The organism is Arthrobacter sp. NicSoilC5 (genome assembly GCF_019977395.1).
GTDB lineage: Bacteria > Actinomycetota > Actinomycetes > Actinomycetales > Micrococcaceae > Arthrobacter.
Map to the genome: position 1 here is coordinate 1,997,178 of NZ_AP024660.1, position 54,683 is coordinate 2,051,860.

60 protein-coding genes, 1 pseudogene and 1 riboswitch (1 of these 62 only partly in view) are annotated in these 54,683 nt (G+C 69.0%); of the genes and pseudogenes, 31 read left to right on the forward strand and 30 right to left on the reverse strand.

Annotation, left to right across the window (positions count from 1 at the left end; genetic code table 11):
* The 4 genes in view from LDO22_RS09345 to LDO22_RS09360 are tightly spaced (at most 42 nt apart) and all read left to right on the forward strand, a layout consistent with a single transcriptional unit that may run on beyond the window.
* Positions 1-634, forward strand: the 3' portion of a protein-coding gene (locus LDO22_RS09345) for a hypothetical protein (protein ID WP_224026882.1). Its footprint begins 932 nt before the window's first position; the window shows 634 of its 1,566 coding nt (coding positions 933-1,566); its start codon lies off the left edge, out of view; its stop codon occupies positions 632-634.
* Positions 635-670: 36 nt separating this feature from the next.
* A complete protein-coding gene (locus tag LDO22_RS09350; protein WP_224026883.1) occupies positions 671-1,744 on the forward strand; it encodes a hypothetical protein in 1,074 nt (357 codons plus the stop codon).
* Positions 1,744-2,526, forward strand: a complete 783-nt coding sequence (locus LDO22_RS09355; protein ID WP_224026884.1) for an amidohydrolase family protein — start codon at positions 1,744-1,746, stop codon at positions 2,524-2,526. The genes LDO22_RS09350 and LDO22_RS09355 overlap by 1 nt, the downstream gene beginning before the upstream one ends.
* Positions 2,527-2,568: 42 nt before the next feature.
* A complete protein-coding gene (locus tag LDO22_RS09360; RefSeq protein ID WP_224026885.1) occupies positions 2,569-3,147 on the forward strand; it encodes a hypothetical protein in 579 nt (192 codons plus the stop codon).
* 6 nt (positions 3,148-3,153) lie between these two features.
* On the opposite strand, the gene LDO22_RS09365 is transcribed toward LDO22_RS09360, so the two are convergent.
* From LDO22_RS09365 to LDO22_RS09375, 3 genes are all read right to left on the reverse strand, one after another.
* Positions 3,154-4,542 (reverse strand): sigma 54-interacting transcriptional regulator, encoded by a 1,389-nt coding sequence (locus tag LDO22_RS09365; protein ID WP_224026886.1) that lies wholly within the window; start codon positions 4,540-4,542, stop codon positions 3,154-3,156.
* 185 nt (positions 4,543-4,727) lie between these two features.
* A complete protein-coding gene (locus tag LDO22_RS09370; protein WP_224026887.1) occupies positions 4,728-5,651 on the reverse strand; it encodes a BTAD domain-containing putative transcriptional regulator in 924 nt (307 codons plus the stop codon).
* Positions 5,652-5,946: 295 nt separating this feature from the next.
* Positions 5,947-6,951, reverse strand: coding sequence for an MIP/aquaporin family protein (locus tag LDO22_RS09375; RefSeq protein WP_224026888.1), 1,005 nt, complete (start codon positions 6,949-6,951; stop codon positions 5,947-5,949).
* A 178-nt stretch (positions 6,952-7,129) separates the two neighbouring features.
* On the opposite strand from LDO22_RS09375, the gene LDO22_RS09380 reads away from it, so the two are divergent.
* From LDO22_RS09380 to LDO22_RS09390, 3 genes are all read left to right on the forward strand, one after another.
* Positions 7,130-7,510, forward strand: a complete 381-nt coding sequence (locus tag LDO22_RS09380) for a hypothetical protein (protein ID WP_224026889.1) — start codon at positions 7,130-7,132, stop codon at positions 7,508-7,510.
* 152 nt (positions 7,511-7,662) lie between these two features.
* Positions 7,663-10,287: an AMP-binding protein gene (locus LDO22_RS09385; protein WP_224026890.1), complete on the forward strand. Its 2,625-nt coding sequence runs from the start codon at positions 7,663-7,665 to the stop codon at positions 10,285-10,287.
* 5 nt (positions 10,288-10,292) lie between these two features.
* Positions 10,293-10,655 carry an STAS/SEC14 domain-containing protein gene (locus LDO22_RS09390; protein ID WP_224026891.1) on the forward strand — a complete coding sequence of 121 codons (363 nt, stop codon included), beginning with the start codon at positions 10,293-10,295 and terminating at the stop codon, positions 10,653-10,655.
* A 15-nt stretch (positions 10,656-10,670) separates the two neighbouring features.
* On the opposite strand, the gene LDO22_RS09395 is transcribed toward LDO22_RS09390, so the two are convergent.
* On the reverse strand, positions 10,671-11,591 hold the full coding sequence (locus LDO22_RS09395; protein WP_224026892.1) for a helix-turn-helix transcriptional regulator: 921 nt from the start codon (positions 11,589-11,591) through the stop codon (positions 10,671-10,673).
* A gap of 86 nt (positions 11,592-11,677) precedes the next feature.
* On the opposite strand from LDO22_RS09395, the gene LDO22_RS09400 reads away from it, so the two are divergent.
* The 7 genes from LDO22_RS09400 to LDO22_RS09430 all read left to right on the forward strand — a co-directional run bounded on the left by LDO22_RS09400 (position 11,678) and on the right by LDO22_RS09430 (position 17,233).
* Positions 11,678-12,559, forward strand: coding sequence for an aldo/keto reductase (locus tag LDO22_RS09400; protein ID WP_224026893.1), 882 nt, complete (start codon positions 11,678-11,680; stop codon positions 12,557-12,559).
* A 13-nt stretch (positions 12,560-12,572) separates the two neighbouring features.
* Positions 12,573-13,601: an aldo/keto reductase gene (locus LDO22_RS09405; protein ID WP_224026894.1), complete on the forward strand. Its 1,029-nt coding sequence runs from the start codon at positions 12,573-12,575 to the stop codon at positions 13,599-13,601.
* A complete protein-coding gene (locus LDO22_RS09410) occupies positions 13,598-13,975 on the forward strand; it encodes a nuclear transport factor 2 family protein (protein ID WP_224026895.1) in 378 nt (125 codons plus the stop codon). The genes LDO22_RS09405 and LDO22_RS09410 overlap by 4 nt, the downstream gene beginning before the upstream one ends.
* Positions 13,976-14,012: 37 nt before the next feature.
* The gene (locus LDO22_RS09415) at positions 14,013-14,840 is read left to right on the forward strand and encodes an oxidoreductase (protein WP_224026896.1); all 828 of its coding nucleotides are present in this window, start codon (positions 14,013-14,015) and stop codon (positions 14,838-14,840) included.
* A gap of 89 nt (positions 14,841-14,929) precedes the next feature.
* Positions 14,930-15,211, forward strand: coding sequence for an SHOCT domain-containing protein (locus LDO22_RS09420; protein WP_224026897.1), 282 nt, complete (start codon positions 14,930-14,932; stop codon positions 15,209-15,211).
* A complete protein-coding gene (locus tag LDO22_RS09425; protein ID WP_224026898.1) occupies positions 15,211-16,674 on the forward strand; it encodes a multicopper oxidase family protein in 1,464 nt (487 codons plus the stop codon). The genes LDO22_RS09420 and LDO22_RS09425 overlap by 1 nt, the downstream gene beginning before the upstream one ends.
* Before the next feature lie 124 nt (positions 16,675-16,798).
* Entirely contained in the window at positions 16,799-17,233 is a 435-nt protein-coding gene (locus LDO22_RS09430; protein ID WP_224026899.1) for a hypothetical protein, read from the forward strand.
* Here LDO22_RS09430 and LDO22_RS09435 read toward each other — a convergent pair.
* Genes LDO22_RS09435 through LDO22_RS09455 form a run of 5 tightly spaced genes read right to left on the reverse strand, consistent with a single transcriptional unit; the run spans position 17,230 to position 20,630 of the window.
* The gene (locus LDO22_RS09435; RefSeq protein ID WP_224026900.1) at positions 17,230-17,793 is read right to left on the reverse strand and encodes a DinB family protein; all 564 of its coding nucleotides are present in this window, start codon (positions 17,791-17,793) and stop codon (positions 17,230-17,232) included. The two genes, LDO22_RS09430 and LDO22_RS09435, sit on opposite strands and share 4 nt — an antisense overlap.
* 13 nt (positions 17,794-17,806) lie before the next feature.
* On the reverse strand, positions 17,807-19,162 hold the full coding sequence (locus tag LDO22_RS09440; RefSeq protein WP_224026901.1) for an FAD-dependent oxidoreductase: 1,356 nt from the start codon (positions 19,160-19,162) through the stop codon (positions 17,807-17,809).
* Positions 19,163-19,174: 12 nt separating this feature from the next.
* On the reverse strand, positions 19,175-19,585 hold the full coding sequence (locus LDO22_RS09445) for an arsenate reductase ArsC (RefSeq protein WP_159633187.1): 411 nt from the start codon (positions 19,583-19,585) through the stop codon (positions 19,175-19,177).
* Positions 19,582-20,283 (reverse strand): aquaporin, encoded by a 702-nt coding sequence (locus tag LDO22_RS09450; protein WP_224026902.1) that lies wholly within the window; start codon positions 20,281-20,283, stop codon positions 19,582-19,584. The genes LDO22_RS09445 and LDO22_RS09450 overlap by 4 nt, the downstream gene beginning before the upstream one ends.
* Positions 20,280-20,630 (reverse strand): metalloregulator ArsR/SmtB family transcription factor, encoded by a 351-nt coding sequence (locus tag LDO22_RS09455; protein ID WP_159635807.1) that lies wholly within the window; start codon positions 20,628-20,630, stop codon positions 20,280-20,282. Before LDO22_RS09455 ends, LDO22_RS09450 begins: the two co-directional genes overlap by 4 nt.
* A gap of 144 nt (positions 20,631-20,774) precedes the next feature.
* Here LDO22_RS09455 and map point away from each other — a divergent pair, with 144 nt between their 5' ends.
* On the forward strand, positions 20,775-21,548 hold the full coding sequence (map, locus tag LDO22_RS09460) for a type I methionyl aminopeptidase (RefSeq protein WP_224026903.1): 774 nt from the start codon (positions 20,775-20,777) through the stop codon (positions 21,546-21,548).
* Positions 21,549-21,614: 66 nt separating this feature from the next.
* Entirely contained in the window at positions 21,615-22,535 is a 921-nt protein-coding gene (locus tag LDO22_RS09465) for a phosphotransferase (protein ID WP_224026904.1), read from the forward strand.
* A gap of 130 nt (positions 22,536-22,665) precedes the next feature.
* On the opposite strand, the gene LDO22_RS09470 is transcribed toward LDO22_RS09465, so the two are convergent.
* Positions 22,666-23,181: a GNAT family N-acetyltransferase gene (locus tag LDO22_RS09470; RefSeq protein ID WP_224026905.1), complete on the reverse strand. Its 516-nt coding sequence runs from the start codon at positions 23,179-23,181 to the stop codon at positions 22,666-22,668.
* Between the two features lie 139 nt (positions 23,182-23,320).
* On the opposite strand from LDO22_RS09470, the gene LDO22_RS09475 reads away from it, so the two are divergent.
* Positions 23,321-23,716 carry a hypothetical protein gene (locus tag LDO22_RS09475; protein ID WP_224026906.1) on the forward strand — a complete coding sequence of 132 codons (396 nt, stop codon included), beginning with the start codon at positions 23,321-23,323 and terminating at the stop codon, positions 23,714-23,716.
* Here the strand turns inward: LDO22_RS09475 and LDO22_RS09480 are convergent.
* On the reverse strand, positions 23,685-25,661 hold the full coding sequence (locus LDO22_RS09480; RefSeq protein ID WP_224026907.1) for an amino acid transporter: 1,977 nt from the start codon (positions 25,659-25,661) through the stop codon (positions 23,685-23,687). The genes LDO22_RS09475 and LDO22_RS09480 overlap by 32 nt on opposite strands.
* A 141-nt stretch (positions 25,662-25,802) precedes the next feature.
* Between LDO22_RS09480 and LDO22_RS09485 the strand changes: the two genes are divergently transcribed.
* A complete protein-coding gene (locus LDO22_RS09485; protein ID WP_224026908.1) occupies positions 25,803-26,549 on the forward strand; it encodes an ABC transporter permease in 747 nt (248 codons plus the stop codon).
* 26 nt (positions 26,550-26,575) lie between these two features.
* On the opposite strand, the gene LDO22_RS09490 is transcribed toward LDO22_RS09485, so the two are convergent.
* Positions 26,576-27,121, reverse strand: coding sequence for a YceI family protein (locus LDO22_RS09490; RefSeq protein ID WP_159633211.1), 546 nt, complete (start codon positions 27,119-27,121; stop codon positions 26,576-26,578).
* Positions 27,122-27,266: 145 nt separating this feature from the next.
* Between LDO22_RS09490 and LDO22_RS09495 the strand changes: the two genes are divergently transcribed.
* Positions 27,267-27,695 carry a hypothetical protein gene (locus LDO22_RS09495; RefSeq protein ID WP_224026909.1) on the forward strand — a complete coding sequence of 143 codons (429 nt, stop codon included), beginning with the start codon at positions 27,267-27,269 and terminating at the stop codon, positions 27,693-27,695.
* Positions 27,696-27,737: 42 nt separating this feature from the next.
* The gene (locus tag LDO22_RS09500; protein WP_224026910.1) at positions 27,738-28,472 is read left to right on the forward strand and encodes a CDP-alcohol phosphatidyltransferase family protein; all 735 of its coding nucleotides are present in this window, start codon (positions 27,738-27,740) and stop codon (positions 28,470-28,472) included.
* A gap of 48 nt (positions 28,473-28,520) precedes the next feature.
* Here LDO22_RS09500 and crcB read toward each other — a convergent pair whose 3' ends face one another.
* The 6 genes from crcB to LDO22_RS09530 all read right to left on the reverse strand — a co-directional run bounded on the left by crcB (position 28,521) and on the right by LDO22_RS09530 (position 31,694).
* Complete coding sequence (gene crcB / locus LDO22_RS09505) at positions 28,521-28,898, reverse strand: fluoride efflux transporter CrcB (RefSeq protein WP_224026911.1); 378 nt, start codon at positions 28,896-28,898, stop codon at positions 28,521-28,523.
* On the reverse strand, positions 28,895-29,422 hold the full coding sequence (locus LDO22_RS09510) for a CrcB family protein (protein WP_224026912.1): 528 nt from the start codon (positions 29,420-29,422) through the stop codon (positions 28,895-28,897). The genes crcB and LDO22_RS09510 overlap by 4 nt, the downstream gene beginning before the upstream one ends.
* A complete protein-coding gene (locus LDO22_RS09515) occupies positions 29,422-29,970 on the reverse strand; it encodes a universal stress protein (RefSeq protein ID WP_224026913.1) in 549 nt (182 codons plus the stop codon). Before LDO22_RS09515 ends, LDO22_RS09510 begins: the two co-directional genes overlap by 1 nt.
* 66 nt (positions 29,971-30,036) lie before the next feature.
* Positions 30,037-30,123, reverse strand: a riboswitch (Fluoride riboswitch).
* Between the two features lie 55 nt (positions 30,124-30,178).
* Complete coding sequence (locus tag LDO22_RS09520; RefSeq protein ID WP_224026914.1) at positions 30,179-30,850, reverse strand: haloacid dehalogenase type II; 672 nt, start codon at positions 30,848-30,850, stop codon at positions 30,179-30,181.
* Between the two features lie 96 nt (positions 30,851-30,946).
* On the reverse strand, positions 30,947-31,363 hold the full coding sequence (locus tag LDO22_RS09525; protein WP_224026915.1) for a DUF302 domain-containing protein: 417 nt from the start codon (positions 31,361-31,363) through the stop codon (positions 30,947-30,949).
* A 73-nt stretch (positions 31,364-31,436) separates the two neighbouring features.
* Positions 31,437-31,694, reverse strand: a complete 258-nt coding sequence (locus tag LDO22_RS09530; protein WP_043452296.1) for a metal-sensitive transcriptional regulator — start codon at positions 31,692-31,694, stop codon at positions 31,437-31,439.
* 125 nt (positions 31,695-31,819) lie between these two features.
* Between LDO22_RS09530 and LDO22_RS09535 the strand changes: the two genes are divergently transcribed.
* The 8 genes from LDO22_RS09535 to LDO22_RS09570 all read left to right on the forward strand — a co-directional run bounded on the left by LDO22_RS09535 (position 31,820) and on the right by LDO22_RS09570 (position 37,667).
* Positions 31,820-32,437 (forward strand): rhodanese-like domain-containing protein, encoded by a 618-nt coding sequence (locus tag LDO22_RS09535; RefSeq protein WP_224026916.1) that lies wholly within the window; start codon positions 31,820-31,822, stop codon positions 32,435-32,437.
* On the forward strand, positions 32,434-33,192 hold the full coding sequence (locus LDO22_RS09540) for a sulfite exporter TauE/SafE family protein (protein ID WP_224026917.1): 759 nt from the start codon (positions 32,434-32,436) through the stop codon (positions 33,190-33,192). Before LDO22_RS09535 ends, LDO22_RS09540 begins: the two co-directional genes overlap by 4 nt.
* 22 nt (positions 33,193-33,214) lie before the next feature.
* Positions 33,215-33,556 carry a rhodanese-like domain-containing protein gene (locus tag LDO22_RS09545; RefSeq protein ID WP_224026918.1) on the forward strand — a complete coding sequence of 114 codons (342 nt, stop codon included), beginning with the start codon at positions 33,215-33,217 and terminating at the stop codon, positions 33,554-33,556.
* A 49-nt stretch (positions 33,557-33,605) separates the two neighbouring features.
* Positions 33,606-33,902, forward strand: coding sequence for a rhodanese-like domain-containing protein (locus LDO22_RS09550; protein ID WP_109864070.1), 297 nt, complete (start codon positions 33,606-33,608; stop codon positions 33,900-33,902).
* Between the two features lie 93 nt (positions 33,903-33,995).
* A complete protein-coding gene (locus LDO22_RS09555; RefSeq protein ID WP_224026919.1) occupies positions 33,996-34,361 on the forward strand; it encodes a thioredoxin family protein in 366 nt (121 codons plus the stop codon).
* A 2-nt stretch (positions 34,362-34,363) separates the two neighbouring features.
* Positions 34,364-34,774: a rhodanese-like domain-containing protein gene (locus LDO22_RS09560; protein WP_224026920.1), complete on the forward strand. Its 411-nt coding sequence runs from the start codon at positions 34,364-34,366 to the stop codon at positions 34,772-34,774.
* Positions 34,775-34,865: 91 nt separating this feature from the next.
* Positions 34,866-36,266 (forward strand): MBL fold metallo-hydrolase, encoded by a 1,401-nt coding sequence (locus LDO22_RS09565; protein WP_224026921.1) that lies wholly within the window; start codon positions 34,866-34,868, stop codon positions 36,264-36,266.
* 126 nt (positions 36,267-36,392) lie between these two features.
* Positions 36,393-37,667 (forward strand): MFS transporter, encoded by a 1,275-nt coding sequence (locus LDO22_RS09570; protein WP_224026922.1) that lies wholly within the window; start codon positions 36,393-36,395, stop codon positions 37,665-37,667.
* 6 nt (positions 37,668-37,673) lie between these two features.
* Here LDO22_RS09570 and LDO22_RS09575 read toward each other — a convergent pair whose 3' ends face one another.
* The 9 genes and pseudogenes from LDO22_RS09575 to LDO22_RS09615 all read right to left on the reverse strand — a co-directional run bounded on the left by LDO22_RS09575 (position 37,674) and on the right by LDO22_RS09615 (position 46,609).
* Positions 37,674-38,639 (reverse strand): alpha/beta hydrolase, encoded by a 966-nt coding sequence (locus LDO22_RS09575; RefSeq protein WP_224026923.1) that lies wholly within the window; start codon positions 38,637-38,639, stop codon positions 37,674-37,676.
* A complete protein-coding gene (locus LDO22_RS09580; RefSeq protein ID WP_159633252.1) occupies positions 38,636-38,878 on the reverse strand; it encodes an acyl carrier protein in 243 nt (80 codons plus the stop codon). The genes LDO22_RS09575 and LDO22_RS09580 overlap by 4 nt, the downstream gene beginning before the upstream one ends.
* Positions 38,879-38,920: 42 nt before the next feature.
* Positions 38,921-40,405, reverse strand: a complete 1,485-nt coding sequence (locus LDO22_RS09585; protein ID WP_224026924.1) for a 2-oxo acid dehydrogenase subunit E2 — start codon at positions 40,403-40,405, stop codon at positions 38,921-38,923.
* A pseudogene (locus LDO22_RS09590) lies at positions 40,398-41,377 on the reverse strand (alpha-ketoacid dehydrogenase subunit beta). Before LDO22_RS09590 ends, LDO22_RS09585 begins: the two are co-directional and overlap by 8 nt.
* The gene (gene pdhA / locus LDO22_RS09595; RefSeq protein ID WP_224026925.1) at positions 41,374-42,435 is read right to left on the reverse strand and encodes a pyruvate dehydrogenase (acetyl-transferring) E1 component subunit alpha; all 1,062 of its coding nucleotides are present in this window, start codon (positions 42,433-42,435) and stop codon (positions 41,374-41,376) included. The pseudogene LDO22_RS09590 and the gene pdhA overlap by 4 nt, the downstream one beginning before the upstream one ends.
* Positions 42,432-44,285, reverse strand: coding sequence for an acetate--CoA ligase (acsA, locus tag LDO22_RS09600; protein WP_224027207.1), 1,854 nt, complete (start codon positions 44,283-44,285; stop codon positions 42,432-42,434). Before acsA ends, pdhA begins: the two co-directional genes overlap by 4 nt.
* 258 nt (positions 44,286-44,543) lie before the next feature.
* Positions 44,544-45,884: a phosphoribosyltransferase family protein gene (locus LDO22_RS09605; protein WP_224026926.1), complete on the reverse strand. Its 1,341-nt coding sequence runs from the start codon at positions 45,882-45,884 to the stop codon at positions 44,544-44,546.
* Positions 45,885-45,889: 5 nt separating this feature from the next.
* Complete coding sequence (locus tag LDO22_RS09610) at positions 45,890-46,237, reverse strand: CU044_2847 family protein (protein ID WP_224026927.1); 348 nt, start codon at positions 46,235-46,237, stop codon at positions 45,890-45,892.
* A gap of 15 nt (positions 46,238-46,252) precedes the next feature.
* A complete protein-coding gene (locus LDO22_RS09615) occupies positions 46,253-46,609 on the reverse strand; it encodes an SPW repeat protein (RefSeq protein WP_175317785.1) in 357 nt (118 codons plus the stop codon).
* 265 nt (positions 46,610-46,874) lie between these two features.
* Between LDO22_RS09615 and LDO22_RS09620 the strand changes: the two genes are divergently transcribed.
* Complete coding sequence (locus tag LDO22_RS09620; RefSeq protein WP_224026928.1) at positions 46,875-48,101, forward strand: alkaline phosphatase family protein; 1,227 nt, start codon at positions 46,875-46,877, stop codon at positions 48,099-48,101.
* A gap of 1 nt (position 48,102) precedes the next feature.
* A complete protein-coding gene (locus LDO22_RS09625; protein ID WP_224026929.1) occupies positions 48,103-49,827 on the forward strand; it encodes an alkaline phosphatase family protein in 1,725 nt (574 codons plus the stop codon).
* A gap of 30 nt (positions 49,828-49,857) precedes the next feature.
* Here the strand turns inward: LDO22_RS09625 and LDO22_RS09630 are convergent, their stop codons facing one another.
* Together LDO22_RS09630 and LDO22_RS09635 are read right to left on the reverse strand one after the other, a co-directional pair.
* On the reverse strand, positions 49,858-51,366 hold the full coding sequence (locus tag LDO22_RS09630) for an FAD-dependent oxidoreductase (protein ID WP_224026930.1): 1,509 nt from the start codon (positions 51,364-51,366) through the stop codon (positions 49,858-49,860).
* 148 nt (positions 51,367-51,514) lie between these two features.
* Positions 51,515-52,693, reverse strand: a complete 1,179-nt coding sequence (locus LDO22_RS09635) for a glutamate--cysteine ligase (protein WP_224026931.1) — start codon at positions 52,691-52,693, stop codon at positions 51,515-51,517.
* A gap of 273 nt (positions 52,694-52,966) precedes the next feature.
* Here LDO22_RS09635 and LDO22_RS09640 point away from each other — a divergent pair, with 273 nt between their 5' ends.
* Positions 52,967-53,224: a hypothetical protein gene (locus LDO22_RS09640; protein ID WP_224026932.1), complete on the forward strand. Its 258-nt coding sequence runs from the start codon at positions 52,967-52,969 to the stop codon at positions 53,222-53,224.
* 23 nt (positions 53,225-53,247) lie between these two features.
* On the opposite strand, the gene LDO22_RS09645 is transcribed toward LDO22_RS09640, so the two are convergent.
* The gene (locus tag LDO22_RS09645) at positions 53,248-54,651 is read right to left on the reverse strand and encodes a phenylacetate--CoA ligase family protein (RefSeq protein WP_224026933.1); all 1,404 of its coding nucleotides are present in this window, start codon (positions 54,649-54,651) and stop codon (positions 53,248-53,250) included.
* Between the last annotated feature and the right edge of the window lie 32 nt (positions 54,652-54,683).

Here is a 54,683-nt window from a genome sequence, read left to right on the forward strand (position 1 = left end):
CGGCCTGCAGCTGATCGGCCGCGCGGTTCCCCCGGCGGAGCTGCTGGTGGAGCGGCGGACCCAGTTCCTGGACGCGTTCCACAGCCTGCTCAATGCCTGCCACCGCTACTACAAAGAGTTCAGCGACAAGACCGTGGACGCGGATGCGTTCCCGCTCCTTAGCAACCTGCAGGAACTGCACCTGGTCCTGGCCGCCGGCGCGAACAACCAGTTCGCCGACGTCTCGCTGTCCGCCCGGATTGAGACCCTGGACGTGCAGTGGATGCTGGCCCAGCCCGAGATGCGCGAGTTCCTGGGCGGCCGCACCATGGTCCCCTACCAGGAAGAGTGGATGGGCCTGGTGGACACCATGAAGCTGATGCAGGATTGGTCCGACGCCAGCGTGACCCACTTCTACGACCTGGCCGTCCACGGGGAGCAGCTGCTGCTGTCCGTGCGGCATGGCCGGTGGAACGAGTCCGGCATGACCAGCGACGACGCCAAGAACTGGGCCCTCAAATGGAAGCCGTCCGTCCAGCGCTACATCCACGCCTACCGGGCCGTCACCGGGGTGGACCTCAGCGAACGCGTGGACACCACCATGCCGTCCGCGCTGCTGCAGCGTCGGCTGGCCCGGAAGCTGGTCCGGTACTAGGGGACGGCCGGGTCAGGAAAGGGCCAGGTACAGGAGATGGCCGGGTCACCGGACGGAACGGATTTCACGTCCGCACTGTTCCTGGGCCAGCACCACCCCAGCACCGGGCTCACCCCGTGGGCGGAGTTCACTACCGGGGTGCCCGCCGCGTTACGGGAGCTGCCGGCGTCCACGGAGCTGGCCTCCCTGGTTGCCGCGCAGCAGCATGCCGACGGCGGCCTGGTGGCCAGGTCGGCGCTGCACGGAATGATGGATGTACTGCAGTCACTCCCCCGGCCCGGGGATGTGCTCCTGGTGGACGAGGGAGCCTACCCGTTGTCCCAGTGGGCGTGCCGGGCCTCGCTCCCCCGGGGCGTGCGGGTGATGACGTACCCGCACTTCCGGCCAGCCGCCGTCGTGCCTTCCAACGGACCGGCACCTTCCGCCAAAACCTGGGTGGTGACTGATGGCTGGTGCCAGGGGTGCGGGCGCCCCGCACCCCTGGCCCAGCTGCATTCCATCGCGGCGAGGACCGGCGGCCAGGTGATCGTTGACGACTCCCTGGCGTTTGGCGTCCTGGGCCGGACGTCCGGTCCCGCCGGGTTTGGGGACGGTACCGGCACGGCACGGTGGCTGGGCTTGTCCCATGACCGGCTGCTGTGGCTTGGTTCGCTGGCCAAGGCCTACGGCACGCCCGTCACGGTGATCACGGGTGACAGCACCACGGTGGGGGTGGTGGCCCGCAACGGCGGGAACCGGATGCACAGCAGCCCGCCGTCGGCGGCCGACCTTGCCGCCGGGATCGGGGCCCTCCGCAGCGGCGGCCTCCCCCGGCTGCGGCGGCGGCTGTGGCGGCTGACCCTCTGGCTGCGGACAGCATTCGCCGACCTTGGCCTTCCGCCGATGGGGCTTCCCTTCCCCATTGTCGGAACCCGGCTGGGCTCCCTGCCGCTGGCACGCCGGTGGCGGACCGCACTCGCAGCCCGCGGCGTGCAGGCGCTGGTGCAGCTGCCCCGCTGCCGGCCCGGCGCCGTGCTGTCCGCCGTGGTGCGCGCCGACCACAGCCAGGCCGACCTGGACCGGCTGGTGCGGGGACTGGCCGCGGTGACGCGGGACAGGCGGGCGGCCTGATGATCGTGGATTCGCACGTCCATGTGGGGACCGCCGGCGTACCGCTGGGCCCGGCCGGCCCCGCCGCTTCCTTTGCACTGTGGCGGAAGCGGGCTGCCGCCGTCGGAATTTTCCGTGGTGTGCTGATGGCCGCGCCGGGTGGCACCTACGCGGCCGCCAACCGGGCCGTAGCGCAGCTTGCCCTGAGGGAGCCTGGCGGGTGGCTTTGGTATGTGTTCGTCAATCCCGTGGCCGACCGCGGGCGGGTGGGCGCCATGGTGGCGGCCGCCCACGCGCGCGGCGCCTGCGGGATCAAGGTGCACTGGTCCGACGGACCCGCAACGGATGAGGTAGCGCTGGCCGCGGAACGCCATCAGATGCCGGTGCTTTTTGACCCGGGCGGGGACGTGCAGCTGGTCTGCCACCTGGCCGGGCGGCATCCCGGGGTCGCCTGGATAGTTCCGCATTTGTCGTCCTTCAACGACGACTGGCGCGCCCAGAAACGGCTGACCGATGCGCTGGTCCAGCTGCCCAACATCTTCACGGACAGCTCCGGGGTGCGGTACTTCGACCTGCTGGAGGAGGCCGTGGCCCGGGCAGGATCGCGGAAGGTGCTGTTCGGCAGCGACGGGCCGTACCTGCACCCCGCGCCAGAGCTCGCCAAAATATTCGCGCTGGACCTGCCGCCGGCTGACCGCGACCTCATCCTGGGCGGCAACGTCCTGAGGCTGACGGGACCGGCCCGGAGCGGGCGCTGTTGCACCGATGCGGGACAGGACAGGAGGAAGAAGGCATGGCTGTAAAATGTGCCGGCCGCGGGTCCGGAGCCGATCAGGGCGCCGGGAATGGCCGAGATAAAACCGGACAACGGGCCAGCGATCAGGGGCGGCCTCAACCAACTGCGCGCCTACCTCCGGCAGAGCGACGCCGCCCGCCGGGCGAGGCCCGGCAGCAGGACGGCCCGGCCCGCATGGATGGCGGGCAACGAGCCCCGGCGGGAATCCGTGTGGCTGATTACCTACCGGCCCTGGCCGCCCGGGCCCGCGCCCAGCCAGGTGCGCATCTTCGCCCACGAAATCGCCGCGGACCGGCTGGTGGCCAGGACCACCAGGGATGACCGGCTACCGGCCACGAAGGACCTGGTGAAGTCCCGCCGCGAACTGCCGCCCGTCCAGCTGGCAAAATTCATTCCCTTTCCGTCACCGGACAAGCAGCCGGACATGTTCGGGCTCGCCGTGGAGGACCTGGTCCGCCAGCAGTTCGGCAGGATCTATAAACGTGCCAACTACCGGGGCCGGCTCCCCGGACGGAAGGGGCCGGACGTGCTCTGGCGGGAGCTTGGGGACTTGTTCCGGGAACTCGCCGAGGAGACCGGTGACGGGTACTGGCACGAGGTGGCGGAGGAGCTGGACCGCGGGGCCTAGCCGGACTTACTCACCGCCGGTGTCCGTCCTGCGGGCCTGCCGCTGCTGGACGGCACGGTCCGTGAGCCCCAGCATGGTGGCGGCCGAATGGACGTTCCCGCCGCTCCGCTCAACCGCCACAGCCACGGCCGCCTCCGCCGCGCGTTCCTTGATGTCCCGCAGCCCAAGGCCGGCGTCAACTGCCCAGGCCACCGCCCTGGCGAGCGGATCGACGGCGAGCGGATCGATGGCGCCGGCCGGGCCGCCGTCGTACGCGTTCTGGCCCTGATCCGCTCCCAGGTGCCCTGCCTGCGGCCTGTCCTCGCGGGGAAGGTCGCCCGGGGTGATGGCCCCCGGGCCGACGTGCCGCGCCGCGATGCGGAAGGCCAGCTGTCGGAGGTCGCGCAGGTTGCCCGGGTAGCTGCGGCGGAGCAGGACATCCTGGACCGCCGGATCCACGTCCGGGTCGGTCCGGGCGCCGGTGGCCTCGCGGCAAAAGCGGGCGAAGAGGCACAGGATGTCCTCCAGCCGGTCCCGCAGCGGCGGCATGGTGACCACCGAGGCGGCAATGCGGTGGTAGAGGTCGGTGCGGAAACTGCCGGCGGTGACTTCACAGGCGAGGTCGCGGTTGGTGGCGCAGATCAGCCGGAATTTGCTGTGCAGCCACCTGTCGCCGCCCACGCGTTTGTAGGTGCCTTCCTGGACCACGCGGAGCAGCTCGGGCTGGAGTTCCAGGGGGAGTTCGCCTACCTCGTCGAGGAACAGGGAGCCCTGGTCGGCGCCGGAGCAGGCGCCGGTCCGCACGCTCACCGCGCCCGTGAAGGCGCCACGTTCGTGGCCGAACAACTCGCTGCCCATCAGCGTGGGGACGATGGTGGTGCAGTCCACCACCACCAGGTTGCCGCGCTGGCTGCTGACCGCGTGGGCCACCCGGGCCGCCAGTTCCTTGCCGGTCCCCGTCTCCCCCTGGATCAGGATGGGTGCGTTCCCGAACTTCGCGGCCACCACCAGGTCCCGGAGCGCGGACCGCAGCGCCGGGCTCTGCCCCGCCAGCTTGTCGCGGACCAGAACGGAGTCGATGACCGTTTCCACGTCCTCGATCCGCTGCAGCCACGCCGCCACCGGCTCCACCTGGCCGTGCCAGGCCATGCATTCCGCCGCGCCGGCCTCAAGCACCGGCCAGGGTTTCAGCCTTCCGTCCGGCGGCCCGAACACCAGCACCCTGCACCTGCCGTATTCCGCCATCCCCAGGGCCGAGACCAGGTCCTGGGACTGCGCCGCGGCAAAGATGATGCCTGCGGTGGCGGCAGTCTCTGGAGCATCCGCCAGCGTGAGGGGGACGTGTGCGGCACGGAGGGTTTCGATGGCCTCACTGGCCCAGGCCTGCCGGCCACTGAGGTCCATTACCCACGGCATAGAGCCCCTCGCAGTTCCGCTGCCGGCACTTCGCCTGCGCAACGAAGCTGACCATGCCCGGCGTTACAGCCCCGTTACTGCCGCTGCCACTGCCCCTGCGTCAGAGGATCTTGCGCCAATCTTTCAGGAAAAACCGCGGGTTGCTGATGGTTTTTCACGCATGATCAGGGTCAACGGATGAGGAGTCAGATAACACCATGACCGACCACAGCGTCCCTGACGGGCCCGGGGTCCCCGCCAGCGGCGGCACCTTGGTGATCCACACGTGGACCGAGCCCGACGGCGAACACGGCTTCCGCGCGCGGGTCACCTACAGCGAGGGGTCCGGGCAGCACGGCAGCCTCTCCACCGTGGACCGGGAGGAAGTCCTCCACGCCGTGCGTCAGTGGCTGGCCGCCCAGGACGGGTGAAAACCGCGCGGGTGGATACCCCGCCTGCACGGCGTCGACGAGTTTGGTGAGCGCTTCCGACGGCAGGACGCCCAGGTCCCTGCGCAGGGCTTTTGTGTAGTTCCCGTAGGCGTGCAGAGCGGAAACAGGGTTCCCCATTTCCAGTTCCGCGGTGACCAGGGCCCGCACGGCGCTCTCGTAAAGGGGTTCGATTTCCAAAGCAGCGCCCGCCGCTTCCGCAGCGCCGCCGCAGTCCCCCGCCTGCAGCAGTGAACGTGCCAGGAGCGTCAAAGCGCGCAGCCGGTCCTGCTGCAGCCGACTTTGCTCGAACAGTACCCAGTCCTCGTACCAGCCGGGCAGCAGCTCAGCGTCCCGCAGGTCCAGCAGGGCCTTGGTGGCTGCCCCGCTTCCTGCCGGACTGTCCTGGAGCAGGGCCCGCACCCGGTAGAGATCCACCTGTACCGACGGGTCCAGGGCCAGCACCGGTCCGTCCTTCGCCAGTATTCCGGGGATCTGGCGCGTGGCCAGGTGCACGCTGACCCTGAGGCTCTCCAAGGCCCGGGGTTCGGGGCAGTCCGGCCAGAGGAGCCCGGCGACGTAATTCCGCACCCTGGGACCGCGGATGGCAAGCGCGGCGATCAGGCGCTGCTGGCGGACGGCAACACGGATAATTTCTCCGTCGCGGCGCAGTTGCCAACACCGGAGCAGGTCCAATTCCACATGTCCACAGCCACCACCGCCCACGGGACACCTCAGCCGGGTTGAAGTACCTGAACTACGTAAAAATGAGGATCCTCAGCTTGAAAATGAATGTCAATGTAGCGAGGCCCCTAATCGGGTTGGGAGGGCGCGCTCTCGAAAGCTGCCAGCGACGCGCCATCACCTCCTGCCCCTTTCCCTGAGACGCTCCATCACTTCTGGCCCCCACCCCGGCAATCCCCCATCACCCGGCGTGCGAAAGGCGCGGGCCGCCGTCGCACTTTCCTGCCGGGGTGCCCGCGCCTGACGCCTGTACCTAAGCCGCCCGCCTCTTCGGCACGATACGCGGCTTCGGCACGGCCACAGCCTCAGAGGCCGGAGGCGTTTCACCGCCGGCGCGGCCCGGAGGCGTGGATTCCTGCAGCCGGGCCCGGGCGTCGAGGACGTCGCCGATGAACCAGTCGTAGATCAGCACGCCGATCACACCGCCCACCACCGGGCCCACGATGGGAACCCAGAAGTACCAGCTGAAGGCCCCGTCCACTGTGCCAGGCAGCGCCGTTTGGCCCCATCCGGCCAGCCATGCGAAGAGCCGCGGCCCGAAGTCGCGGGCAGGGTTGATGGCGTAGCCGGCGTTGGCGCCGAGGGAGATGCCGATGGCGGCGACCGCGAGCCCGATCATGAACGGGCCCAGGTTCGCCTGGACGGCGGTGTTGCGCATGTCGATGATGGCCACGACGAAGATGACCAGGAACGCCGTGCCCACAATTTGGTCAATCAGCGGGCCCGTGGGGTTGCCGTTGAAGTACGGTGCCGGGAACGTGGCGAAGATGGAGTAGCTGGCCAGCCCCTTCGCGTCGGCGCGGCCGGTGCCGACGGCCTTGTTGTAGGCGTCGATGGCGTTGTAGTAGAGCAGGTAGACCAACGCAGCCCCGGCGAAGGCGCCCACCACCTGGGCCGCGATGTACGGCCCCACCTTCCGCCAGGGGAACTTCCGGCGGACGGCGAACGCAATGGTCACGGCCGGGTTGATGTGGGCGCCGCTGACGCCGCCGGCCACGTAGACGGCCAGCGCCACGGCCAGGGCCCATCCCCAGGCAATGAGCAGCCAGTCCCCCGCGGCCATGAAGATGGTGGTTGACGTGGCGGCGCGGCCGGATCCGGGCAGCGCGGCGACCGCCATGGCCACCACGCCGTCGCCGAACGCAATCAGCACAAAGGTGCCCAGGAACTCGGCAAGGAGCTCGCCCCAGGTTCCACCCAGTTGTTTGAGTCCGCTGCCATTGCGGACGGCATTTCGTAGCGGACTGATATCACTCATCGCGCGTACCTTCTTTGCGATTTTGGCTTTGTCCTTGGCTTCATCCGGACGGATTGACAATCCGGGTACTTTTATGCTACGCCGAAAGTGTCCCTAGGCAACAGTCTGAAGAAACGGCAGCCCCCATAGGCTCAGGACCGCACCCTGGAGACGTGGAGTTCGTTCGAAAGGCAAGATCATGAACGACAACGGCAGCATCGACAAAACCCCGGTCCCGGATGAGGCACCTGAGGAACGTGACCTGCGCGGACGGTACGTCGAAGGCAACTTTGGCAAAGCCGGTGCCCAGCGCGGCCGCCATGCTGAAGACGACGAGGGCCAGTACATCGAAGGGGACTACGGTCCCGCGGGCAGCGAAGGCGGACTGCCCGAACCCCTGGGCGACAGGACCGTGGGAGCCGGACGCTACGTCAAGGCCGACTACGGCCAGGCCGGCCCGGTGCCCGGCCGGACCGCGGCTTCCGAAACCGGCCGGTACCCGGAAGGCGATTACGGCAAGGGCGGCGCCGTGGATCCCACGCGCAAGCCGGTCGCCCCGGACGCCCACACGGAGCCTTAGCACCTGACGTTGGACCGCGGCCTGCTTGCCTGCACAAGGCGGGCAGGCCGCGTTGGTGCGCGCCGGCGTCGTACCTTTCGCCTCCTACCTCGTCAGCCGCCTTCCATTACGTCCATTTGAGTTAGGTTAGCCTCACCTTCTACAGTGCTCCGGTGACGTTAGAGACAAAGCTCGCCGGAGTCCCCTTCGCGGCCAATCTGGCCAGGTTCAGGGACCGCATTGCCGTCAGCACCGGCAGCGAGTCGCTGAGCTACCGGGAACTGGGCCGCCGTGTGGAGGAAATGGCCGCATCCTTCGGCCACGGCCGCCGGCTCATCGCGTTGCAGGCCGACAACACGCTCCCGGCCCTGGTTGCCTACCTGGCCGCGCTGTCCTCCGGAAATCCCCTGCTGGTCCTGCCCACCAACCCCGCAGCCGCGGAAGCGCTCACGGATGCCTATGATCCGGACGTCGTGGTCCACACGGGGAACGGGCAGGCACTACTGGACGTGCGCCGGGACGAAACGCTCCACGATCTGCACCCTGAACTCGCGCTGCTGCTCAGCACCTCCGGGTCCACCGGTTCACCGAAGCTGGTCCGCCTGTCCGCCGACGGCATCCAGGCCAATGCCGCCGCGATCGCGGAATACCTGCAGTTGCGCCCCACTGACAGGGCCGCCACCACGCTCCCCCTCTCCTACTGCTACGGGATGAGCGTGGTGAACAGCCACCTCCTGGCGGGAGCATCACTGGCCCTGACCGATCTCTCCGTGGTGGACCCCTGTTTCTGGGACCTGGTCCGGGCGGAGAGCGTCACATCCTTCGCCGCGGTGCCTTACACTTTCGACCTCCTGGACCGCGTGGGCTTCGCGGACATGGACGTGCCCAGCCTGCGCTACATCACCCAGGCCGGCGGACGGCTGGACCCGGAGCGGGTGCGTTCCTACGCGGAGCTGGGCCGGCAGCAGGGGTGGGACCTGTACGTGATGTACGGGCAGACGGAGGCTACCGCGCGCATGGCCTACCTGCCGCCGGACCAGGCCTTGGAGCATCCGAACGCCATCGGGGTGCCGGTGCCGGGCGGCTCCTTCAGGCTGGAGCCTGTTCCCGGGTTGAATGCCTGCGAACTCGTCTACAGCGGCCCGAACGTGATGCTGGGGTACGCCGGACGGCCGGCGGACCTCAGCCTGGGCCGCGTTGTTGACAAGCTCCACACGGGCGACCTTGCCCGGCGCGGCGCGGACGGCCTCTACGAGATCGTGGGCCGGCGGAGCCGCTTCGTGAAGATCGTGGGACTCCGGGTGGACCTGGGGCAGGTGGAGCGGATGCTGGCGGACCTCGGCGTGACTGCAGCTGCGGCAGGGTCCGACGATGCGGTGGTGGCCGCCGTCGAAGGCGACCACGACCTCGGCCTCCTTGCCAAAACCCTGGCGCAGGACCTCGGCCTGCCGCGCGCCGCCGTCGAACTTCACCGCGTGGAGGCCATTCCCCGCCTGGGCAACGGCAAACCGGACTACCCTGCGATCGCCGCACTCGCCGGTGCAGGGGCAGCGGCGAGTGAAGGCGGAGGGGACGACGGCGGCCCGACGGCCCCGGACGCGGGCTCCATGGACGTGGGGCGGATCTTCTCCGAGGTGCTTGACGTGGGCAGCGTGTCCGCCACGGACACGTTTGTGTCCCTGGGCGGCGATTCCCTGTCCTACGTGGCGGCGTCCATCCGGCTGGAGGATGCCCTCGGGTACCTCCCCGAAGGCTGGCACCTGATGCCGGTCTGCGAACTGTCGTCCACGCGGCACCGGGTCCGTCAGGCCGTTGCGCCTCCCGAGGGCCGCGCCGGAACCAAGAGAACGCGGCGGCTGTTCGCGCCCATGGAAACCGGGATCGTGCTGCGGGCGGTGGCGATCGTTGCCATCGTCTCAACGCACATCGGGTTCTTCCACTGGCAAGGCACCGCGCACGTGCTCATGGCCGTAGCCGGCTACAACTTTGCGCGCTTCCAGCTGTCCGGCAGCCGCACGGAACGGTTCCGGCGGCACCTGCGGAGCATCGCGCGGATTGTGGTGCCCAGCGTGGCGGTGATCGGGCTCGCGTTCGCCGTGACGGACAAGTACGCGTGGCACAACGTATTCCTGCTCAATACGCTTCTGGGGCCTCCGGGGTGGAGCGACTACTCCCGCTTCTGGTTTGTGGAAATCCTGGTCCACATCCTGACCGGGCTGGCTTTCCTGCTCGCGGTCCCGGCGGTTGACCGCGTGGTGCGGCGATGGCCGTGGGCGTGTGGCGTGGCCCTGGTGGTTGTGGACATGCCGCTGCTCTTCGGCCTGGTGGACAGCCGGTACCCGGGCCAGGGGCCGGTCCTGTGGCTGTTTGGCCTTGGCTGGGCAGCCGCCGCCTCCCGCACGGTGTGGCAGAGGTCGGCCGTGACGGCGCTCGCCTTCCTGACCGTTCCGGCCTCGTTCGACAATCCGTACCGGAGCGCCACCATCCTGGCGGGCTGCCTGCTTCTGCTCTGGCTGCCGGCCCTCCGGGTGCCCCGCGGGCTGCACCGGACCACGGCTCTGTTGGCCAGCGCGTCGCTGTACATTTACGTCACCCACTGGCTGGTGTACCCGCTGTTCGAGTCCCTGGACGTTGCGGAGCCGCTTGCCAAGGGGATTGCCGTGCTGGCGTCGGTGGTGTGCGGGATCCTCTACTGGGCGGTGGCCACGCGGGCAATGGCTGCGGTGGAGCGGCACCTGAAGGGCCGGCGTGCGTTGCCGCCCCGTATTGCCGTGGGCCGTGAAGCACCAGCAAAGTAGAAGGCATGGATGACGTCACCGGCACCATCGAGCTCTCCGGGAAACTGCTGCACCTCAAGTGGGGGCACGGGGACGTGGTCACCGAGCGCGACGCGGAGGCGCTGATGAAGCGCGCCAAAGTCCTCAGCGCAGGCCGCACCCTGCCGCTGCTGGTCGAGATGACGGGCGTGGAGTGGATTGACCAGGGCGCCCTGAAAGCTTTCGCCGGCACCTGGCCCCTGACACGCGCCGCCGTGGTGGGCACCTCCCCCGTGGACCAGACCATTGCCGATTTCTACACCGGGCGGCACAAACCGGTGCACCCCACCCGGTTCTTCACGTCCATGGACGAGGCAATGGCGTGGCTGGAGGAAGAACACCAGCCGTAGGCCCTGCAGCAGCGTTCAGCTGTCGCCGCGCGTTGCCTGCGTCCCGGGCACCCCGGCCGCCGCCTGCGCCCCTCCGCCCTGCGCGGCTGCCTGCTGCGTCGCGGCCCAGCTAGCCAGGACCTTCAGTGAGTCCTCGGAGGGCGTGCCGGGCTCGGCCGTGTAGATGTTGATCCGCAGGCCCGGGTCCGCGGGAAGCTCCATCGCCTCATAGGTCAGGTCCAGGTCCCCCACCACCGGGTGGTGCAGCCGTTTCCGGCCCGTGCGGTGGTACTTCACATCGTGCCGCGCCCAACGGACACGGAACTCCTCGCTGCGGGTGGACAGCTCGCCGATCAAGTCCGAAAGGTCTTTGTCGTACGGGTTCTTCCCGGCCGTGGAGCGCAGGACGGCTACGATGTCGTCCGCGCTGCGCTCCCAGTCGCGGAAGAACTCGCGCGCCTTCGGGTTCAGGAAGGTGAACCGTGCACTGTTGGGCGGGGTGACCGGGTCCGCCATCATGTCCAGGTACAGGGCCCGGCCCAGCTCATTGGAGGCCAGCACATCGCCGCGGTCATTGCGGACCCAGGCGGGGGCCGCGGTGATCGCGTCGATGACCCGCTGGACGCTGGGGCGCACGGTCAGGGGGCTCCGCTTCCGCCGCACCCGCGGGGCTGCGGTGGCCGCGCGGGCCAGGTCGAAAAGGTGGGCCGTCTCGGCGTCGTCCAACTGCAGCGCCCGCCCCAAGGCCTCCAGGACGCTGTCCGACGCGCCCGAAAGGTTCCCCCGCTCCAGCCGGATGTAGTAGTCGATGCTGAGGCCCGCAAGCATGGCCACTTCCTCCCGCCGGAGCCCCGCCACGCGCCGGTTGCCGCCGTACGCCGGCAGGCCCGCCTCCTCCGGGGTGAGCCGGGCGCGGCGGGAGGTCAGGAATTTCCGCACGTCCTCGCTGTTGGTCATGCCCCCCACGCTACGCCCCGGGCAGGCAGCGAAGGAGGGACTGGCAAGCCCTCCCACAAACCCGCGCGCCGAAATAGCGTGGAGGCATGGAACTGAAACTCAACAACGGCGTCACCATGCCAGCCCTTGGCCTGGGCGTTTTCCAAAGTCCCCCGGAAGAGACGACGGCGGCCGTCCAGACAGCGCTCGAGGTGGGCTACCGGCACATCGACACCGCCGCCGCGTACGGCAACGAGCGCGAGGTGGGCGAAGGGATCCGCCGGTCCGGGCTGCCGCGCGAAGAGGTCTTCATCGAGACGAAGGTCTGGGTCAGCGACTACGGCTACGACCAGGCCCTGCACGCCTGGGACAAGGCGGTGGGCAAGCTGGGCGTGGAACAGCTGGACCTGCTCATCCTGCACCAGCCCGCGCCGGACCGGATGGAAAAGACCATCGCCGCGTACAAGGCCCTGGAAACCCTGTTCAAGGACGGGCGGGTGCGGGCCATCGGCGTCAGCAACTTCATGCCGCACCACCTTCAGCAGCTGCTCGCCGAGACGGACACCGTTCCCGCCGTCAACCAGATCGAGCTGCACCCCTACTTCCAGCAGCGGGAGGTCCAGTCAGCGGACGCGGAGCACGGCATCCTGACCCAGGCGTGGTCGCCCATCGGCGGCATCACCTTTTATCCGGGGTGGGGCGAGAACCGGAAAAACGTCATGCGGGACCCGGCGATTGCCGCCGTCGCGCAGGCCCACGGCAAGACCCCCGCGCAGGTGATGCTCCGCTGGCACCTGCAGCAGGGCCGCTCCGCCATTCCCAAGTCCACCAACCCGGTGCGCATCGCGGAGAATTTCGACGTGTTCGGCTTTGAGCTGTCCCCGGCGGAGCTCCAGACCATCGACGCCCTGGACACCGGCGTCCGCAGCGGACCGGACCCTGACGTGGCCCGCCCGGAGCGGTTCGCCATGGTCATCCCGGAAGCCTAAAGGAGAAGCAACAATGGAATACCGCCCGCTCGGCCGCACCGGTGTGCAGGTCAGCCCCCTGTGCCTCGGCGCCATGATGTTCGGCCCCTGGGGCAACGACGACCGCGCCGACGCCACCCGCATCATCCACCGCGCCCTGGACGCCGGCATCAACTTCATCGACACCGCAGACGTCTACTCCGGTGGCGGTTCGGAGGAAATCGTCGGCGAAGCAATTGCAGGGCGCCGCGACGACGTTTTCCTGGCCACCAAGTTCTTCATGCCCATGGACGAAAAAGACCCCAACCAGCGCGGCGGCTCGCGGCGCTGGATCATGCGGGAGGTGGAGAACTCGCTGCGCCGGCTGAACACCGACCACATCGACCTCTACCAGGTGCACCGCCCCAGCCCGGACACTGACGTGGAGGAGACCCTGGGCGCCCTCACCGACCTGGTCCGGCAGGGCAAGGTCCGCTACATCGGCTCCTCGTCCTACTCCGGCTCCCAGATCGTGGAGGCGCAGTGGGCGTCCCGCGAGCGCAACCTGGAGCGGTTCGTCACGGAACAGCCGCCCTACTCCATCCTGGCCCGCGGCATCGAAGAGGACGTCCTCCCCACAGTCCAGCGCCACGGGATGGGAACCCTCACCTACAGCCCGCTGGCCGGCGGCTGGCTCTCCGGCCGGTGGCGGAAGGACTCCCCGTCCCGGCCCACCTCGTCCCGCCGGCCCAGTGCCCGGTTCGACATGAGCCAGCCCGCCAACCAGCGCAAGCTGGACATCGTGGAGGAACTCGCGCAGGTGGCCGAATGGGCAGGCGTGACGATGATCGAGCTGGCCATCGCGTTCGTGATCAACCACCCGGGCGTCACGTCCGCGATCGTGGGTCCGCGCACCATGGAGCAGCTGGAGTCCTACCTCCCGGCCGCGGACACCGTCCTGGCACCTGCGGTGCTGGACCGCATCGACCAGCTGGTGGCCCCCGGCGTCACGGTCAACCCGGACGACAACAGTTACGGCACCCACGAACTGACAGCACACGCACGACGGCGGCACCGGGCGTGAGCGGGGACGCCGCCACCGCAGGGGAGGTGCGAGAGCTCCACGACGTCCTCTGCGCAGCGATGGTCTCAGGGGACGTGGCCGGGCTGGACGGCATCCTCGCCGAGGACTACACGCTGACCCACATGACCGGCTACGTGCAGCCCAAGGCCGAGTGGCTGGCCGCCATCCAATCGGGCGAGATGCAATACCACCGGATTGAAACCGTGGAGGCCCGCTTCGGTGCCGAAGGCAAGGCTCCCCAGCTCAATGCCCGCACCCTCACCAACGCTACGATCTGGGGGTCCAGGGGCGACTGGCGCCTGAGGCTGCGCTCCTGGTTCGAGCTGCGCGGCAACGGCTGGGTCATCTCCCATACCGTCGCCTCCACCTGGTAACCCCCACCTGTTTTCAAACCCTATGAAAGGAAAACCCATGGCAACGTGGCTCATCACAGGCTGCTCCACCGGACTTGGCCGGGCACTCGCGGAAACCGTGCTCGCGTCCGGGCACAACGCCGTCGTCACCGCCCGGAAGGTGGAAACGCTGCAGGACATCACGGCCGGCTTCCCGGACACCGCGTTGGCCCTCCCCCTGGACGTCACCGACAAGGCGCAGATTACGGCGGCTGTGCAGGCAGCCGAGGAGAAGTTCGGCAGCATCGACGTGCTGGTGAACAACGCCGGCTACGGCTACCGCGCCGCCGTGGAGGAAGCGGACGACGCCGACATCCGCCGCCTGTTCGACACCAACTTCTTCGGCGCCGTGGACATGATCAAAGCCGTGGTCCCGGGCATGCGGGCCAACAAGTCCGGGACCATCCTGAACATCTCCTCCATCGGGGCGCGCATCACCCCGGCCGGCTCGGGCTACTACGCGGCCACCAAGGCAGCGCTGGAGGGCATGTCCGGATCACTGCGCAACGAGCTGAAGCCGCTGGGCATCAACGTCACCGCCATCGAGCCGGGCGGCTTCCGCACCGACTTCGCCGGCCGCTCGCTCACACAGTCGGCGACGGCGATCGGTGACTACGCGGACACGGCCGGCAAGCGCCGCAAGGAAGTCGACACCGCCCACGGCAACCAGCCCGGGGACCCGGACAAGGCAGCCAAGGCGATCCTCGCCGTCGTCGATTCCCCCAACCCGCCGGGCCTGCTGGTCCTGGGCACGGACGCGTTCGGTGCATTCGGCAAGGTGGCCGAGGTCCAGCGCGCCGAGCTGGACCAATGGCAGGAGCTGAGCACCAGCACCGACATCGATTAGGCGCAAGGTCGGGTGGGGACCTCGGACTCTACCCCTGTCCCCGCAGGCTAACGAGAATCGGAGCACACCTGAGGGAAAGGGCTCCCGTGATGATGTGGGGTTATGGGCAGGGTCCGGGATGGTGGATCTGGGCGGTTCTCCTGCTCCTGGGCATCGGACTGCTCGTCTGGCTGGCTGTGCGGGCGTTTGGCGGCGGAATCGGTGGCAGCGGCACCGGCGGCAGCGGCACTGGCGCACGCCGGAGCCAGGCCGGGCCACCCGGCACACTGCCCGCCACTGCGCGCCAAATCCTGGATGAACGCTTTGCGCGGGGCGAACTCACCGCCGACCAGTACCGCGAACAGCTCAAGGTGCTTGGCGAGGGCAGGTAGTGCGACCCATCAGCCGGCGGCAGGCGCTGCTCCTGGGTGGTCTGGGAACTGCGGCGGCCGCGGCCGGCGGCACGGGCCTGGTTTGGTCACTGTCCTCCCGGCCCGGCCCAACCACTGGAAGCAGCCTGGGCCAGCCGCAGGAACTGCGCAGCGACGCCGGTAAGCTCCAGGTCCGGCTCGAAGCCGCAGCCGCCCAGGTCCAGCTGGGCGGCCGGCAGGCCACGGCGCTCGGCTACAACGGCAGCGTCCCCGGGCCAACGTTGCGGGTCCGCGCCGGGGACGTCCTGAAGATCACGCTCGCCAACAGCCTCTCCCAGCCCACCAACCTGCACGTGCACGGCCTCCACGTCTCCCCGGAAAACAACGGGGACAACGTGTTCATCGCCGTCGGTCCGGGCAGTTCCTTTGACTACGAATACCAGCTGCCGGGAAACCACCCGCCCGGCGTGTACTGGTACCACCCGCACCACCACGGCATGGTGGCGGACCAAATTTTCGCCGGGCTGTTCGGCGCGATCATCGTGGAGGACCCGGACCCCATCCAGGCCAGCGCGGAGCGTTTACTCGTGGTCTCAGACACCACGCTGGACCCGGCGGGGAAGATTAGCGCCGTCTCCTTGATGGACCGGATGACGGGCAGGGAAGGGGACCTGCTCCTGGTCAACGGCCAGGGCAACCCCCTGATCAGCGCGGTCCCGGCGCAGCGGGAAAGGTGGAGGATCGTCAACGCCTGCGTGGCCCGCTACCTGCGGCTGCGGCTGGACGGGCAGAAACTGGAACTGCTGGGCCGGGATTCGGGCCGCTTCGAGAAACCGCAGGAGGTGGAGGAGCTGCTGCTCACCCCCGGGAACCGGGCGGACCTCCTGGTCACCACGGCCGCGGGCGAATCAGTGCTGCGCACGTTCCGGTACAACCGAGGAAGCATGGCCGGAATGATGGGGGCCGGCCCTGCCCCGGGCGGTGCCACCGATGGAACCGAGGGCGCCGTGCTGGCCACCTTCCGGGTCACAGGGGAATCCGCCGCTCCCCCGCCCGCCGTCCCCGCGCAGCCTGCCCACGCCGACCTCCGGCAGTCCACCGTGGCGGCCCACCGGCAGATCATCCTGTTCACCGGCATGGGCATGGGCGGAGGTGGCATGATGCGTTTCACCATCAACGGCAGGGAATTCGACGCGGGCAGGACGGACACGACGGCGGCGGCGGGCACCGTCGAGGAATGGACCCTGGTCAACACCAGCCCCATGGACCACCCGTTCCACCTGCATGTCTGGCCGATGCAGGTGCTGGGGGACAACGCCCCGGCAGGCTCCTCCCCGGACTGGCGCGACGTGGTGAACATCCCGGCGAACGGACAGGTCAAGGTCCGGATCGCTTTTGCCGACTTCCGCGGGCGCTCGGCGTACCACTGCCACATCCTGGACCACGAGGACCTGGGCATGATGGGCGCCATCGAAGTGCGCTGAGGACGCCCCGCCGGCCAGGGTACGGCGAAGGCGCCAAAATCGAGTAGCCACTACTCATGACAGGGCTCCCGCCCGGTGCGAGAGTGGATTCCTAACGTTCCACCACTGCGCAAGAGGAACCAGCATGGCAGCCAAACGACGCCGCCCAGCCGGCAAGGGCGCCGGCGCTATCGGGTGCGCCCCCTTCTTCGTCCTCATCGTTGTAGCGCTGATCATCCAGTACTGGTGGGTCCTGCTGATTGCTGCAGGTGTGGTTGGGCTGACTGTGGCGCTGGTCCGCTCGACAAGTGGACCGGCCCGGCCGGCCAAGATGCCCCCACCCAGGCCGCAACCCGTGGTTGCCCCGCCCCGAGTGGTCCCCAGCGGCGAGGATCTCACCGCCCAACTGCGGGCCCACAGACGGATAAGCCGCGTGCGGGACATGCAGGAGTGGGACTACGAGTGGATCCGGTTGGCCCACCCGGGGAAGAGCCTCCGCGACGTCAACGACATCGCGAACGCCCATTTCGCCCGCGGCCGATCCATCGGCGTCAATTGGGGTGACCCGTCCTCTTCCTAAGGTCCAGGTCGCTGGTCCGCGCCGCCGTCGAGCGTTCCTGGAAGCGTGGTCAGGCTCAACTGGGCACGGTGGTGGCGGTAGTGCTTGGGCGCCCACTCCAGGATGTCCCGGCGGCTCATCCACGGAAGGAAGTAGGGATCCCAGCGCACGGGCATGGTCATGCCGCGGTCCAGGGCCTTGCTGCCCGCGCGGCTGTACCAGTGGACGATGATCCCGGTGGTCCGGTGCATCATCCGGGCCATGGCCTGCGGCGCCAGGACCTGCCCTGCTGCTGCGCTTCCGGCCCAGTTCACCCAGTTGTATGGACCTGAACAGGAGTCCAGTAGCCGGCTCCAGCGGCGGGAGGCCCCGGGAGGCAGGTGCGAGAACAGCCCCAGGAGGGGGATCCCTGCAAGGGCGATATTCTGTCCCAGAGCCATGTGGAACAGCAGTTGCCGGTTGGTCCATCGCGTTCCGTGGGAGGACAGGTCCAGCTCATCCGCCGAGGCGCCCAGGACGATGCTCCGGAAGTCGGCCGCGATCCACAGCAGTTCCTGCCGCACCGGATCCTCGTCAGGCATGATGGCGCTCCCGCTAGACAGCCGCTCCGGACCTGCCGTGCTGCAGCCCGGTAGCGAACCCGATCGTCACCGGCACCGGGGCGGAGCAGCAGGTGTCCGCGGCAGCATCCCCGGCATCGTCCGGGATGCTGGTGGAGCACACGCCGGTTTCCGGCAGTTCAAGTTCGACGGCGTCCGCGGCTGCGGTGTCCCCGGCCAGGGCGGCGGCGATGGAGCGGACCTGCTCGTACCCGGTGGCCATGAGGAACGTGGGCGCGCGGCCGTAGGACTTCATGCCCGCCAGGTAGAAGTCCTTTTCCGGCTGCTCAAGGATCCGGGCGCCGTGGGCAGGAACGGTGCCGCAGCTGTGGAAATCCGGGTCGATCAGCGGGCCCAGGGCCTTGGGTGCCTCGACGGCGGGGTCCAGGTCCAGCCGCAGCTCGGACAGCATGGCCAAATCCGGGCGGAACCCCGTGGCGGGAATGACCCGGTCCACCGACACGGACCGGCCGTCCGCCGCGTGCACGGTCAGGGCGTCGCCTTGAACGTCGATGGACGCCGTGTGGAAGCTGGTCAGGAGCCGGACAGCGCCGCTCTCGACGGCGGTGCGGAGCCGGGCCCCGAGCTGGCCGCGGGCGGGCAGCTGGTCGGCGTCGCCGCCGCCGTAGGCCCGGGCCGGGGTGGCGGCGCGGATGGCCCACAGGACTTCGGTGCCGGGGTTGGCGCGGGCCACGCGGGCCAGGTCCAGCACCATGTTGGCAGCGGAATGCCCGGAGCCGATGACCAGCGTGCGGCGGCCGGCAAAACCACCAGCGGAAACGTCCGGCAGGGGGCCTGTGACCAGCCCGGCTGCACGCGCCTCGGCCTCACCCGGAACGGCCAGGCCGGACGATCCCAGCGGCGCCGGGCTGCTCCAGGTACCGGACGTATCAATCACGGCGCGGGCCAGCACCTCGGTGACCTGGCCGCCGTCGTGCCCTATGCGCAGGAGGAACGGGGCACTGTCCCGGCCCTGGCTGCGGCCCTTGTCCATGCCCTGCCGGGTGACGGCAACAACCCGGGACCCGGTCCGGATCCGGTCCTTGAGCTCCGGCGTCGCGGCCAGCGGCTCCAGGTACTCGGAGACAATCTGGGCGCCGTACGGCAGCGCGGTGGGCCGTGGAGCTTCCCAGCCATGGCGCTCCAGCAGCCGCACCGAGGCGGGGTCCAGGTTGTACTTCCAGGTGGAGAACACGCGGACGTGCCCCCATTGACGGATGGTGGCCCCGACGGCGGGACCGGCCTCGAAGACGAGCGGTTCCAGCCCGCGTTCCAGCAGGTTCGCGGCGGCGGCCAGGCCTACGGGTCCGGCGCCGATTACGGCTACGGGCAGTGACTCCTGTGATGTCATGGCGTCAACCTTTCAGGCCGAAGCGGGGATAAGGGAGGCGATCAGGGCTTCGACGCGGCCCTTGATCTCGTCGCGGATGGGCCGCACGGAGTCGACGCCCTTGCCGGCGGGGTCCTCCAGGACCCAGTCCTCGTAGCGCTTGCCCGGGAAGTAGGGGCACTCGTCGCCGCAGCCCATGGTGATCACCACGTCGGAATCCTTCACGGCCTCAGTGGTGAGGACCTTGGGGATCTCGGCAGACATGTCGATGCCCACCTCGGCCATCGCCTCGACGGCGGCCGGGTTGACCTTCTCGGCCGGCTGCGATCCGGCGGAGCGGACCTCGATGGCGCCCTTGGACAGCGTGGTGAGGAAGGCGGCCGCCATTTGGGACCGGCCCGCGTTGTGGACGCAGACGAACAGGACGGAGGGCTTCTGGCTCATGAGAGCACCTTTCGGTCAGCCGTGGCGACGGCGGGAGTTGCGAGGGGTGGGTAAAGGAACCGGACCAGGACGTACCCGGCGGCGCCGCCCAACAGTTGGGCGAGGATGAAGGCAGGGGCCGACGACGGCGCGATGCCGGCGAAGGTGTCCGTGACCGTCCGGGCGATGGTCACGGCGGGGTTGGCGAAGCTGGTGGAGCTGGTGAACCAGTACGCTGCGGTGATGTAGCCGCCGACGGCGAAGGCGACCCGGTCTGCCCGGCCGGAGCGCACGGTGCCGAAGATGACCACCAGCAGCCCTACGGTGGCGATGACCTCGCCCAGCCAGAGCGCGGGACCGGTGCGGACGTGCGTTGAAACCGTGACCGCGTCCAGCCCGAACATCAGGTTCGCCGCCACGGTGCCGGCCAGGCCGCCCAGAACCTGGGCGGCCACTAACGCCGCGGTGGTCCCTGTATCGATCAGGCCCAGGGCCCGTTCCACCAGGGTCACCACGGGGTTGAACGACGCCGAGACCGGCTGGAGTGCCACGATCAGGGCCACCAGCGCGGCACCCGTGGCGAGGCTGTTCTGCAGAAGCTGCAGCCCGGCGTCGTCCGGTGAAAGCCGCGAGGCCATGACGCCCGAGCCCACCACCGCCATGACCAGGAACGCGGTGCCCACGAACTCCGCAGCAGCTTTGCGGCCCAGCACACTCACGCTGCCTGCCCGCCGATCAGGGCCGCCAGGTTCTGCAGCGCCTCGGTCCGGGCGCGGTAGTAGACCCACACGCCGCGCTTCTCCCGGTCCAGCAGCCCCGCCTCGTGCAGGATCTTCAGGTGGTGGCTGATGGTGGGCTGGGACAGTTCGAAGGCATCGTTGAGGTCGCAGACGCAGGCCTCGCCGCCCTCATGCGAGGCAACCAGGGACATCAGCCGCAGCCGGACAGGATCGGCCAGCGCCTTCAGCAGCGGGACAACTCCTTCCGCTTCCGGCTCGGTCAACGGTTCCCGGGCCAGCGGCGGGCAGCACGCCGCGGCTTCCACAGGGGTCAGCTTCAGGGACATAGACACACATAAATATTTACATTCATCTATGTCCTTGGCAATCCCCATATTTTCCCGCTAATTACGCTCTTCCCTTGCGGCGCGCGGAGAAAGGACAAATAGGATGGCCCGTAGATTTACCGGCCGGAGATGAAGGGCGCCACCATGATCGAGATCCTGAACCCCGCTGAAGTAGCCCGCGCCCGGGAGACCGGCGCCCTGGTGGCGGACATCCTGCAGGCCATGAAGAGCCGCGCCACGGTGGGCACCAATCTCCTGGACATCGACCAGTGGACCAAGGAGATGATCACCGAGGCCGGGGCCGAATCCTGCTACGTGGACTATGCCCCGTCGTTTGGCCGGGGCCCGTTCGGGCACTACATCTGCACGGGCGTCAACGATGCCGTGCTGCACGGACTCCCCCACAACTACGATCTGGCCGACGGCGACCTGCTGACCCTGGACCTCGCCGTCGTCAAGAACGGGATGGCCGCCGACGCCGCCATCAGCTTCATCGTGGGCGAATCACGCCGGGCGGAGAGCGTGGCCATGATCGAGGCCACCGAGCGGGCGCTGGCCGCCGGAATCGCCGCCGCCGGGCCGGCCGCGAAGATCGGCGACATCTCCTACGCCATCGGCCGGGTCCTTAGCGATGCGGGATATCCGGTCAATACCCAGTTCGGCGGCCACGGGATCGGCTCCACCATGCACCAGGACCCGCACGTCCCCAACACGGGGCGGCCCGGCCGCGGCTTCAAGCTGCGGCCCGGGCTGCTGCTGGCCCTGGAGCCGTGGATCATGGCGGACACGGCGGAGCTGGTAACGGACGACGACGGCTGGACCCTCAGGAGCGCCACCGGCTGCCGGACGGCGCACACCGAGCACACCATCGCCATCACCGAGGACGGGGCCGAGATCCTGACCCTGCCCTCGCGGTAGGAGCTATTCCGTCCCCACCACGTTCACCTCGGGCGTCGACCAACCGCCGCCTCCTAAAATGGGGAGGTGAACCTTTCGCATCTCGGTGTGCCCGTCGGGCCGATGATTCGCGTCCATGGCGGGTTCGCCAACCGGATGTACCGGCTCGACACTGACGATGGGTCGTTCGCGGTGAAGGAGTTGAACCTGGTCGATCGCCGCTGGCCCTATCGCATCAAGGACGTGCTCCGGTTTGAGCGGGCCGCCTTCGCTGCCGGCATTCCGATGCCAGAGCCGATTTCGGCCGACCACAACACACTCGTTCACCGATGGGTCGATGGCGGGAAGGCCGAAGCGCCGGTGTCGGCGAGCTACGCGTTTGAGATCGGTGAGATTCTCGCGCGTATCCATTCGCTCGACGTCGCGTGGAGCGACGCGTTGATCGAGGAGCAGGCGTCAAGGGACTGGGCTGAGCTCGCCGTCCAGGCGGCGGCGACCGGACAACCGTGGGCTGCAGAGCTCGCCTCCCAGGTCGAAACGTTCCTCGCGATTGCCCGCTTCGTTGACACCTGCAATCGGCCAGGCCCAGTCGTTCTGACGCACAGAGACATCCAACCGTGGAACCTGCTCGCTCGAGAGGGCCGGCCGGTGGTGCTCGACTGGGAACTCTCGGGGATGCTCGACCTGTCCGGCGAGCTCGGATCGACCGCGCTGAGCCTTGCGAAGGGGCCCGGCGTCGATGACATCAGGCCCGCCATTTTCCGCTCGGTTCTCGACGGCTATGTGGCAGGGGGCGGAACGCTGCCGCCGCCGGGTCCAAGCTGGTTTGCGTTCATAATCGGCGGCTGGCTGGGGCACACGAGGTGGAACATCCTCCGGTGCCTCGCCGGTGTTGAGGCAAGCACCGGGCCAGACCTCGCGCTGTCGCATGAGTCCGTGCGCGACGGGGTGCGCGGCCTCCCCGACTTGTTCTGCCGGCTTCCGGATCTCGAGGCGTTGCTGGGGTGACAGTGAACTGCGTTGCCGGCAATTCCGCATGCTTCGATCACCCCTGCGCCGCAGCAGGTGAGTCGGCTATCGCGTACTGAACCTGGGCGGACGCGGCGCAGAGATCCTGACCCTGCCCTCGCGGTAGGAGCTATTCCGTCCCCACCACGCCGCTGCGGCGTTCCAGCAGCAGCGTGTCCTGCCAGTGCCCGGCCTTGGGGCCATGGCTGATCTGCGCAATCCGCTCCCGGGTCCCCACCACCCGGAAGCCCAGCTTTTGGTGCAGCGCCAGGCTGGCGGCGTTCTCGGGAAAGATGCTGGACTGGATGGTCCAGATGCCCGCCGCCTCCGTGGATTCGATCAGGGCGGCCAGCAGGAGCCGGCCCACGCCCCGGCCCTGGGCCTGCGGGTCAACATAAATGGAGTGCTCCACCAGGCCCCGGTACACCTCGCGGGAGGAAACCCGGGACACGGCGGCCCAGCCCAGGACCCGCCCCGCATCCCCGGCGACGATCCGGTGCTCAGGCAACCGCACGGCGTCGAACGCTTCCCAGGTGGGCGGCTCGCTCTCGAACGTCGCCTCCCCCGTGGCGATGCCGGCGGCGTAAATTGCGTGGACGGCGTCCCAGTCATCGGGGCACATGGGGCGGATCACGGGGCTGTCCATGGATCCCATTATGGTGTGGCGCCCGCGGGCCACCGCCCAGGCAGGCGGCGGCGTAAAAAATTCGTCAATAAAACAGCCCGCCCGCCCCGATTCCACCCGTGCGGCCCTTTGATGGAGGCATAGGAGCCAGGGAGGGCAGATGCGGTGGGATGAGGAGCCAGCGGACCGCGGCAGGGTCAAGTTCGCCGCATCCGCCGACGCCGTGGAGGGCTACGGCGGACGCGGGCTGAACGGCCGCGCCCTTCATCCTGTGGCCGGCTACACCTTCCCGGACCAGGACGGGGACCCGTGGTGGGTCATCTTCCAGCCCTGGCCCTCAGCCGGCCCGCATCCGCACCGGGTTCCCGGCGACATCCTTGCCTGCAACGATTCCTACGGCGACATGGTGCACGTTGTGGTGCTCGCGGCAGGCGTATGGGAGGACGACGCCGAGGCAGCCTTCAGCGCGAACGCCCCTTCCAGCCTGGCGGACGCCGCCCGGGTTGCGGCCGCGGTGGAGCCCATCAGCCGACGTGGACCCAGGGCCGCTGGGTAACGTCCGGTACGGCCTCGCGCAGCACCTCGCGGGTCACCGGCGCGATCTCGCCCTCGCCCAGGAACAGGAACCGGACCAGGTTGGTGATGGGGTTCCCCTCGGTCCAGCGGAAGTAGATGTGCGGCATCAGGCCCGTGACGTCCCGGATGTGCAGCAGCACAGAGGCGATGGTGTTGGGCACCACCGGGCCGTGGACTTCCAGGATGTGGTACCCGTGCCGGTTCACGCCGCGGACGTGCAGTTCGGTTTCGAAATCCGAGGAGTCGTCCACGACGACCTCCAGGAACAGGGCGTCACCTGCCAGCGGGAGGTGGCTGACCTCGATGGCTGACTCGAGCTTGTCCCGGTAGGCCTCCGCGGACATCCGCAGCGGCTCGTGGGCGATGATGGCGATGGGCCCGTCCAGGGCGCTGGACATGAACTCCAGGGCCTGCTGGTCCAGATGAACCCGGGTCGCATGCAGCTCGAAGGAACGGCGGACCCGGGACAGCAGCGAGATGACGATGATGCCGAGGATGAAGATGGCGGCGATCCGGATGCCCTCGGGCCGTTCGAAGATGTTGGCCACCGTGGTGTACGCGAACACGACCGAAATGACACCGAAGCCCACCGTGAGGTTCCGCTGCCTCCGCCGGCGCGCCGAGAGCGTGACGGCCACCGCGGCGGAAGTCATCAGCACCAGGACGCCGGTGGCGTACGCGCCGCCCTGGGCGTCGACGTCGGCGTTGAAGATGAAGGTGATCAGGAAGCCGATCAGGGTGAAGACGAGGACCAGGGGCCGCACAGCCTTGGCCCAGGCCGGAGCCATGCCGTAGCGCGGGAGGTACCGCGGCACCAGGTTCAGCAGCCCTGCCATGGCCGAAGCGCCGGCGAACCAGAGGATGCCGATGGTGCTGATGTCATAGACGCTGCCGAAGCCCACACCCAGGTATTCGTGCGCCAGGAAGGCCAGGGCACGGCCGTTGGCCTGGCCGCCGGGCTGGAATTCCTGTTCCGGGATCAGGACCACGGTGATGAAGCTGGTGGTCAGCAGGAAAACGCTCATGATCACAGCGGCGGTGGTGAGCATGCGCCGGGCGCCCCGGATGCGGCCTGCGGGGTTCTCCTCCGTGTCGTCCTCAGCGCCCCGCACCTGCGGCATCACGGCCACGCCGGTTTCGAAGCCGGAGAGGCCCAGGGCCAGCTTGGGGAACACCAGCAGCGCGATGGCCACGGCCATGACCGGGTTTCCGTGCGACACCCACAGGTTGGTCCACCAGTCCCCCATGGCCGCGGGATGCGTGAGCACCTGCGCCAGGGTGGCGACCACCACCACGGCGTTCAAGCCCAGGTAGAGAACCACCAGGACCACCGCGACGCCGATGGCTTCCTTGAATCCCCGCAGGAACACTGCCGCGAGCAGGGCCAGGAGGAAGAGCGTCACGGGGACGTTCTGGGTCTGGAGCCAGCCCGGCGCCACGGGATTGCCCAGCAGGTGCGCGGTGGCGTCGGCGGCCGAGAGGGTCATGGTGATCATGAAGTCAGTGGCGGCGAACCCCAGGAGGACGAGGACCAGGAGCTTGCCGCCCCACCGGGGCAGCAGCCGCTCGAGCATGGCGATGGAGCCTTCACCGCGGGGGCTTTCCCCGGCGACCCTGCGGTACACCGGCAGGGCGCCGAGCAGGGTCACCGCCACCAGCACCAGGGTGGCCAGCGGGGAGATGACCCCTGCGGCCAGCGCGGCGATGGCCGGCTGGTAGCCCAGGGTGGAGAAGTAGTCCACGCCCGTCAGGCACATGACCTGCCACCACGAATGCTTCTTCTCGTGCTGCGTCGGCACGCCGCCGGGACCCGGGTGGGCGCCCTTGCTGTCCTGCAGCCCAAACAGCAGCCAGTCCTGGAGCGCCTTCCTGCCGTGGGCGTGGGGCGCGGACGGATCCGCCGGGGGCCTGCTCAACGTGGTCATGTCTGCCTTTCCGCGCTGCCCTTTGCATCGCGACCCTTGCGAAGCTAGCACCGGCCAAAAGGGCGGGAGCGCCGAAAAGGCATTTCTTAATGATTCCTTGACGCGTGATTTGCGACGCAGTGCGGTCAGTAAGCTGGCGGGGTGTCCGTGATTGCCGCCCTGCTGCCCACCCTCGTGGCCATTGCCATCCTGGCGGCACTCACGGTGGGCATCCTGTGGGGCGCGCGGACGCCGTCGTACCTCTCCCCCGCCCTGGCCATCCTCCGCGGCGCCGCCCAACTGGCGGTCATCAGCCTGGTGCTGGGCGGCATCATCACCAATCCCCTGTGGGTGGGCGCCGCCCTGCTGGTCATGTTCACAGTGGCGTCCGTGACGGCGGCGCGGCGGCTCACTTGGTCCTGGCGGCGCTTTGCCGTGGTGGCGGCAACCATGGCCGCCGGGATCCTGGTGACGCTGGGGGTCGTGTTCGGAACGGGCGCCATCGAGTTCTCCCCCCGGTACGCGCTGGCGGTGGGCGGAATCGTGATCGGCAACTCCATGACCATTGCCACCCTGGCCGGCCGCCGCTTCTTCGAGGCGGTGGTGGAGCAGTGGGACCAGGTGGAGGGCTGGCTGGCGCTGGGCGCCACGCCCCGGCAGGCCACCCTCTTCCAAGCCCGGCAGGCGGTGCATTCAGCGTTGATCCCGTCCACGGACCAGACCAAGACCACCGGCCTGGTCACGCTGCCGGGAGCGTTCGTGGGCGCCATCTTCGGCGGCGCCTCACCCCTGGAGGCGGGCCGGTTCCAGGTGGTGGTGCTCGCCTCAATCATGGCCGCCGGGTCCATCACCGCGGTGGCACTGATCCGTTCGCTGGGCAACGTGAAGGTACGGCCCGCGGCGCCCTAACAGACGGGCGCCGCGGAACTGCTGCGTCAGCCCTGCTTGACCAGGGCCGCTTCCAAGCTGATTTTTACTTTGTCGCTGACCAGCAGGCCGCCGGCCTCCAGCGCAGCGTTCCAGGTGAGCCCGAATTCCTTGCGGCTGATTTCGGTCTCGGCGGAGAAGCCGGCCCGCGTGGCGCCGAACGGGTCAACGGCAACGCCGGTGAACTCGACTTCCAGCTCGATGGGCCGGGTGACGCCCTTGATGGTGAGGTCCCCGGTCAGGGTGTATTCCTCGCCGTCCCCTTCGATGGAGGTGCCGCGGAAGGTCATCTCGGGGTACTTCTCGACGTCGAAGAAGTCTTCGCCGCGTACGTGGGCGTCGCGGTTGGCGTCGCCGGAGTTGAAGCTGGCGGTGGATACCGTGGCGTGCACCGACGAGTCCGCCAGGGACTGGCCCACGCGTGCCTCGGCCTGGGCTTCGGTGAAACGGCCCCGGACCTTGCTGATCCCCGCATGGCGGACGCTGAAGCCGATCTCGCTGTGGGACATGTCCAGGGTCCAGGTTCCAGGCGTGAGTTCCTTGGGAAGGGTCATGGCAGTTCTCCTTACTCGTAGGGCCGCAGGCTCAGCCGCCCGCTACAGGCGCAAGACTGCGGATGCCCCTAAATATTCCCCCCGAAACCCACATGGAAAACAGGGCCGTATGAACCGGAAGGGAACTTCCGGCGTATACATAAGCGTGGCTCTACGATTACTGACCGCCCTGGCGCTGTTCATTGATGCCGGCGTCCACCTCTTCCTGGCCCCGGGCTACCAGAACGCGCAGCCGGGCACTGTCAGCCAGGGCACCCTGTTCCTGCTCGAAGCCGCCGCGGCGCTGGTGGCCGGCGTCTATGTCCTGGTCCGCGGCAGCAGGGCTTCCTATGCCGTGGCCCTGGTGGTTGCCCTCAGCGCGTTCGCCGCCGTCGTGCTGTACAGGTACGTGGACATCCCGGCCATCGGACCGATCCCGGCCATGTACGACCCCGTCTGGTTCTTCTCGAAGACCCTCAGCGCTGTTGCCGAGGGAGCCGGCGCGGTGCTGGCCTTCGCCGGCCTGGTCCGTGGCGGCCGCAGGAGAACGTCCGACGACGGCGCCAGGCTTCGGGCCCGGCGCCGCCGCCCGTGACCATCACCCCCGCCGTTGTTAGCATGCAAGGGGAGGTGGCACATGGGCGCGGCTGAACGGGCAGTGCCGGATGCGTTCGGCGCCGTTTCCATCTATGTGTTGTCGGCCCTCTGGCTGACGTCCCTGTCCCCCTCCGTGCCGGTCCTCCAGCTGGCCGGGCTGTGCGCGGGCGCCCTGGTGGCCGTGGCCGCCGCCGGCTCTGTCCTGCGACGGATCCCCCGGTTCTCAACGCCGGCCGACCGGGTCACCCTGCTGCGCGCCGTCCTCGTGGCCCTGTGCGCGGTGCTGGCCGTTCCGCAATTGTTCACGGGCCGCCGCGCAGACCTGCTCCTCCCCGTCCTGGGCGGCGCCGCGTTCCTGCTGGACGGGCTGGACGGTGTGGTGGCCCGGCGCACCGGAACCTCGTCGCCTGCCGGGGCGCGGTTCGATTCCGCCACCGACGCCGCCCTGGTGCTGGTACTGTCCGTTGCCGCCGCTCCCGTGGCGGGCCCCTGGACGCTGGGCATCGGGGCCATGTACTACGCGTTCGTCGCCGCGGGGCTCGTCCGGCCGCACCTTCGGGTGGCGCTGCCGCCCAGCGCATCCCGCAAAGCCATTGGCGCGTTCCAGCCCTTCGCGCTGCTGTTCGCGCTCCTCCCCGGGGTCCCTGCGGTTGCCGCGGCGTCGGTACCGGCACTCGCCCTGGCCCTGCTCGCGTTGTCCTTTACCCGCGACGTGGTCCAACTGGAACACCTGCACCGCGCCGGACTCCAGGGTGTGCCGGCCGCGGTTGCCTAGTTGGTGTGGGTACGCTGCCGCCCGGTCGCGTCACAGCAGCCCGTCCCGTTACAGCAGCCCCGCGACGGCGAAGCCTCCGGCGGCGGCGGCCACGGCGGCCGCTGCCGTGCCCAAGGCGTTGAGGAGGGCCAGGCCCGTGCGGCCGGACTGGACCAGGCGGACGGTTTCGAAGCTTGCCGTGCTGAAGGTGGTGTAGCCGCCCAGGAATCCGGTACCGGCGATGGCCTGCAGCTCGGGCGGCGCCGCATGCATAATCACGGCGCCTGCCACCAGGCCCAGCAGGAACGATCCCGTGACGTTGATGGCAATGGTCCCTACCGGCAGGGCGGTCCTGATGTTGGCGCGCACCAGGCCGTCAACCACGAAGCGGGCGGCGGCTCCCAGCCCGCCGGCGAGTCCCAGCAGGATGATGGTCAGGGGACTCACCGGTTTCCCTCCTTCGGGGAGCCGGCTGCGTCCGGCCGGGAGCTGGTCCGGGCATGCTGGGCTGCTGCCAGCCGGATGCCGGCCACGGTGGCCACGGCTCCAACCAGCACGGAGGCTGCCACGTAAATGAAGGCGTCGGCGCTGCGGCCGGCACTGAACAGGGTGGTGGCTTCCACGGCCAGGCTGCTGTAGGTGGTGAAGGCGCCCAGGAACCCGGTGCCCACCAGCAGCCGGACCAGCCGGAGCCGTCCGGCGTCAGGGCCCCGGCGGACCAGGGCCTCAAGCAGGGCACCCAGCAGGAACGCCCCCGCCAGGTTGATGACCAGGGTGGGTACCGGCCAGCCGCCCGGCGCGGGCAGGATGCTGCCCAGCCCGTAACGGGCCAGGGCGCCGAAGGTGCCGCCAACGATGACCACCAGGACGAATCCGGGATGCAGGTGGACCGGCCGGTGGATGCGTGCCTCGCCCAGCGTGCCTTGGTCTGCGCCGGCGGCTGCTGTGGTCCTGGGGACGGGCTGCTCCATCAGTGGTCCGTTTTCGGCTGGTGCCTGGGGTGCGGGGCCAGCGGGACCACCAGGACGGGCCGGTGCTGGCGGTGGGTGAGATGGACTGCCACGGATCCCACGAGCAGTTCCTCCAGCCGCGCCCCGAGTCCGCGTTCCCGGGTGCCCACCACAATGACGGACGCGTCGGCGGTTTCCGCCAGCCGTCCCAGCGCCCTGGCAGGGTCCCCGGCCAGCGTCACGAAGGACCAGTCGATCCCGGTCCCGTCCAGGGCTTCGCGGAGGTGGCCGGCGATGGAGGCGCTGATGCCTTCGATGTCGTCATCAATCCCGTCGGGGTCGATGGGGCGGGCTTCCACCCTGCCGTCGGGCTCTTCAGCCAGGTAGGTGGTGACGTCCACGTAGGCGCAGACCAGCTTCACGCCCAGGCTGTAGGCCAGCTCGGCGGCGCGGTGGGCCACGGCCAGCGGCTGGCCCGGCACCACCCCCATGAGCACCGGCCCGCTGATTTTCCGGGGTGCATAGGGAACGCCGCCGGTGGAGGGGGCTGGTTTCTCGGGCTCAGTCATGTGCTCTCCTGTTCGGCGGGGCAGGAAGACTGAACCGGGCGCGGGCACGGGTCACCTGCCTTCGTGTCAAAGGCAGGAACCATCAGCCATGTGGCGGTTCGAAGACCGCGCACCTGCGCAGGCCTTCCGGCGGGATCCATCACCGTGAACAGAGACTACAGGTATTCCCGCGGCGTCCGCCACCACGGCTGCGGCCCCGGCCACCAGCTTAGGCGGCGAGGGCCGGGGGCAGCTCGGTCAGTGCCGCGACGGTGATGTCGGGGGCCCGGAAATACGAGGGGTAGCGGGCGCCGGTCCGGTTGATCCAGGCGGTCCGCAGCCCGGCCCTGGCTGCCCCGTGGATGTCCCAGGGGTGCACGGCGACCAGCAACATGCCGGACGGATCCACTCCGGCCGAGGCGCCCGCATACAGGTACGCGGCTTTGGCCGGTTTCCAGGCAGGGGCATCCTCCACCGAGAGGAGCAGCTCGAATTTGTCCCGGATGCCGCCGGCAACCAGCAGCCTGTCCGTATTGGCGGCCGCGCCGTTGGTCAGAGTGGTCAGCCGGTGCCCGGCGGATGCCAGGGCGCGGACCCCGGCAGGGACATCCGGGTGAAGGGAGAGGTTCTGCAGGGCGGCCATGACGCGTTCGACGGCGGTGTCCAGGTTCCCGGAGATCCCTTCGGCTTCCAGCAGGGTGCGGAGGGCATCGCCGCCAATGGTGGCGAAGGCCTGGTTGTCGCCGCTGGCAGTGAGGGCGAAGCCGTCCCGCAGGAGCGTGGCGAACCAAAGATTGGCCAGCCCGCGGGGCGCGCCGGTCTGCGCAAAGACCTCGCCGAGCGGGGCCATGTCCGAGAGCGTTTCGTTGACGTCAAAGACGATGACCAGTGGTTCCGCCATGATCTTCCCTTCTGGTTCCAGCCGACGGGCAGGCCCTGCCGGCGGCTGCCGGCCGGCCAAGCCTGTCAGCAGTAGACCACACGGGAGCTGCGGGGACTAGCCTTCCGTCTGGCCCAGGCTGGCGAGGGCCTTGCGCAGGCGAGTGCCGGCGTCGTCCGCCACTTCCTTCACGGAAGGGGCGCTGCTGAGCTGCACCATGGTCTGCGGATCGATGGCTTCCACCGTGGTGGAGTCCGCGGAGCTGTTCCGGCGCACCACCACGTTGCAGGGCAGCAAGGCACCCATCTCGGGTTCGGCAGCCAGGGCGCGGCTGGCAAGGGCCGGGTTGCAGGCACCAAGGATGACGTAATCCCCGACGGCGTCCGCGGCCTCGGCGCCCAGCTTGGCTTCGAAGGTGGACCGGACGTTGATTTCGGTCAGGATCCCGAACCCCTGCGCGGCGAGGGCTTCGCGGGTGCGCTCCAGCGCCTCCGCCCACGGAAGGGAAACAGTGGTGGCCAGGGTGTAGGTCATGATGCTCCTTGAAGTTGCCGGGCGGTGCGGGTCTAGAGGGTGCTGGGGCTCAGGGCGCGCAGCGTGCCGCCGGTCAGGCGAGGGAGAGGAAAAGCTTCTCCAGGTCCTTCCGGTCCATGGTTTCGTCCTTCTGGACGATGCACTGCTCAAGCCCGGTAGCGATGATGGCGAAGCCCGCCCGGTCAAGGGCCTTGGACACGGCGGCCAGCTGGGTGACGACGTCCTTGCAGTCCCGGCCCTCCTCAAGCATGCGGGTCACAGCGGCGAGCTGGCCCTGTGCGCGCTTGAGGCGGTTGATCACAGGCGTGAGTTCGGTTGGGTTCAGTTCCATAAAGGGGTCTCCATCGATGGGGTGCTTGCCGTCAACTATATACCCCCATGGGTGTTTTGACTACCCCCGGGGGTATCTGTAATACTCGGTGGGGTATCCACCCGACCCCTTCCGAGAGGCCACCCATGACATCCCCTTCCAAAGCAACAGCCGTTACTGCACTCGCCCCTGAGGCCCTCCAGTCCTGGATCAAAGAGCACCAGGATCTTGTGGTGATCGACGTTCGCTCCGCCGCTGAATTCGAAACCATGCACATCCGCGGCTCCTACAACGTGCCGCTTCCGCTGCTCTCCGAGCACACCGATGAGCTCGCTGCCCGCCTGGGCTCCCGCGTTGTCCTGGTCTGCCAGTCCGGCGTCCGCGCCGAACAGGCCCGCCAGCGCATGGCCGCTGTTGGCCTCAACACCGCCTACGTGCTCACCGGCGGGGTTCCCGGCTTCGCCGCCGCCGGCGGCGACGTGGTCAAGGGCAAGGACCGCTGGGACCTGGAACGCCAGGTCCGCCTGGCCGCAGGCTCCCTGGTGATGCTGGGCCTGGCCGGGGGCAAGTTCGTCTCCCCCAAGGTCCGCATGCTGGCCGGCGCCATCGGCACCGGGCTGACGTTCTCGGCCGCGACCAACACCTGCGCCATGGGCAAGGCCCTGTCTGCCATGCCGTGGAACAAGGCCGCCAAGGAACCCACCCGCGAAAGTGCCATCCTGCAGCTCCCCGTGCAGCCGGCTGAAGAGGGCGCGGCAGCATGATCCCGGCCCTGGGTCTGGGGCTCGTCGTCGGCGTCGTACTGGGCGTAGTGGGCGGCGGCGGGTCCATCATCGCTGTTCCCGCCCTGGTGTACGGCGTGGGCATGAGCCCCGCCCAGGCCATTCCCACCTCGCTGCTGGTGGTGGGAATCTCCTCGCTGGCAGCACTGCTCCCCAGGTTGCGGGAAGGCCTGAACTGGCCCGTGATCGCCCTGGTGGGGGGTGCCGGCATCCCGGCAGCCTGGGCCGGTGCGGCCGTGGGCAAGCTGCTGGACCCGAACATCCTGATGCTGGCCTTCGCCGGGATCATGGTGGCCGCGGGCATCCGGATGCTCAGCAAGCCCCGCGAAAGCGAGGGGTCCTGCAGCACCGGGCCGAACCGGGCATTCCGGTCCTGCGCCCCGAAAGCCGTGGGAGTGGGCCTGCTGGTCGGGTTCCTCACCGGATTGCTGGGCGTGGGCGGCGGCTTCCTCATCACCCCCGCGCTGACCATCTTCCTGGGCCTGCGCATGAAGCAGGCCGTGGGAACGTCGCTGGCCATCATCGTCGTCAACTCGGCCGCCGGGTTCAGCGCCCACGCCGCCGGCTACACCATCGACTGGGCCACCACCCTGGCGTTCGCCATCCCGGCGATCGTGGGATCTGTGGTTGCCGCCCGGTTTGCGCGCCGGCTGCACGACAAACACATCCGCATCTCGTTCGCGGTACTCATCTTCGCCGTCGCGGCGTGGGTCACCGCCGGCACGGTCACCGCCTGACCCATCCATAGAGGAGAACACCATGGGACTGATTGATTCCCTCAAGAAGGCCTTCAGCAAGCCCTACAAGACGATTTCGGTGGCCCAGGCCAAGGAACTCCTGGGTTCCGGGGCCACGCTCATCGACGTCAGGTCGGCCCAGGAATGGCGGACCGGCCGGGCGCCGCAGGCCAAGCACGTTCCCCTGGACCGGCTGCAGACCAGCACCGCAGGCATCCAGAAAACCCGTCCGGTGATTGCCGTCTGCGCCTCCGGCGTCCGCTCCGCTTCGGCAGCCAGGCTGCTGGCCGCCAAGGGGTACGACGCGTACTCGGTGCGCGGCGGCATGGCCGCCTGGCGCCAGGCCGGCGAACCCGTCCGCTAGCAACACCACCACCAACTCCAGCCACACACCACTTCGAAGGAGAACCACCATGGCTGAAATCACCATCACCGAAGCCGAACAGCGCCGCTCCACCGCCCGGATCCTCGACGTCCGCGAGGACTTCGAAGTCGCCGAGGGCATGATTCCCGGCGCACTGCATATCCCGATGGGCCAGTTGCAGGCCCGCCTGGGCGAGCTTGACCCGGCCGTGCCCGTGATCGCCGTCTGCCGCAGCGGCAACCGCAGCGCCGCCGTCGCCGATGCCCTCAACGGCGCTGGCTACAAGGCGGACACCATGGCCGGCGGCATGACCGCCTGGACCCGCGCCGGGCTCCCCACCACCTAGGCCCTGTCCCGCGGCCCAGCGCAACCAACAAACACAGCGCAACCAACAAACACAGCGCAACCACAAACTTCGCCCGAAAGGACACGACAGATCATGGCAGCAACCATCGACATCACCCAGCAATCCTTCGCCCAGACCCTGGAGGACAACGGCATCGTCTTCGTTGACTTCTGGGCAGCCTGGTGCGGCCCCTGCCGCATGTTCGCCCCCACCTACGGCGCCGCCGCCGAACGCCACCCGGACATCACCTTCGCCAAGGTGGACACCGAGGCCGAACAGGCTCTCGCCGCCACAGCGAACATCACGTCCATCCCCACCCTGATGGCGTTCAAGGACAAGACCCTGGTCTTCTCCCAGCCCGGCGCCCTCAACGCCACGGGCCTGGAGGAAGTCATCCAGGCCGTGAAGAACCTGGACATGGACACGCTCCGCGACGAAGCCGGACACCAGCACGTCTGAGCATGACGGACCAGCGGGCGTTCCGTACGGGCACGGCGGGCGAACTCGCCCTGGCGTGGCCCCGCGTCACGCTGGTGGACGTCCGCAGCCGGGAGGAGCACGCCACCGCGCACGTCCCGGGGAGCCTGAACATTCCCCTGGATGAATTGGCCTCCCGGCTCACGGACCTGCCCAATACGACCATCTACCTGATGTGCGGCTCGGGCAAGCGCAGCAGCCAGGCCGCGCGGATCCTCACCGACCGCGGACACACCGCGGTCAACGTGGCCGGCGGGATCACCGAGTGGTACCGGGCAGGGCACCCCGTCAGCTACAGCCACACTCCGGCAGACCAGCCGGCACCATCAAAAAACCCCGCAGCACCAGGCCTCCGGCGCCTGCTGCGACGGCTCTTCCGCAGGACATCCGCATAGGCCGCAGCGCACTTGCGGGATACCCCCGGGGGTATCTATACTGAATGCAGAACAACCTCCCAATCCCCTTTCAACTGAAGGAGAGCACCAGATGCTTATCGAGCGCATTTACGACGAAGACCTCGCACAAGCCAGCTACGTCATCGGCTGCCAGGCCAAGGGCGAAGCCATCGTGGTGGACGGACGCCGCGACATCGCCGTGTACCAGGAGCTCGCCGCCAAGAACGGCATGAAGATCGTGGCCGTCACCGAGACCCACATCCACGCCGACTACCTCTCCGGCACCCGCGAACTGGCCGCCGCCACCGGCGCCAAGATCTACGTTTCCGGCGAGGGCGGACCCGACTGGCAGTACCAGTTCGAGGGCGAGCGGCTCTACGACGGCGACACCATCACCCTGGGCAACATCAACATCAAGGCAGTCCACACCCCCGGGCACACCCCGGAGCACCTGTCCTTCCTGGTGACCGACGGCGCGTTCAGCGACAAGCCCGGCTACCTGCTCTCTGGAGACTTCGTGTTCTCCGGCGACCTGGGCCGGCCGGACCTGCTGGACGAGGCAGCCGGCGGCGTGGACACCCGCTTCGAGGGCGCCAAGCAGCTCTTCGCCAGCCTCCGCGACAAGTTCCTCACTCTCCCGGACTACGTCCAGGTCCACCCCGCCCACGGCGCCGGCAGCGCCTGCGGCAAGGCCCTGGGTGCCATCCCGTCCTCCACGGTGGGCTACGAACGCCTCTACGCCTGGTGGGGCCCCTACCTGGCCGCCAACGACGAGCAGGGCTTCATCGACGAGCTCCTCGACGGCCAGCCGGACGCCCACGCCTACTTCGGCCGCATGAAGCGCGAGAACCGTGAAGGCCCGGCCGTCATGGGCGAGCGTGCCCCGCTGCAGGAGCTGGACACCGCCGTCGTGGCCCAGGGCCTGGCAGATGACACCCTGACGTTCATCGACACCCGCTCCAACGGCGAAGTCCACCAGGGCACCGTGGCCCGGTCCCTGAACGTGCCGGCCGGCAAGTCAGTGGCCAGCTACGGCGCCTGGGTGGTCAACCCGGAAACGGACACGAACCCGCTGGTGCTCCTGGCCAAGGACCAGGAGCAGGCCCAGGACATGTGGGACCACCTGGTCCGCGTGGGCATCGACAACGTGGCCGGCTACCTGACCGGCATCGAGGGGCTGCCCACCTTCACCCCCAAGCTGATCCAGCCTGAGGAACTCGACGGTTTCGACGCCGCCATGGTCCTGGACGTCCGCAACAAGACCGAGCACAAGGCCGGGCACATCCCGGGCTCGTACCAGCTCAGCGGCGGCCGCGTCATGTGGCACCTCGACGAGCTGCCCATCGGTGGAACCATCGTGTCCTACTGCCAGTCCGGCGTCCGGAACTCCGTAGCCGCCAGCGCCCTGCGCCGTGCCGGGTACGACGTCGTCGAACTCGACGGCAGCTACGCCGCCTGGAGCGCCTGGCAGAACAGCGTCCCCGCGGTCTAACCGGACCTGCCACCCCAAGACCGCCCGGGCAGGACCCCCCTCCTGCCCGGGCTCCGGGCCCGGGCGTGCCCCCACACGCCCGGGCCGCCTTTATGTCCCCCTTCCACCGCCAGGAACGGAGCACCAATGCCGGACAGAACGCTTCCCCACGCCCCCGGGCCAGCCGGTCCCATGCTGGGCCTGCGGCAGAACCTTGCGCAGTTCATGCTGCTGGTTGCCGTCAATGCACTGGTGGGCGGCACCCTGGGCCAGGAACGCACCGTCCTGCCCCTGCTGGCCTCCCAGGAATTCCACCTGGACCTGTACACCGGCGCGCTGACGTACATCCTGGCCTTTGGCCTGTCCAAGGCCGCAATGAACTACTTCGCCGGCACACTCTCAGACCGGTATGGCCGGAAACCGGTCCTCATTGCCGGCTGGCTGGCCGCGGTTCCCGTGCCGCTCATGCTCATCTTCGGCCCGTCCTGGGGCTGGATCGTGGCCGCCAACGTCCTGCTGGGCATCAGCCAGGGGCTCACCTGGTCCACCGCCGTCATCATGAAAATGGACCTGGTGGGCCCCAGGCAGCGTGGGCTGGCCATGGGCTTCAACGAGGCCGCGGGCTACCTTGGCGTGGCCGCCACCGCGCTGGCCACCGGCTACCTGGCCACCTCCTTCGGACTCCGCCCCGCCCCGTTCCTGCTCGGAGCCGCCTACATCGCCCTGGGCCTGGGCCTGACGGTCCTCGCCGTCCGGGAAACCCACCAGCACGCCAAAACCGAGGCCATCCAGCATGCCGGCACCTCCAGCCGCGCCCATGCCGGCCTCACCACCGGCCAGGTGTTCACCCTCACCAGTTTCAAGGACCGCTCCCTCTCGGCAGCCAGCCAGGCGGGGCTGGTGAACAACCTCAACGACGGCCTGGCCTGGGGCCTCTTTCCCGTCCTGTTCGCCGGCGCCGGGCTGGACCTTGGCCAGATCGGCATCCTGGCCGCCGCCTACCCCGCTGCCTGGGGTGCCGCCCAGCTGGTCACCGGTGCCGCCTCCGACCGGTGGGGCCGCAAATGGTTCATCACGGCCGGCATGCTGGTCCAGGCCGTGGCGCTGGGCATCACCGGAACCGCCCACAGCTTCGGGCCCTGGCTCGCCGCCGCCGTCGTGCTGGGCCTCGGCACCGCCCTGGTCTATCCCACCCTGCTGGCCGCCATCGGCGACGTCGCGCACCCGGCCTGGCGGGCGCGCTCCGTGGGGGTGTACCGGTTGTGGCGCGACGGCGGATTCGCCGTGGGTGCCCTGCTCTCCGGTGTCCTCGCCGACCTTTACGGCATCCCCGCCGCCGTTGCCGCCGTCGCGGTCCTCACCGCAGCTTCCGGCGCCGTGGTGGCCATCCGGATGCGCGGCAACGACCACGCGGCGGGATAGCGCACGTCAGCCGGCCGGGGCAATGAACTGCCGGATCTCCGCCGCCATCCGGGTGGACTGCGTCCAGTGCAGGTAGTGGCCGCCTTCAAGGGTTAGGACCCGGTGCCGGGTGACGTTCCTGAGGAGGTCCTCCGCGGCGGCGGCCTTCGTGGCTGCCCGGCCGTCCTTTTCGTCCGCGATGAACGCCAGGACGGGCAGGTCGGCGGGATAGGTGACTCCGCGGAGGGCTGCCGCGTTGTTGCCGATGCGGGCTGTTTCATCGGCCACCGCGGCATTGCCCACGTTCCACAGCATCATGGTGCGCATCCGCTTCAGCTCTTCCTCCGAATAGGCGTTGCCGTCCGGATCGAACAGACCCGGTGCCACCGCGGCTACGTCGCGGACCAGCCCGGTGGCAGCCACCACCTTGACCCAGTTGATGCCGGGCTGCGCCTCCTCCACCGGGTGGTCGCCCGGCTTGGGAATGGTGGCGTCGATGCCCACCACCGCTGAAACTTCCGGGCGGTACCGGTTGGCGTAGTCCAGCAGGTAGAACCCGGCGATGGAGTGGCCGGCCAGGATGTAGGGCTGCCGGACCTGGAGCTTTGACAGGACCTCATGGAGCTCGTTGCTGATGTGCTCGTTGGTGCGGGCGCTGGATTCCATGTCGCTGTAGCCATAGCCGAACCCTTCCACCACCATCACGTCGAAGCCGCTGAGTTCGCGGATCAGCGGCGCGAAGTCAAGGCCGGGTGCGGCGGTTCCCAGTCCGCTGAGCAGGATGATCGGCGGACCCTGCTGCGCGTTTCCGTTGCGGACCACGTTCAGCGAGCCCCCGGCCACCGCGATCCGCTCCCCGTAGGCGGGGGTGGTGGCCTTCTCCTGCGCCTCCAGGGCTGCGTTGGCCACCGCCGAGGCCAGGACCAGCCCCAGGACAACCAGCGCCGCGATCCCCAGCCGGCGGAGCCAGCGCCGCTTCCGCCGCGGTGTCATCCGTGCCGGGCGACGTAGGTGGCCAGCCCGTCCACGGTGGCCACGGCCGGGTAGTCCGCCTCAGGGATGTCCACCCCCGTGGATTCCGCGATGACTTCCACCAGGCGGAGGAAGTCCAGGGAGTCCAGTTCCAGGTCCTGGCGCAGGCGGGCGCCGCCGTCCAGGTCGCCAGGCTCGACGTCGGGCGCTACTTTGCCGAGCGCTGCCTCCACTGCGTGGCGCGCGTCCTGTTCGTTCACGGCTCCTCCTTGAGTACGGGTCCAACAGTCAGGGTCCAACAGTCACAGGTCGCCGGGCTTCTGCAGCAGTTCGTCGATGCGGGCCAGGAACCGGCCGCCGCGCAGCCCGTCGCTCACCCGGTGGTCCGCGGACAGCGTGGCGATGGCCGCGTGCCGGATGCCCAGCATCCCGTTGTGTGCAAAGGGCTGCTCCAAAACCTTGCCGAAGCCCACCATGGCCACCTGCGGCGGGTAGATCACCCCGTACACGCTTTCGACGCCGAGATCGCCCAGGTTGGTCACCGTGAGGGTGGGGTCGGCCATCTCCGCGCGCTGCAGCCGGCCCGCCCGGGCCCGGCCCACCAGGTCGCGCAGCTGGTCCATGAGTTCGTCGAGCGTCAGGGTGTCGGCGTCGTGCAGGGCCGGGGCCACCAGTCCGCCGTGCCGCAACGCCACCGCCACGCCCAGGTGCACCGCGCCGCTGGGCTGGAAAGCGCCCCTGGTGAAGAACCCGTTCATGTCCGGCACCTCCTTGGCCGCGAGCGCGGTGGCCTTCAGCAGCAGGGCGGACGGCACCAGCCGGGAGGAGACCGGCCGCTGCTGGTTGGCGCTCTGCATCCACGCCATCGCGGCCGCCAGATCCAGGGTGGTGGACAGGTAGTAGTGCGGGATCTCCTTCTTGGACCGGGACATCAGCGCGCCGATTGCCTGCCGCAGGGTTTCCGCCTTGCTGCCGGTGTCCTTCCTGCCGCGCCGTGGCGCTTCCTCCGCGGCTTTGTGCGGCGGTTCGGCAACTGGAGCGTCCGACGGCGGTGCTTCCGCCGGTTCCTCCGCCGCACGTTCGCTGGGTGGCCGCCCGCCGGGAATTTCCTCCTTGGGCGCCCGCTCCCGGGGAGGCACCGCGGCAAGCACGTCCTCCTCCGTCACGGCACCACCGGGACCGGTGCCCGCGATGGCCTGCAGGTCGACGCCCAGCTCCGCGGCCAGGCGGCGGGCCAGCGGCGAGGACCGCACCCGGTGGGCTGCGCCTTCTGCCGGCATGTGCGCAGCCTCCGCCGGAGCAGCCCCAGCGGCGGCGCCGGGCGCAGCGGAGGTGCCGGGCGCAGCGGAGGTGCCGGGCGCAGCGGAGGTGCCGGGCGCAGCGGCGGCGCGTTCGACGTCGGCCCGGGTCACCTCGCCGCCGGGGCCGCTCCCGCTGATGCGTCCGACGTCGACCCCCAGCGTGTGCGCCAGGTGCCGCACCGGGGGCGGGGCCTTGGTGCCCGGCTCCGGTTCCGGTGGCGGGACTTTCGCCGCCGGCGGGACCTCTGCCGGGGTGGCGGTGATCCTGGCGATGGGGGTGCCCACGTCCACGGTGTCGCCGATGTCCACCAGGAACTCGGCCACCACGCCTTCCTGGAACGACTCGATGTCCATGACGGTCTTGTCCGTGTCCACGGCCGCCACGAGGTCGCCCTTGTGGACGTAGTCCCCGGGTTTAACCAGCCACTCCACCACCTTGCCGTGCTCCATGTCCGCGCCCAGGGACGGCATCCGGAACTCATCCACCGGCGCCCACGGCCCTTCGTGCGGCGGCCACGACCCGTTCCACCGACGGCAGCGCCGCCTGCTCCAGGTGCTTCGCGTAGGGGACAGGGACCTCCAGGCTGCACACCCGCTCCACGGGGGCGTCCAGGTCGAAAAAGGCCTGTTCACAGATCCGGGCCGCGATCTCGGCGGAGATGCTGCCGCTGCGCCAGCCCTCGTCCACCACCACGGCCCGGTGCGTCCTGGCCACGCTGTCCATGATGGTGTGGGCGTCCAGGGGGCGCAGGGTGCGCAGGTCGATGACATCGGCGTCGATGCCCTCCCCGTCCAGCTGTTGCGCGGCCTCCAGCACCAGGGGCAGTGTTCCGCCGTAGGTGATGAGCGTGATGGCGTCCCCTTCGCGCAGGACCGCTGCCTTGTCGATGCCCACGGCGCCGGCATCGTCGTCGAGCTCCCCCGCGACGTTGTACAGCGAGCCGTGCTCGAAGATCAGCACCGGGTCCGGATCCTGCAGCGCGGTCCACAGCATCCCGCGGCGTCCGCCAGCGTGGCCGGGGCCAGGATGCGCAGCCCCGGGATGTGCGCGTACCAGCCTTCCAGGCTGTGGGAGTGCTGCGCCCCCAGCTGGCGGCCGGCGCCGGTGGTCATCCGGATGACGATGGGCACGTTGAACTGGCCGCCGGACATGTGCAGCAGGGTGGCGGCGTTGTTGATGATCTGGTCCAGCGCCAGCAGGCTGAAGTTGACGGTCATGATTTCGACGACGGGCCGCATCCCGCCCAGCGCCGCGCCGATCCCCGCGCCCACGAAACCGGACTCGGAAAGGGGTGTGTCGCGGATCCGGTCAGGTCCGAATTCCTCCAGCAGGCCCAGGCTCACGGCGAAGCTGCCGCCGTACCGGCCCACGTCCTCGCCCATGAGGAACACCCGTTCGTCGCGCGTCATGGCATCGCGGAGGGCCGCGCGCATGGCTTCCCGGTACGTGGTTTTCATCGTGCAGCCCCGCCTTTCCCTGCTGTAGTGCCCTGCTCCTCCGGGCCCCCGCCGCCTGCGCTGCCGTCGTCCGGCCGGTCGCTGTAGACGAACCGGCTGAGCTCGGACACCGGCTCCGGCGTTCCGTTCTCGGCAAATCCGACGGCGGTGCTGATCTCCGCGTCCACGTCCGCCTGCAGCGCGGCCCAGTCTTTGTCCGGGAGCTGGCCCGCCGCCTGCATTGCGGACTGCAGCAGGCTGATGGGGTCCCGTTCCATCCACCGGGCCACCTCGGATTTTTCCCGGTACAGCTCGGGATCGAACATGGAGTGGGCGCGGAACCGGTACGTGCGCAGCTCCAGGAAATGCGGGCCACCGCCGGACCGCACGGCGTCCACGGCGCGCCGGGCGGCCTCCTCGACGGCGAGCACGTCCATGCCGTCCACCGCCCACGCCGAGATCTCATAGCCGGCGGCTTTGAGGGCGATGTCCGTCTGGGATTCGGAGCGGCCCAGCGCGGTGCCCATGGCGTAGAGGTTGTTTTCGCAGCAGAACAGCACCGGCAGCTGCCACAGGGCGGCCAGGTTCATGCTTTCGTGGAATTCGCCTTCGGCCACGGCGCCTTCGCCGAAGAAGCAGACGGTCACCCGTTGGCGCCCGGCCATCCGGTCCGCGAGGGCCAGGCCGACGGCGAGTGGCAGCCCGCCGGCCACGATCGCGTTTCCGCCGTAGAAGCGGGTGGCGGCATCAAAGAGGTGCATGGAGCCGCCCCGGCCCCGGCAGCAGCCCTCCGCGTGGCCGTACATCTCGGCGAGGATGGCCCCGGCGGAGACGCCGCGCAGCAGGGCGTGCCCGTGTTCGCGGTAGGTGGCCACCACGGCGTCCTCCGGTTCCAGGGCTTCCATCACCCCTGCCGCCACGGCCTCCTCGCCGATATAGACGTGCAGGAAGCCGCGGATCTTGGCGGCACTGTAGAGCTCGATGCATTTTTCCTCGAGCCTGCGTACCCGCAGCATTTGCCGCAGCAGGTGCACGGCGTGCTCCGCGTCCGGGATGCCCCGGCTCCTCAGCGTGGTCATGGCTGGTCCTTCAGAGGTACGGCAGCCCCTGCCGGGGATTCAAGCGTTGAGGTGTCGCCTTCCGGCAGACCGAGCTCGCGGGATTTCAGGAGCCGGCGCAGGATCTTGCCGCTGCGCGTCTTGGGCAGGGTGGTGGTGAAGTCCAGCAGCCTGGGTGCCACGGCGGCGCCCAGCCGTTTCCGCGCGAAGCCGATGATCTCCAGCTGGAGCTCCTCCGTGGGCTCGTTGCCGGGTTTGAGTTCCACGAAGGCCTTGACCACCTCGCCGGCCACGGGGTCCGGCACGCCGATCACGCCGGCTTCGGCCACGGCCGGGTGTTCCATGAGGCAGCTTTCCACCTCGAAGGGGCCGATCAGGTGGCCGGAGGACTTGATGACGTCGTCGCCGCGGCCCACGAACCAGAAGTAGCCGTCGCCGTCGCGCTTTGCCAGGTCGCCGGTGAGGTACCAGCCGCCGGCAAAGCAGCGCCGGTAGCGCTCCTCCTCGTTGAGGTAGCCGCGGAACATGGACGGCCACCCGGGGCGCAGCGCCAGCTCGCCCATGGTGTCCGGCCCGGTGACCAGGACTGCCTGGCCGTCTTTGACGATGGGTTTGCCGTCGGCGTCGCGGGCCACCAGGGCCGCCTCGATGCCGGGCAGCGGCCGGCCCATGGAGCCGGGCCGGATGTTCATGGCCGGGTAGTTGGCGATCATGATCCCGCCGGTTTCGGTCTGCCACCAGTTGTCGTGCACGGGCAGGCCCAGGACGTCCTGGCCCCACACCACGGCCTCCGGGTTCAGCGGCTCCCCCACGCTGGCGATGAAGCGCAGCGCTGACAGGTCATGGCCCGCGGCCCGCCCGGCGCCGGCCTTCATGAGCATCCGCAGCGCCGTGGGCGCGGTGTACCAGACGGTGACGTGCTGCTCGGCGAGGATCCGGTACCAGCGGTCGGCGTCCAGTTCCTCCTCGTCCACGATGGCGGTGACGCCGTGCACCAGCGGGGCGATAATGCCGTAGGACGTGCCGGTCACCCAGCCCGGATCGGCGGTGCACCAGTAGATGTCGTCCGGGTGCAGGTCCAGCGCGAAGCGGCCGGTGGCGTAGTGGGCGGCGACGGCGTCGTGGACGTGGATGGCGCCCTTGGGCGTGCCGGTGGTGCCGCTGGTGAAGTGCAGCAGGGCCATGTCCTCGGGCTGGGTGTCTGCGATCTCCCCGATGGGGTCAGCCTGGGCCAGGAGTTCGGCCAGGTCCAGGGTTTCCGGTTCGGGGCTGCCGTCGGCGTCCACCAGCAGGACGTGGCGGAGGTCGGGCAGGGAGTCCCGGACCGGCGCCACCTTCCTGCGGTACAGCGCCCGGGTGGTCAGCAGTACCCGGCCGGCCCCGAGGTGCAGCCGCTGCCGGACCGGCTCGGGGCCGAAGGCTGAAAAGAGCGGGCAGAAGACGCTGCCGTTTTTGAAGGTGCCCAGCACGGCGGTGTACAGCGCGGGGCTGCGGCCCAGGAGCGAAAAGACCCGGTCGCCGCGCCCCACCCCCAGGCCCTGCAGCACCGCCGCGAACCTGCCGGACCCGTCCGCAAGGCCGCCGTAGGTCAGGGAGCGGGTGCTGCCGTCGGCCATTACGAACCGCAGGGCCTCCTTGGCGCCGCGGCCTTCCGCCACGTGCCGGTCCACGGCCTCGTAGGCGATGTTCAGGCCCCGGCCTCCGGGCAGCCCGGCCAGCGCCTGCCGTGCCTGGTCCCAGCTGAAGTCCCGCCGGGCGGCATCGTAATCCAACAGGTTGGGCCGGACCGGGAAGGCGGCCACGTCCTTGGTGATGGCAGGCCAGCGCGTGGCACCCTCAACTCCGGCGGTCATGGTGCTCCTCTGGTCCATCATGTTCCTTTGGTTGGGGCTAGAACCACGTGGGCTCGGTCTCGAACTCGGGTTCCCCGGCTGGTATTCGTGGTGCAGCGGCCGCAGCGCCTCGGTCCGCGGATGCCAGAAGAGGGCGTCGTAGCGGTCCCCCATCCGGGTGGGCACGTCGTCGGGCGTGGCCAGGGGTGGGCCAGGCCGCGGATCTGGGCGGCTTCCGCCGCGCGTTCCGCCCCCGTTCCTCCCAGCGGCCGGTGCCGGTGTTGCCGGTGGAAGCGTTCATTCCCTGGCCTCCGGCGCGTGCCGCCCCACCGGGGAGGGCAGGAGGTAGTGCCGGAACCAGTCCGCGGCGAGGGTGGCCGCCATGGCAAGGGTGCCGGGTTCCTCGAAGAGGTGTGTGGCGCCCGGGACGATCTCCAGCCGGGTGGGTGCCTGCAGGAGCGCCATGGCCTGCCGGTTGAGGGCCAGCACCTGGGTGTCGGCGCCGCCAACAATCAGGAGGGTGGGGGCTTTTACGGCGGCGAGGCGGGGTCCGGCCAAGTCCGGCCTGCCGCCGCGGGAGACGACGGCGGCAACCTGGGCGCCGGGTTCGGCCGCGGCCCACAGTGCAGCCGCCGCGCCGGTGCTGGCGCCGAAGTAGCCGATCCTGCCCGCGGAGCCATCGTGCCGCGCCTCCAGCCAGTGGGTGGCGGAGGACAGGCGGCGGGCCAGCAGGGCGATATCGAACACGTTGGCCCGGTTGACCTCCTCCTCGGGCGTCAGGAGGTCAAGGAGCAGCGTGCCCAGGCCGGCGCCGTGCAGCACCGAGGCGACGAAGCGGTTGCGGGGGCTGTGCCTGCTGCTGCCGCTGCCGTGGGCAAAGAGGACCGTGCCGTCGCACCGGGCCGGCAGGTAGAGGCTGCCGCGCAGGACCGCCCTTCCGTCAGGGATTTCGACGTCGTCCTCCAGGCTGCCGTCTCCCCGGTAGCCGTCGCCGTGGTGTGCCGGGGCGGCAGCGGCGTCCAGCAGCTGCACCACCTCGCTGTCCTCGGTGGGTGAGAAGTCCCGGTAGTAGTAGCCCACGGCCTGGAAGTCCTGGGGCGAAAGGAGGCAGACGACGTCGTCCGGTTCCTTGAGCTCCACAATGGCGCGGGCGGGGGCAACGGGAACGGCAAGGATGACCCTGGCAGCGCCGAGATGCCGGGCCACCTGGCAGGCCGCGCGGGCGGTGGAACCGGTGGCGATGCCGTCGTCGACAATGACCACCGTGCGCCCGGCAAGGTCGATCCGCCGGCGCCCCTGCCGAAACCTGGCCACCCTGCTTTCCAGCAGGGCGCGTTCCTGGCGCTCCACCTGCTGCAGGTCTTCCTGGGAGACGCGGGCCATGGAGATGGTGCGCGGATCAAGGACGCGGACGTTGCCCTCCCCGATGGCCCCCATGGCCACCTCGGGCTGGAACGGAACCCCCAGTTTCCGCACCACGATCACGTCCAGCGGCGCTTCGAGGGCTTTGGCTACTTCGAACGCCACGGGGACGCCGCCCCTGGGCAGGCCCAGCACCACGACGTCCCGGCCGCGCAGGGAGGCCAGCCGCTTGCCCAGCCGCCGCCCGGCGTCGGACCTGTCATGAAACGAAGCCATCGCCGTCACCCGTTGTGTGTGATTTCTTCCCCGGGCAGCGCGGCCACCACGGGGTTCCATGTCATCCGGAGGACGAAATGGGCGTCGGAACTGCTCTTGGCAATCACCGCCCCTGCGTCCCCCGCGAGCTTCACGCCGAACTCGATCTGGATCTGTTCGGGGGTGAGTTCCGCCATGGCCTCCAGTGCTGCGCGGGCAGCGGGGCGGACGCTGGCAAGTGCATCTTCCAGGCGCCTGCCCGTGTCCAGGATCCCCTGTTCGTTGCGCGCGGGATGATCCACGCCGTAGCTGTTGTCCGCAGCCTCAACGAGCACGGTTCCGGATCCCACTTCGTAGCGCAGCACTTCGGTCATGGCGGATTCCTCCTGCTAATGCGAGACGCGGTAGGTGTGGCGGAGGTCGGTGCTGGGCTTAATGGCCACTGCTGTTACCACCAGTGCCACCGCCCCTGCGATCCATGACGTCCAGGCTGCGCCCGTTGCGCCCGTGTATGTCCCGAGCCATGGCGAGAGGACCAGTCCTGCGGCGAGGATGGCCTGCACGTATTCCATGGCCGGAGTTCCCGGCATGGCCAGGTTGATAATGCCGCTGACCACCAGGAGCCCGCCGAAGACGAGCATCAGGGTGGTGGACATGTTTAGCTGCCGCGTGAACAGGACCGCCACCGCGGTGAAGAGTCCGGCGGCGACCGCTACATAGTCCTGCCACCGATACCACTTTTTCACTGAACTTTCCTTTCTGATGTGGGCGGGACGCGTTGTGCGTTTCCAGCCCGCGGGCCTCAGCTTCCCGCGATTTAAGTCAACGCCTGCCGGTCATCCGCTTGTAGGGCAGAAAGACCTAGGGCGGCCCGGCACCTGCCGGTGCACCTGCGCGCACACCAATTCCCTGCCAACTCACAGCAATTGCCCGTGCAAAACGCGGTTACGGTGTGCAAGAGTGGCGGCAGCGCTGGGGCGCAAGGTGAAGAACAGACCGCGGAGGCCGCCCGTGAACCGAAGATCAGCCCATCCCTCCGCTCCCCTGCGGCCTCCTTCGCCCGCGCTGCTGCCCGTGCTGGCGCTGGTCCTGTCCGCGCTGGTGGCATGCCAGGCGCCCACTCCGGCACCGGCTCCGCAGACTGCCACTCCATCCGGCGGCGCCACCCCGTCATCCAGTACGTCGGCACCACCGAGTGCGTCGGCAGCACCCACGGCAGGCGCAGACTCCACGGCACAGCCGGGGGACGCGGCAAAGCCCGCCGGAACGCCCCGGCACATCTTCGTGATCAACCTGGAAAACAAGGGGTACGGCACTACCTGGGGCGACAATTCCCCCGCGCCGTACCTGTCCGGAACGCTCCGGAAGAAGGGCGTGCTGCTGAAGAACTACTACGGGATCGCCCACAACTCGCTGCCCAACTACCTGGCCCAGATCTCCGGACAACGGCCCAACGACAGCACGGAACTGGACTGCCACACGTACACCGAGTTCAACGCCACCGGCACTGATCCGGACGGGACGCTGCAGGGCGACGGCTGCGTCTACCCGGAGGACACCCAAACCGTGGCCGGGCAGCTGGCCGCGCAGGGCAAAACGTGGAAGGGCTACATGGAGGACATGCAGCAGCCGTGCGAGCACCCGGTCCTGGGCGAGGCGGACAACCACATCAAGGCCACGCCGGAGGAGCAGTACTCCACCCACCACAACCCCTTCATGTACTTCCGCTCCATCACGTCGTCCCCGGACTGCGCCAAAAACGTGGTCAACTTTTCCGCGCTCAAGGACGACCTGAAATCCGTGGACACCACCCCCAACCTGGCCTACATCACGCCCAACCTGTGCCACGACGGGCATGACGGCACCTGCGCCGACGGCTCTGACGGCGGCCTGGGGACAGCGGACGACTGGCTCAAGAAGCAGGTCCCGGCCATCCTGGCGTCACCGGCGTACAAGCAGGACGGCATGCTGGTGATCACCTTCGACGAGGCCGAGGGCGACACCACCGGCCCCTCCGAAGGCGACCCGGGAGTCCCCGCCGGGGGGACGGCCGGAGGACGGGTGGGGGCCCTGGTCCTCTCCCCGTTCGCGGCTGCGGGCACCTCCTCGGACCGGCCCTACAACCACTACAGCCTGCTGGCCACCATCGAGGACCTCTTCCACCTCCCGCGCCTGGGGCTGGCCGGTGATCCCGGCGTCAGGACGTTCGGGGACGACGTCTACCGGAAGGAATCCTAAGGTGGCGCTTTCAGGAAGCGGACGACGCCGGGCCGTGCTGGCAGGTGCCGCGGCGGTGGCTTTGGTGATCGTCGCCGTCGTCCTTTCCCTGGCGTTGCGCGGCGGCCCACCGGCCGCAGACCCGCCGGCGTCGGACACGCCCGCAACAGCCGCGCCCACCGCCGGCGCCCCGGCCACCGCGGCTGCGGCACCGGGAACTGCTGCCGCCGACCCCAACGGGATCGGCAAGATCAAGCACGTAGTGATCATCACCCAGGAGAACAGATCCTTCGACAGCTACTTCGGGACGTACCCCGGGGCCGACGGGATTCCCATGAAGGACGGCAAGCCCGCGGTGTGCGTTCCGGATCCCGCCGAGGGTGGCTGCGTAAGGCCCTTCTACAACTCGGCGGACAGCAACGCCGGCGGCCCGCACAGCCACGCCGATGCCACCGCCGACATCAACGGCGGGGCGATGGACGGATTCGTGGCGCAGGCGGAGAAGGGCCTGTCCGGCTGCGGCGCCGCCAGCACCAAGTGCCAGTACAGCACCACCATGCCCACCGATGTGATGGGCTACCACGACGGACGGGACCTGCCCAACTACTGGGCCTATGCGCAGAACTTCACGCTGGAGGACCACCTGTTCGCCTCCGCCGCCTCCTGGAGCCTGCCGGCGCACCTGTACCTGGTCTCGGAATGGTCGGCCAAATGCACCAAGGCCGGGGACCCGTCGTCGTGCGTGAACGCCCTGCAGGACCCGGACCCCGAACCGGAGCCGCAGATCATCAAGGACACGCTGATCGGCAAGTGCCAGGCCGGGATGGACCTGGATCCTTGCCGGGAGGCGCTGGAAGCTGCCGGCATCGACCCGGGCCTCGCCGCACAGATTGACCAGCTCATCGGCACCAGCTGCAAGCCCACCGATTCCTACGCCATCTGCCAGGCGGCGGTGGATGCCGCCCCCATGTCCGATGACCTGAAGAAGAAGCTCACCGAGGCGGCCAAGAAACTGGAACTGCCGGACTACGCCTGGACCGACCTGACGTTCCTGCTGCACAAGCACAACGTCCCGTGGGCCTACTACGTGTTCAACGGCACCGAACCGGACTGCCGCAATGACGCCGCCACCTGCGATCCGGTGAAGCAGGACGCCAAGACCCCCGGCCTGTGGAATCCGCTGCTGTACTTCGACACGGTCAAGGAGGACGGCGAGCAGGGCAACATCAAGCCGCTCAGCGGTTTCTACGATGCCGCCAGAAAGGGGACGCTGCCGGCAGTCACCTGGGTGGCGCCCACGGACAAAGTCAGCGAACACGCGCCTGCGAAGATCAGCACCGGGCAGGCCTACGTTGCCGGGCTCATCAACGCCGTGATGAGCGGCCCTGACTGGGACAGCACCGCCATCTTCCTCAACTGGGACGACTGGGGCGGCTTCTATGACCACGAAAACCCGCCGGTGGTGGACAACAACGGCTATGGGCTGCGCGTCCCGGGCCTGGTGATCAGCCCCTATGCGAAGAAGGGGTTCATCGACCACCAGGTCCTCAGCCAGGACGCCTACTTCAAGTTCATCGAGGACGATTTCCTGGGCGGCGAGCGCATCGATCCCGCCACGGACGGCAGGCCGGACGCCCGCCCTGATGTCCGCGAGAACAACCCCCAGCTGGGCGACCTGGCACAGTCCTTCGACTTCACCCAGGCGCCGCTGCCGCCGCTCATCCTGCCCAACGCCACCACCTACTGACGCCGGGCCTTCCGTCCTGACGCGGCCGGGTTACGTGGCAGCCCCCTCTGCGGGATTTGCTGTGCGCGGCGCGGTGTCAGGTTGCCGCGCTTCCTCCGGTACTGCCTCAGCCTGGAGCACGGCCGGGCGCTCTGCCGGAACGGCGGCGGCCGCGGTGCCGGCGGGGGCGGGCTTGATGTTCTGGTTGACATGGAAGAAGTTGTCGGGGTCGTACTTTGCCTTGAGTACGGCAAGCCGCGCGTAGTTCGAGCCGAGCGTGTCCTCGATCCTGGCCTGGTCATCTGCGTCCTGGAAGTTAAGGTAGCCGCCGGGCTCCGAGAATTCGTGGAGCGCGGTCCAGTACTCCCGGACCCAGGCGACGTTCCTGTCGTTCTCGGACGGATCGGGCCACTGCGCCGCAATAACAGGCGCGAAGTCCACGTCACGGTAGGCGAAGGCGGTGGCCTCGGGAGCTACGCGCCTCACGGCGCCGTCGATCGGATAGAAATGGTTGGCGGAGTGGACGCTGGGAATGCCAGGAGCATATGCGACGGCGGTGCGGAGCGCGTCATCGCTGAGGGTGCGGAGGAAATCGGCCTTCCAGTAGCCCTGCAGCCCGGGGACGCCGCTGAGGCCGTCGAACATGATGTTCAGTGCCGGGTACGGCATCGGGGCGAAGAAGCTTCCCAGCACCTGCCCGGCGTCAAGCATTGCCTGCCAGTGCGCGGGGCCGGCGTCAAGGTCGCCGGTCCACATTCCTGCGATCACCGCAACGGGCTTCCCATGCCATTCCTCGGGAAGGAACGGCACCGGAGGACCTTGGTGGAATCCCAGGAAGGCGCCCATTTCGTCCGGTTCGGCAGCAATCCACTCGCGGTAGGCCGCCCCAACTTCGGCTCCGGTCGCTGCATCGAAGAACATGATTCCCACATGGACCATGTCCACGGGGTGCAGGCGGAACTCCATCGACGTGACCACGCCGAAGTTGCCGCTGCCGCCGCGGAGCGCCCAGAACAGGTCGACGTTTTCGGCTTCGCTGGCAGTGACAAAGGTTCCGTCAGCAAGGACGACGTCGGCGGAAACGAGGTTGTCGCAGGACAACCCGTACTTGCGGGACAGGTACCCGATGCCGCCGCCGAGGGTCAGGCCGGCGACGCCGGTTGAGCCGATGATGCCCCCTGTGCTTGCCAGCCCGAATGCATGCGTGGCGTGGTTGTAGTCTGCCCACGTTGCGCCGGGTTCCACCCGGGCCAGCCGCGCCGCGGGGTCAACGCGCACTCCCCGGCGGGCCGAGAAGTCAAGGACCAGGCCGTCGTCGACCGTTCCGAATCCTGGCGCACTGTGCCCGCCGCCGCGCACGGCAACTTCAATCCCCAGGCCCCGGGCGAAGCGTACGGCCGCCAGGACGTCCGCGACCTGCGACACCCGGAGGACCGCTGCGGGACGACGGTCGATCATCCCGTTGTACACCAGGCGCGCGGCCTCGTACTCGGCGTCGCCCTCTTCGATAACCTGCCCGCGGACCTGTTCGCGGAGCACGTCGAAACGATCGCTACCCATCACAACTCCATTTTTGCGTCGGAGACCAAGGGCAGCCGGCTCCATCCGAGGCCCAGCGGGCGCCAGCATGATGATGCTTTCGGTATACGCCCAGGCCTGGAAGGGGTCAAGAGCGCTCCGGCCGGGGAGATCGTCGGCGGTAAGGGCGCTAGGGCGTGGCGATCGTGCAGTCCGCCGCGTCCTCCACCACGCGCTCCAGGTCACCGGTGCGGTGCAGGACCTCCATCTGCCGCATGGCGCCGGTGCCGTCGGCCAGCAGCCTGTCCATCAGTTCCTCCACCCGCTGCAGGTCACCCGTGTCTTCCAGTGCCCGCCGGATGTGGTGCAGCAGTGAATTCACGACGGCGAGCGCGGGCGCCGGGCGGTGCGTTTGGGGATCCAGCAGCTCACCCCGCAGGCCCCACCGGCTTGCCTTCCAGCCTGCCAGCCTCAGCAGGGCCGACGGGACGGATACGGGGTCGGCCCCCTCCCGCCATTCCCTGGCAGCGGTTTCCACCAGGCCCCGGGCTATTCCCGCCAGCAACACCGTGTTTTCCGGGCGCAGGCAGACGTCTGCCACGCGGATCTCCACCGTGGGATAGTGCCGGGAGAGCCGGGCATCGAAGTAGACCATACCCTCGTCCATGGCGACGCCGGTGCTCACCATGTCATGGACCAGTTGGTGGTAGGCGTCCGGGGTGCGCAGGAGTTCCAGCGGCCCGGCGGACGGCCAGCGGTTCCACACCTGGGAGCGGTAGCTGGCGTAGCCGCTGTCCTCGCCGTGCCAGAACGGGGAATTGGCGCTCAGCGCCACGAGCACCGGCAGCCAGTTCCGCATCCGGTCCAGCACGGCCACGGCTTCCTCCGGCGACTCCACCGAGACGTGGATGTGGCAGCCGCAGGTGAGCTGCTCCCTGGCGGTCAGCCCGTACTCCTCCATCATGGCCCGGAACCTGCGCAGCTGCACCGGATGGGGATCGGCCGGGAGCGGGGAGGTTCCCAGCGCTGCCACCCTGACGCCCACGTCCTCGGCCGCCTGGCGGGCAAGGGCGCGGCCGGCCACGATGTCCTGCTCGAGTTTTGCCAGGGTGGCGTGCGGCGGGCTGACCACCTCGATCATTTCCTGCTGGAACTCGGCCGTCAGGACCGGCCCGGACGCGGCCTCCAGCGGACGGACGTAAAGGTCCAGGAGGGCGCCTGCCATCGGGACGGCTTCCCCGGTTGCGGGGTCCACCAGGAGCAACTCCTCTTCGATGCCGAACGTCCGCCTGCCTGCGCCCGCGCCGCCGGTGCCGTCATTGCCGTAGGTGTCCATCGCCGTCGTCCCCTGTCCCCTGCGTCGTTGCAAGTTCCTTCCCGAAGCATGCCGGCGCGACCACCCCGTTCACCAGGACGTCCATGCCCTCCATGCGCCGTCGGAAGGAAACAATAATAAGCACCCTTATCAATAAGGGGGAAGGGGTGCCGCCGGGGTCTCCGCTGTACTTCAGACCTACCCCCGGGTAAATTTGGACTGTGACGGGCGCCATACCCGTCCTCCCGGGCCCTTCTGCAAAGGCCCAGCGGGAGCAGCTGCTGTAGCCCAACGGCAGCGCCTTATGCAAGAGCGAAAGAGCCAAGCATGTCGGCCTCGCATTTCCAGCAGTTCCTTGATGAAGCAACCACGCCCGATCCCTCCGGCGATTCCCCCCTTGGCCCCGATTGCCTTTACGGCCTCTATGTCAGCTGGGCGGCGCTGCACGGCCTGAGCCCCAAGCCGGACCAGGCATTCCGCGCCGGGATGCTGCGCTGCGGCGTGGACGTCCGGAACTCCCGGCTCAGGATGACCGGCCCTGCCGCGGCCGACTACATCCTCAGCAGCTACCCGGCCGTCGCGTAATGGGCGGTACTCGGGAAGCCGGGTCAGGGTGATGCCCGCAAAGCCCTGACGAAGGGCGCTTTGCCCAGGGGTGTGCGTTCGAGCTGGTCCACCGCCTGCACGTCCACGGAAAGGCCGGCCACACCTGCTGCCTCCAGTGCTGACGCCACAGCCGTGTGCACCCCCTCAAGGGAGGCTCCGGGCAACAGGCCTGTGACCAGGACGCGCAGTCCCGCGGCCTCCTGGACTACCTGCCACCCTGAAGCTGCCACGTCGTCGAGCACCAGATGGAAGACGTTGGGATGGATGCTGACGGCGCCTTTCCTGCCCGGCAGCCGGAGGACGTCCTCAAGGCGTCCTTCAACGTCCTCAAGCAGCTGGAAGGACCGGCCGCAGGGGCAGCCGCGCCCGTCCAGCCTGATGGTGTCCGACATTTCGTAGCGGATCAGCGGCAGGGTGCGGGAGAACAGCACGGTCACCAGCAGCTTCGCCCCGGTGGTTCCCGGCGGCACCGGGTTGCCTGCGGGGTCCACCGGTTCCACGATGACCAGGTCCTCGTACACGTGGCGGTTCCGGTAGGTGCAGGGGGAAGCGATCCCGGCTGTTTCGGTGGCGGCATAGACATCGAACGGGGCGGTTCCCCACGCCGCCTGCATCTCGGCCGCAGCCTGGGCGGTAAGCACTTCGGAGGCCGACATGATCCCTTGCGGTGCAATATGCAGCCGCCCCTCCCGCTGCTCGGCCGCCAGCGGCCCCAGGGCTGAGGCGTATCCCACCAGCACCCTGGGCTGGAACTGGTTGAGCGCGGCCACTGTCTCCTCCATGGGTGCCGTGACGTCCAGCCGGAGCGTGGGGACCACCCGGGACCGGACAGAGGCGCCCACGACGGCGGACTGGTGCGTGGGAACCCGTGAGCTGACCAGTGCCGTCTTCAGTGGCCGCCTCGGATGGAGGGCGATTCCGGCCCAGTCGTTGGCCCTCGCGTAGGATGCCAGGACCGCTGCCCACTCGGAGCGGTTCCAGGCGAATATCCCCCGCCTCCCAGTGGTCCCGGCCGTGGCCGCAACCCACCAGCGCCCCCTGAACGGCCGGCCGGGATCACCACCGCTTGCGGTGAGGGCACGCACGTGGTCTTCGAGGTCGGCGAGGCTTAGGTCCGGGGTGGTTATCGCTTCATCAAAGTGCTCCATGAGGTCCGCTTTGGTGACGGACGGCAGTTCCTGCAAGGGTGCGTCGTGCAGGCCCGCGTGCCGGTGCCGGTAGAACTCCGAGCCGGCATAGGTTGCCGCGCGCAGCCGGTGCAGCGCCTGTTCCTGGTGGGCGGCGATCCGGGCTGGATCCCACCCGTCCCTCCGGCGCCATGCCGCCCGCAGGGACAGCACCTGCGAGAAGAGGCGGACGTTCATGGCAGGCTGCCGCATCGAAGCACGGGCGGCCCGGCGTTGCATACGCCCTCGCCTAACTCCCCGTGGCCCGTGTC

Bases quoted from the DNA above. Each gene is read 5' to 3' on its own strand.
- LDO22_RS09640 (WP_224026932.1), top strand. From the start codon at position 52,967: ATGTCGGCCTCGCATTTCCAGCAGTTCCTTGATGAAGCAACCACGCCC.
- LDO22_RS09420 (WP_224026897.1), top strand. From the start codon at position 14,930: ATGATGTGGGGTTATGGGCAGGGTCCGGGATGGTGGATCTGGGCGGTT.
- LDO22_RS09430 (WP_224026899.1), top strand. From the start codon at position 16,799: ATGGCAGCCAAACGACGCCGCCCAGCCGGCAAGGGCGCCGGCGCTATC.
- LDO22_RS09360 (WP_224026885.1), top strand. From the start codon at position 2,569: ATGGCCGAGATAAAACCGGACAACGGGCCAGCGATCAGGGGCGGCCTC.
- LDO22_RS09540 (WP_224026917.1), top strand. From the start codon at position 32,434: ATGATCCCGGCCCTGGGTCTGGGGCTCGTCGTCGGCGTCGTACTGGGC.
- LDO22_RS09400 (WP_224026893.1), top strand. From the start codon at position 11,678: ATGGAACTGAAACTCAACAACGGCGTCACCATGCCAGCCCTTGGCCTG.
- LDO22_RS09510 (WP_224026912.1), bottom strand. From the start codon at position 29,422: ATGGAGCAGCCCGTCCCCAGGACCACAGCAGCCGCCGGCGCAGACCAA.
- LDO22_RS09570 (WP_224026922.1), top strand. From the start codon at position 36,393: ATGCCGGACAGAACGCTTCCCCACGCCCCCGGGCCAGCCGGTCCCATG.
- LDO22_RS09610 (WP_224026927.1), bottom strand. From the start codon at position 46,237: ATGACCGAAGTGCTGCGCTACGAAGTGGGATCCGGAACCGTGCTCGTT.
- LDO22_RS09435 (WP_224026900.1), bottom strand. From the start codon at position 17,793: ATGCCTGACGAGGATCCGGTGCGGCAGGAACTGCTGTGGATCGCGGCC.
- LDO22_RS09365 (WP_224026886.1), bottom strand. From the start codon at position 4,542: ATGCCGTGGGTAATGGACCTCAGTGGCCGGCAGGCCTGGGCCAGTGAG.
- LDO22_RS09390 (WP_224026891.1), top strand. From the start codon at position 10,293: ATGGATGACGTCACCGGCACCATCGAGCTCTCCGGGAAACTGCTGCAC.
- LDO22_RS09440 (WP_224026901.1), bottom strand. From the start codon at position 19,162: ATGACATCACAGGAGTCACTGCCCGTAGCCGTAATCGGCGCCGGACCC.
- LDO22_RS09445 (WP_159633187.1), bottom strand. From the start codon at position 19,585: ATGAGCCAGAAGCCCTCCGTCCTGTTCGTCTGCGTCCACAACGCGGGC.
- LDO22_RS09405 (WP_224026894.1), top strand. From the start codon at position 12,573: ATGGAATACCGCCCGCTCGGCCGCACCGGTGTGCAGGTCAGCCCCCTG.
- LDO22_RS09605 (WP_224026926.1), bottom strand. From the start codon at position 45,884: ATGGCTTCGTTTCATGACAGGTCCGACGCCGGGCGGCGGCTGGGCAAG.
- LDO22_RS09500 (WP_224026910.1), top strand. From the start codon at position 27,738: ATGGGCGCGGCTGAACGGGCAGTGCCGGATGCGTTCGGCGCCGTTTCC.
- LDO22_RS09560 (WP_224026920.1), top strand. From the start codon at position 34,364: ATGACGGACCAGCGGGCGTTCCGTACGGGCACGGCGGGCGAACTCGCC.
- LDO22_RS09470 (WP_224026905.1), bottom strand. From the start codon at position 23,181: ATGGACAGCCCCGTGATCCGCCCCATGTGCCCCGATGACTGGGACGCC.
- LDO22_RS09455 (WP_159635807.1), bottom strand. From the start codon at position 20,630: ATGTCCCTGAAGCTGACCCCTGTGGAAGCCGCGGCGTGCTGCCCGCCG.
- LDO22_RS09515 (WP_224026913.1), bottom strand. From the start codon at position 29,970: ATGACTGAGCCCGAGAAACCAGCCCCCTCCACCGGCGGCGTTCCCTAT.
- acsA (WP_224027207.1), bottom strand. From the start codon at position 44,285: ATGGACCAGAGGAGCACCATGACCGCCGGAGTTGAGGGTGCCACGCGC.
- LDO22_RS09545 (WP_224026918.1), top strand. From the start codon at position 33,215: ATGGGACTGATTGATTCCCTCAAGAAGGCCTTCAGCAAGCCCTACAAG.
- LDO22_RS09565 (WP_224026921.1), top strand. From the start codon at position 34,866: ATGCTTATCGAGCGCATTTACGACGAAGACCTCGCACAAGCCAGCTAC.
- pdhA (WP_224026925.1), bottom strand. From the start codon at position 42,435: ATGACCACGCTGAGGAGCCGGGGCATCCCGGACGCGGAGCACGCCGTG.
- LDO22_RS09535 (WP_224026916.1), top strand. From the start codon at position 31,820: ATGACATCCCCTTCCAAAGCAACAGCCGTTACTGCACTCGCCCCTGAG.
- LDO22_RS09530 (WP_043452296.1), bottom strand. From the start codon at position 31,694: ATGGAACTGAACCCAACCGAACTCACGCCTGTGATCAACCGCCTCAAG.
- LDO22_RS09350 (WP_224026883.1), top strand. From the start codon at position 671: ATGGCCGGGTCACCGGACGGAACGGATTTCACGTCCGCACTGTTCCTG.
- LDO22_RS09520 (WP_224026914.1), bottom strand. From the start codon at position 30,850: ATGGCGGAACCACTGGTCATCGTCTTTGACGTCAACGAAACGCTCTCG.
- LDO22_RS09550 (WP_109864070.1), top strand. From the start codon at position 33,606: ATGGCTGAAATCACCATCACCGAAGCCGAACAGCGCCGCTCCACCGCC.
- LDO22_RS09375 (WP_224026888.1), bottom strand. From the start codon at position 6,951: ATGAGTGATATCAGTCCGCTACGAAATGCCGTCCGCAATGGCAGCGGA.
- LDO22_RS09490 (WP_159633211.1), bottom strand. From the start codon at position 27,121: ATGACCCTTCCCAAGGAACTCACGCCTGGAACCTGGACCCTGGACATG.
- LDO22_RS09355 (WP_224026884.1), top strand. From the start codon at position 1,744: ATGATCGTGGATTCGCACGTCCATGTGGGGACCGCCGGCGTACCGCTG.
- LDO22_RS09630 (WP_224026930.1), bottom strand. From the start codon at position 51,366: ATGGGTAGCGATCGTTTCGACGTGCTCCGCGAACAGGTCCGCGGGCAG.
- LDO22_RS09555 (WP_224026919.1), top strand. From the start codon at position 33,996: ATGGCAGCAACCATCGACATCACCCAGCAATCCTTCGCCCAGACCCTG.
- LDO22_RS09415 (WP_224026896.1), top strand. From the start codon at position 14,013: ATGGCAACGTGGCTCATCACAGGCTGCTCCACCGGACTTGGCCGGGCA.
- LDO22_RS09480 (WP_224026907.1), bottom strand. From the start codon at position 25,661: ATGACCACGTTGAGCAGGCCCCCGGCGGATCCGTCCGCGCCCCACGCC.
- LDO22_RS09380 (WP_224026889.1), top strand. From the start codon at position 7,130: ATGAACGACAACGGCAGCATCGACAAAACCCCGGTCCCGGATGAGGCA.
- LDO22_RS09475 (WP_224026906.1), top strand. From the start codon at position 23,321: ATGCGGTGGGATGAGGAGCCAGCGGACCGCGGCAGGGTCAAGTTCGCC.
- LDO22_RS09525 (WP_224026915.1), bottom strand. From the start codon at position 31,363: ATGACCTACACCCTGGCCACCACTGTTTCCCTTCCGTGGGCGGAGGCG.
- map (WP_224026903.1), top strand. From the start codon at position 20,775: ATGATCGAGATCCTGAACCCCGCTGAAGTAGCCCGCGCCCGGGAGACC.
- LDO22_RS09395 (WP_224026892.1), bottom strand. From the start codon at position 11,591: ATGACCAACAGCGAGGACGTGCGGAAATTCCTGACCTCCCGCCGCGCC.
- LDO22_RS09575 (WP_224026923.1), bottom strand. From the start codon at position 38,639: ATGACACCGCGGCGGAAGCGGCGCTGGCTCCGCCGGCTGGGGATCGCG.
- LDO22_RS09645 (WP_224026933.1), bottom strand. From the start codon at position 54,651: ATGCAACGCCGGGCCGCCCGTGCTTCGATGCGGCAGCCTGCCATGAAC.